The sequence below is a fragment of the Nitratireductor sp. GCM10026969 genome (assembly GCF_042660605.1).
In the GTDB taxonomy this organism is placed as follows: domain Bacteria; phylum Pseudomonadota; class Alphaproteobacteria; order Rhizobiales; family Rhizobiaceae; genus Chelativorans.
The window spans coordinates 1-52,785 of record NZ_JBHSUM010000014.1 but is presented as its reverse complement, the minus strand read 5'-3'; the positions used below and the strand labels follow the sequence as shown (position 1 = coordinate 52,785).

Below are 52,785 nucleotides of genomic sequence, written 5' to 3'. Positions count from 1 at the left end.
CCACGTGCAGACGCGCGCCCGCGGAACGGTGTGCGGCTCGATCGCCCACGCCGACCCCAGCGCCGAACTGCCCCTGTCGCTCGTGGCATTGGGCGGCTCGGTGCGGCTGCGCGGCAAAAGGAAAGCACGTTCGGTGCCCGCCTCGGACTTTTTTGTCGGCATGATGTCGACGGCGATTGAGGAGGGCGAAATGATCGAGGCCGTTTCCTTTCCGGTCGCTAACCCCGGAACCGGCTTCGCCTTCCGCGAGGTTGGCCGCCGGCATGGCGACTTCGCCATCGTGGCCTGCGCCACAATTGCCGATGCCAAAGGCACACGCCTTGCCATCGCCGGCGTCGACGATCATCCGCGCCGCTTTGCCGTCCCCGCGGAGGGTGGCGACGCCCTCGATGATGCGCTCAACGATATCGCCTGGTCGCTCAACGCGCGTGACGATCTTCATGCAAGCGCGCGCTACCGGCGCGAACTGGTGCGGCGGCTCGGCCGGGAAACCATCACGGAGGCCCGCGCATGCCGCAACTGACCGCCCGCCACAAGCACCGCGTCGCCTTCCGCCTCAACGGGCGAGCGGTGGAGGTGCAGGCCGAAAGCCGAATGCTTCTGAGCGATCTTCTACGCCATGAGATCGGCGCGACCGGGACGCATGTGGGCTGCGAACACGGTGTGTGCGGCGCCTGCACCGTGCAGGTGGACGGTGCGCCGGCGCGCGCCTGCCTGATTCTTGCCGCGCAGATCGAGGGGGCCGACGTGCGCACCGTCGAGGCCCTGGCGCCGGAGCCCGGACGGCTGTCCGCCCTCCAGGCGGCCTTCAGGGAGCAATACGGCCTGCAGTGCGGCTTCTGCACGCCGGGCATCCTGATGACGCTCGATGCATTGCTGACGGCCAAGCCCGAGGCGGATCGGGAGGACATTCACGAGCACCTGTCGGGACATCTGTGCCGCTGTACCGGCTACGTCACGATCGTGGCGGCTGCACTTGCGGCCGTGGAGGAGTTGAGGAAGGAGCAAGACGACAATGCTTGATCTGGGAGCGAGTTTTCTGGCCAGCGTGAGCCGGGATCCGGCTGCACTGGCCGTGGTCGACGGCGACACACGGCTCACCTACGCCGAGTGGTACCGCAAGATTTCCGCGCTCGTTGCCGGGCTGGACGCGCTCGGCCTGAAGCCCGGAGATCACGTTCTGACACTGATGATGAACCGCTGGGAAAACGCGTCCCTGCACTGGGCCTGCCAGTTCGCCGGCCTGATCGTCACGCCGCTCAACTGGCGGGCCAAGGGCGACGAGGTGGACTATGTCCTCCAGGACGCCGAGATCAAGGCGGTCTTCTACGAGGAGAACACCCGGGAGGCCGTCGAGAACGCGCCGTCCGCGGTCGGACTGCCGGCTGTTTCCGCCGCCGAACTCGTTTCCATGATGCAAGCCGACGCACCCGAGGTCGCGCCGAGGGCGAGCGCGGAGGACTGGTCGCTGATGCTCTATACCTCCGGCACCACCTCGCGCCCCAAGGGCGTGCCGCGCCGTCACCGTGCCGAGCGCGCAGGGGCCGTCGCCCATGTGGCGCAGAACCTCTACCGGCATGGGGAACGCACACTCGGTGTCATGCCGCTCTACCACACGATGGGCGTGCGCTCCCTGATCGCTTCGTCGCTGACGGGCGGCGCCTTCATCTGCCTGCCGCGGTTCAGCGCCGCCCGCGCAATCGAGCTGATCGAAGGGGAGAAGATCACCAATCTCTACCTGGTGCCGACGCTCTATCACGATCTCATCCACGATGAGGGCTTTTCGCCCGAGCGCGTCGAAAGCGTCACCAAGCTTGGCTTTGCCGGGGCCTCCATGACGGACGGTCTCCTGAAGAAGCTCGATGCGCTGTTCCGGCCCGAGCTGTTCGTCAACCACTACGGCTCGTCCGAGATCTACACCTTCACCATCGAGCAGGACGCGGTCGCCAAGCCCGGTTCGGCCGGGCGCGCCGGCATCAACCAGATGATCCGCGTCGTGAAGCTCGGCGCGGGCTCGCCGGACGAGCGTGCCGGGGTCGGCGAGGAAGGCGAAATCATCGCCAGCCTCAAGGGCGACGAATCCTTTGAAGGATACTGGAAACGGCCCGATGCGGACGCCAAGGCGCTGCGCCAGGGCTGGTACTTCACCGGCGATACCGGCTTCTTCGACGCGGACGGCGACCTCTTCGTGACGGGCCGGGTGGACGACATGATCATCACCGGCGGCGAGAACGTGTCGCCGGTCGAGGTGGAGAGCTGCCTTTCCCTTCATGAGCAGGTGGCCGAGGTCGCGGTGGTGGGCCTGCCCGACGAGCGCTGGGGCAAGATCGTCACCGCCTTCGTCAAGCGCAAGGGCAACGTCTCGGAGGAGGAACTGGACACTCACTGCCGGACGTCCGGGCTGGCCAATTTCCGCCGTCCGCGCCGCTTCGTCTTCGTGAACGAAATCCCCAAATCGCCGGTCGGAAAGATCCTGCGCCGCATGCTCGTTGCGGGCGAATACGGCCCCGAACGCACGCTCGAAGCCGATCAAGAGACCCAATAGGCAAGACCAAAAGGACCCATCCGTCATGGCCCAGAAAATGCAATTCGACGATCCGCGCCTGGCCGAGCTCGACGGCTTCGCCGTCACCGTGGATCCGGAGCGCCAGCGTGCCGACATCACGCTCGACCGTCCACCCTACAATATCGTGTCGATGGCCGAGCGCGATCAACTCCGCCTCGTCTTCGAGGCGCTGGACGCCGACGAGCGCATCCGTGTCATCGTCGTTGCGGGCGCCGGCGCGCATTTCTCCTCGGGCGGCAACATCAAGGGCTTCCTCGAGGCAAGTCCCGAGCACGTGGCTCATCTTGCGTGGAACATCGCCGCGCCGGCGCGCTGTTCCAAGCCGGTCATCGCGGCCAACCGCGGGTACTGCTTCGGCGTCGGCTTCGAGCTGTCGCTCGCCTGCGATTTCCGCATCGCCAGCGAGACCACGCTTTATGCGCTGCCCGAGCAGAAGCTGGGCCAAATTCCGGGCTCCGGCGGATCGGCGCGCCTTCAGAAGATGGTCGGTATCACCCGCACCAAGCACATCGTGATGCGCTCGAAGCGCATCACCGGCCAGCAGGCTTATGATTGGGGCATCGCCACGGAAGTGGTCCCCGACGAGGAACTCGAGAGCACCGTCGATGCGCTGGTGGAAGAACTGATCGCCTTCTCGCCACTCGCCCAGCGCACTGCCAAGAAGCTGCTCAACGACACCGACGACGCGAACCTGTCCATTGCCATCGATCTCGAGGGGCACTGCTACAGCCGCCTGCGCTCGTCCGACGATTTCCGCGAGGGCGTAAACGCCTTCCACGAAAAACGCGCGCCGAAATTCATCGGCAGCTGACAGCCTAAAGGGAGGAAATGACATGGAAAAGCGACAGGTCGTGGAAGCGGGGCCGGGGATCGCCGGCGGCTTCAGTGACCTCTTCAAGCATCTCAATCTGAAGACCGCCAGCGCCGGTCTCGTGGCGGCCGTCTTCGGCTGCTCCGGTCCTGCGCTGATCGTCATTGGCGGGGCCAACAAGGCCGGTCTCAGCAACGGTCAGACGGTCGCATGGCTGTTTGCGATCTACTTTCTGGGCGGCCTTATCAGCCTCTTCCTCGCGTTGCGCTACAAGCAGCCGATCACGGGTGCCTATTCGATTCCAGGTGCCGCACTCGTCGCCGGGTCGCTCGCCACCTTTTCCTTCGACCAGGCCGTCGGCGCCTTCATCATGGCGGGGATTATCGTCTTCCTGCTGGGCATCAGCGGCCTTATCGGCAGGGTCATGCGGTGGTTGCCGATGCCGATCGTCATGGCGATGATCGCCGGCGCGCTGATCCGCTTCGCCACGGGTGCAGTCTCCGCACTCGGCACCGCGCCGATCATCGCAGGCTCAGCCATCCTTGCTTTCTTCATCTCGATGCGGTTTCTGAAGTCGGTGCCCCCGGTCCTGGCCGCCTTCATCGTGGGCCTGATCGCAGCTTTCGCCACCGGCTCCATCGGCGGCGGCAGCGCGGAAATCGCTTTCGTTCTGCCCGAATTCACGGCACCGACCTTCACGCTCGATGCCTTCCTGGCGATTTCCGTTCCGCTGGCTCTTCTGGTCATCGGCGCCGAGAACGCGCAGGCCACCGGCGTTCTGATGGCCGAAGGCTACCGCCCGCCCGTCAACATGATGACGATCATCTCCGGCATCGGCGGCATCGTCGCCGGCTTTCTTGGCGGGCATAACGCGAACATCGCCGGCCCGATGACCGCCATCTGCTCATCGGAGCAGGCAGGCGAGGACAAGGAGGGCCGCTACGCGGCGACCGTCGTCAACGGGATCCTCTTCGGAGCCTTCGGTCTCGTGGCCGGCGCCGCCGTGCCGGTGGTAATGTCCCTGCCGGGGGCTCTCATCGGGACCGTCGCCGGCCTCGCCATGATCGGCGTGCTACTGGCGGCCTTCCAGAATGCCTTCGGAAAATCGCTCGGTAACCAGACCGGCGCCTTCGTGGCTCTCGCGGTGGCGATGTCCAATGTCTCGTTGCTCGGCATCAGCGCTCCGTTCTGGGCCCTTGTGGCTGGCGTGGCGGTGTCGTTCATCGTCGAGCGAAAGGCGCTCCTCGTCGGCGAACAGCAAGGCTCAACGGCGTCCTGACGGGCGAAAGCCCAACCGCTGCGGCATCATCACGATATCCTGTCGCAACCATGACAGGATTGTCTGTGGTGATGCCGCCGATCATATTTGGTGATCGGCCGCGATCACTGTCATTCGCCGGTCCCCCGCAGCTTTGCGCGACGAGGACCGATGCTTGCTTCCAAGGTTCATTCTTCCTCTTGCGTTGGATCATGGACGCAGAAGGGCCCGCAGGCAATTTGCTTCGTCTGATGGCTGCGATCACGCAGGCCTATGCCCCTTCGGACGAAGGGCTGAAGCGGCGCCGGTTGTCATGCGGCACCTGTTACAAGCGTGATCCATGAAGAAAAGCGGGAGCGGACCTGATCGGCTGCCGACTTGACGGCATGTCAGCGAGTGCTGTCGGCGCTGCCGCGCCAGGCGGCGGGAGACATGCCGACGATCTTCTTGAAGGCACGGCTGAAAGCCGCTTCCGAGTCGTAGCCGATCTCGCGTCCCACCGCGGATACCTTCATCGCGCTGTCGGCAAGCAGACGCGCGGCGATCTGCATGCGCCAGAGCGCCAGATACTGCATCGGGGCATGGCCGACGAGATGCGTGAAGCGGGCGGCCAGCGCGGCGCGCGACATGCCGGTCTGCCGAGCCAGTTCGTTCAGTGTCCAGGGGTAGGCGGGACGCTCGTGCAGGATGGCCAGAGCCTTGCCGACCGCCGGGTCTCGCAGCCCGGAGAGCCAACCCGTCTCATGCGCCGGCAGGGATTCAAGGCACAGGCGGACCACCTCCACGAAGATCAGCTCGCTGAGCCTCAGGCGGATGGACTCTCCGCCCACGCGCGGTAGGCGCGCATCGGCGAGCGCCAGGTCGATCAGTCGGTTCAAGAGATCGTCCCGCCCTCTTTGCGCCCGTTTAACGCGCAAGAGGCGCGGAAGAGTGGATAGCACCGGGTTGAAAGGCCGCATGTCGCAACCGAGAAATCCGCACACATACTCGGCCCCGCCCGGACCCCCACCACCTTCGCGCGTCACGAAGGGAAGCTTGCCGGCCATCCATTCCCGGAAGAACGCGATGGTCGCCTCCGCATCGTATTCGGGCGCCTGCCCCGGAGTACTGAGCAGGCTATACCGGTCGCCATGCGCCAGCACCAGAATGTCGCCGGCCTCGAACCATGTCGACGCGCCGTCGGGGATTCCGGCCCAGCCCGAGCCTTTCAGGATGATGTGGTAGGAGATGACATGCTGTGCGCGCGGCAGGATGATGGGGGCGTACGCGCTGGGGGCGGGCACTTCCACGCCCCAGGGGAAGGACGCATCCACCAAGTGGAACACCGCGCCCGTCAGTTTCACCATGCGCAGCACGTCGGACAAGGGATCCGTGCCGCATGCCTGGCAAAGGATCGGCAGATCGTCCGCGTGCCCTCCGTCCCGAGGCGGATCCTGCAGCTCCATCATGGACGATCCGGCAAGCGACAAAGACTTGCGGTCATGGGATTGCGCCATGCAGCGAGGATAACCTGAGCGCGTCGGCTTGGCCACCGACCATGCCGGGAACGCCCCATCAGGATGGAGAGAGATGATGAGCACCCTCGATGAAGGACACAAGCCCGCGGAAATCTACGATGCACACTTCGTACCGGCGCTTTTCGCGCAGTGGGGACCGGTCGTCGCGGCCGAAGCCCAGGTGCACGAAGGAGACCGCGTGCTCGATGTCGCTTGCGGGACCGGTGCATTGGCGCTTGCCGTGGACGAAATCACCGGTCCTGCCGGTTCCGTCGTCGCAGTGGATGCCAATCCGGAGATGCTCGCGGTGGCACGCCGCAAGCCGGCACGGATCGAATGGCTGGAAGGAAGAGCCGAGGCGCTGCCGCTGCCGGACAACAGCTTCGACGCCGTCGTCAGCCAGTTCGGCTTCATGTTTTTCGACGACAAACCGCAGGCGCTTCGTGAGATGATCCGGGTTCTGAGACCCGGCGGCAGGTTGGCGGTCGCTGTCTGCGATGCGGTGGAGAATTCGCCAGGCTATGGCGCCTTCGCGCGGTTGCTCGATCGGCTCTTCGGCAGACAGGTGGGCGAGGCTTTCCGCGCACCCTTCAGCCTCGGCGATGCCGGTCGGCTGCGTGAGTTCTGCGGTGAAGCCGGTATCGAGAATGCCGAGATCGTCGAGCGCAACGGAAAGGTGCGTTTCAAGTCGATCGACGCGCTCGTATCGACCGAACGCGCCTGTGTGTGGACCCTTGGCGGCGTACTCACCGACGAGCAGTTCGAGCGGCTCCTGAAAGAGTCGAGGACGGTGCTCGCGCCGTTCGTGGTCGAGGGCGGCTCCATCGAATTCGACATGCCGTCGCTCATCATAAGGGCGCGTAAACCTTGACGCGCGGTGGGCAAGGTCTGTGGAGGGGCTTGCGCGCCGGAAGCCGTTTCACTGGGTCAGGATGATCCGCGTGCCCCAGGGATCCTGCAGGGTCAGGCGATCGGCCTCTTCGAGCGGAAGGCCGGCTTGCTCGGCACGCCGCCCGATTGCGTCACGTCTCGTGTGGTCCGGCACCACGATCTCCACCGCGTCGAGGCCCGCCATTCCGGCCGGGCGCAGGCCCGCCCCGTGGCTGTTCCAGACGTTGCCCGCAAGCTGGTGGTGGTAGCCGCCGCTGCCGTAGAAGCTGGCGCCGGGGTAGCGCGCGGCGATGTCGAAGCCGAGGACATCGCGATAGAAGCCGTCGGCTGTATCGGTGTCGCCCACCTGCAGGTGGACGTGGCCGATGCTTCCGCCCTCGGGAAAGCCGGACCACCTGGCACGGCCGGCGGCCTTCAGCAGGTCCTGAAGGTCGAGCGGCTCGGTCGTCATCTGCACCTCGCCCTGGGGCGTCCGCCAGCGCGAGGTGGGCCGGTCGGCATAAACCTCCACCCCGTTGCCCTCGGGGTCGGAGAGATAGATCGCCTCGCTCACGGTGTGGTCGGACGCGCCCTGCAGCGGCACGCCGGCCTCGCCGACGGCGGCAAGCCAGCGGGCGAGATCGCCGCGCGAGGGCATGAGAAACGCCGTGTGGAAGAGGCCGGCCTGCCGTGGCGCGCGCGGCGTGAGCGACGGATCCCCCGCGAGTTCGAGAAGCGGCGTCTCGCCGGTGCCGAGCACGACGCGTCCCTCGTCGCTTTCCATTGGACGCAGTCCGAGGATGTTCCGGTAGAAAGCGGAGACAGCCTCAAGATCACGCACCTTGAGCCGGACGGTTCCGATGCGCATCGGCGCGGCGTTCATGTCGAAGAAGTCGGTTGCGGTCATGACGGATCTCCGGAGATGGAAGCCGCGGGTTTCCCGCGACTGGATATATAGGTCACACGCGCGTCCGCTTTAGCACGAAAGCGCCCGGCAGATAGTCTATCAGAACCGCACTTTCACGCCGTTGCCGCAATTCTCGATCGTCCCTCACCGGAAACGCAGGTTCTGCCGCGTGAGTTGCTCGACCGAGGAGCATCCCATCAGTCTCATGCCGCGTTCGATTTCCATGCGCATCAATTCAAGAGCGCGTTCGACCCCGGCCTGTCCGGCGGCTGCGAGCGGGAACAGATAGTAGCGGCCGAGCCCGACCGCCTTTGCTCCCACCGAGAGTGCCTTGAGCACATGGGTGCCGCGCTGCACGCCGCCGTCCATCATGACGTCGATCCGGTCCCCAACGGCGTCGACCACCTCGGCCAGCTGGTCGAATGCGGTTCGGGAGCCGTCGAGCTGACGGCCGCCATGGTTGGAAAGCACAATCCCGGTGCAGCCGATTTCCACCGCGCGCTTGGCGTCCTCGACCGACATTACCCCTTTCAGGCAGAATTGCCCGTCCCAATATTGCACCATCTCGGCGACGTCGTCCCACGACATCGAGGGGTCCAGCATCTCCGTGAAATACTTGCTGATCGACATCACGCCGCCGCCCATATCGACGTGGTTTTCGAGCTGCGGCAGCCTGAAACGCTCGTGCAAAAAATAATTGATCGCCCATGACGGCTTCACGGCGAATTGGGTGATGCCGGCGGGATTGAGCCTGAAGGGGATGGCGAAGCCCGTTCGCTTGTCACGTTCGCGATTGCCGCCGGTGATGCTGTCCACGGTCAGCATCATCACGTCTATGCCCGCCTGCTTGGCGCGCGCCATCATTTCACGGTTCAGGCCGCGATCCTTGTGGAAGTAGAACTGGTAGATCTGCGGCCCGCCGCTGATGCGGCGCGCTTCTTCCAGGCTGACGGTCCCGAGCGAGGAGACACCGAACATCGTGTCGAACCTGGCGGCAGCCGCCGCGACGGCGCGTTCGCCCTCGTGGTGGAACAGGCGCTGGAGCGCCGTCGGCGAGCAATAGACCGGCATGCCCAGTTTCTGGCCCATGACGGTCACCGACATGTCGATACCATTCACGCCGCGCAGGACGTTGGGCACCAGGTCGCAGCTTTCGAAAGCGGCCGTATTGCGGCGATGGGTAACCTCGTCGTCGGCCGCGCCGTCGATATAGTTGAAGATGGGTCCCGGCAGCCGCTGCTTCGCCATGCGGCGGAAGTCGCGGAAGTTGTGGCAGTTCCTCAGACGCATCCGTGCCTCTATTCGCTTGAAGAGAACCGGCACTAGCACAACGACGGCGAATGTTCAGGCGGGGCCGGTGGCAAAACACAATATGCGGGTTTTACGATCAGCTCGATCGCCTCGCCCACATACAAACACCGGCCGGATATATCCGGCCGGTGTTTGTGGGTCGGAGCGGGGCCGTGTCACCCCGCTCTGTCGTCGTCTCAGGAAGTAGGTAGTGAGATCGCCCCGGGCGACGGCGCCTTACCGGCTCGGTCTGGCCACCGGTCCCTCAATACCGATACTGGTCGGGCTTGTAGGGGCCGTCGACGGTGACGCCGATATAGTCGGCCTGTTCGGGGGCGAGCTCGGTGAGCTTGACGCCGACACGGTCGAGATGCAGCCGCGCCACCTTCTCGTCGAGATGCTTGGGCAGGACGTAGACCTTGTTCTCGTAACTCTCGCCCTTGGTCCAAAGCTCCATCTGCGCCAGGACCTGGTTGGTGAACGACGCCGACATCACGAAGGAGGGGTGCCCGGTGGCATTGCCCAGGTTCAAGAGCCGACCCTCGGACAGAAGAACGATCCGGTTCCCCGAGGGCATCTCGACCATGTCCACCTGGTCCTTGATATTGGTCCATTTGTGGTTCTTCAGCGCGGCCACCTGGATCTCGTTGTCGAAGTGGCCGATATTGCCGAGGATCGCCATGTCCTTCATCTCGCGCACGTGCTCGACGCGGATGACGTCGCGATTGCCGGTCGTGGTGATGAAGATGTCGGCGGTCTTCACCTCGTCCTCGAGCCGGACCACCTCGAAGCCGTCCATCGCCGCCTGCAGCGCGCAGATCGGGTCGATCTCGGTCACCTTCACCCGCGCGCCCGCGCCCCGCAGCGATGCTGCCGAACCCTTGCCGACGTCGCCATAGCCGCAGACCACCGCGACCTTGCCGGCCATCATCGTGTCGGTGGCCCGACGAATCCCGTCGACCAGGCTTTCCTTGCAGCCGTACTTGTTGTCGAACTTCGACTTGGTCACGCTGTCGTTGACGTTGATCGCCGGGAACGGGAGCTCACCCTTCTCCATCATCTTGTAGAGCCGGTGCACGCCGGTCGTGGTCTCTTCGCTGACGCCGCGGATCCGATCGCGCTGCTTCACAAACCAGCCGGGGCTGGCGGCCATCCGCTTCTTGATCTGCGCAAAGAGCGCCTCCTCCTCTTCCGAGCCCGGCTCGGCGATGAGGTCGGTCTCGCCTTCCTCGACCCGGGCTCCCAACAGGACGTAGAGCGTGGCGTCGCCGCCGTCGTCCAGGATCAGGTTGGCGCCGTCCTCGAACAGGAAGATACGGTCGCAATAGTCCCAGTACTCTTCCAGCGTCTCGCCCTTGACCGCGAAGACCGGCGTGCCTCCGGCCGCGATCGCCGCCGCGGCGTGGTCCTGCGTCGAGAAGATGTTGCACGATGCCCAGCGAACCTCGGCGCCCAGTGCGACCAGCGTCTCGATCAACACCGCCGTCTGGATCGTCATGTGCAGGGAGCCGGCGACCCGCGCCCCCTTCAGCGGTTTCGAGGCGCCGTACTCCGCCCGAAGTGCCATCAGCCCGGGCATCTCCGTCTCCGCGATGTCAATCTCGCGACGCCCGTAGTCGGCAAGCGAGATGTCACGGATCGCGCAATCCTCCGGGGTGAATGTCTCGGGTTTGTTCATATCTGTTTGCCTTTCCGTTTGGGGTCGTTTTGCCTACTCGGCCGCCTGGGACGCACCGAAGGTGCGGGCCAACTCGTCGGCCAGATCCGTCTTCTCCCAGGAGAAGCCGCCGTCGGAGTCCGGCTCGCGCCCGAAATGGCCGTAGGCCGCGGTGCGGGCGTAGACGGGCTTGAGAAGCCCCAGGTGCTCGCGAATGCCGCGCGGGGTCAGCCGCACCATTTCGCGCAGGATCGACGACAGCTTGTCCGTATCCACGCGTCCCGTACCGAGGGTCTCGACATAGAGCGCGACCGGATCCGGCATGCCGATGGCATAGGCGAGCTGGATCTGGCACTTGTCAGCAAGTCCCGCAGCCACGACGTTCTTGGCGAGATAGCGGGCGGCATAGGCGGCCGAACGGTCGACCTTGGTCGGGTCCTTGCCCGAGAAGGCGCCGCCGCCATGGGGAGCCGCACCGCCATAGGTGTCGACGATGATCTTGCGGCCGGTCAGCCCGGCGTCGCCGTCCGGCCCGCCGATCACGAACTTGCCGGTGGGGTTCACGATCAGCCGGTCGTCGGGCACCGACCAGCCTTCGGGGAAGACCGCGGCGATATACGGCTTGACGATCGCGCGCACTTCTTCCTGGCTGATGTCCTCGGCGTGCTGGGTGGACACGACGACGGTGTCGAGCCCGACGGGCTTGCCGTCGCGGTATTTGAGCGTCACCTGGCTCTTGGCGTCGGGGCCGAGATTGGGCTGCTTGCCCGACTTCCGGTCCTCGGCCATCAGCCGCAGGATGCGGTGCGAGAACTGGATCGGAGCCGGCATCAATTCGTCGGTCTCGTCGCAGGCATAGCCGAACATGATGCCCTGATCGCCGGCACCTTCCTCGCCCTTGTCGCCTTCGTCGACACCCATGGCGATGTCGGCCGACTGCTCGTGCAGCAGGTTGTTGACGGCGCAGGTCCTCCAGGAGAAGCCCTTCTGCTCGTAGCCGATGTCCTTGATCGCCTGGCGCGCGATCTCCTCGATATGCTGGCGCACCTCGTCGGGGCCGCGCACCTCGCCGGCGATGGTCACATGGTCGGTCGTGGCCAGCGTTTCGCAGGCGACGCGGCAGTTGGGGTCGGCGGACAGGTAGGCATCCAGCACGGCGTCCGAAATCCTGTCGCAGAGCTTGTCGGGGTGCCCCTCGGACACCGATTCACTGGTGAAAAGCCAGGTCTTGTCGCTCATCTCGTTCCTCTCCTTGCTTTGAAATGGGATGATTGCTGTTTCGCGGTCAGGCGATCTTGCGCGCGTCCTCGTCTGCGGCGCTGCGGTCGGGCACATAGGCCAGGTTCGGCGCCAGCCAGCGCTCGATCTCGGCCAGTTCCATGCTCTTTCGCCGGGCATAGTCAGCCGCCTGATCGGGGCCGATCCGGCCGATTCCGAAATAGCGGGCCTCGGGGTGGGCGAAGTAGAAGCCGGACACCGCGGCCGCCGGCCACATCGCACAGCTTTCGGTCAGTTCGATTCCCGTATGGCGAGGCGCCTCGAGCATCGAAAACAGCGTACGCTTTTCGGTATGGTCCGGGCAGGCGGGATAGCCTGGCGCGGGGCGGATGCCGCGATACCGCTCGGCGATCAGCGCTTCGTTGTCGAGCTTCTCATCCGAGGCATAGCCCCAGAGCGAGCGGCGCACACGGGCATGCAGGGCCTCAGCGAAAGCCTCGGCGATGCGGTCGCCGAGCGCCTGAACCATGATCGAGTCGTAGTCGTTGCCGTCCGCCTTGAAACGCTGGGACAGGTCGTGAACCTCGGAACCTGCGGTCACGGCAAAGCCGCCGATCCAATCGTCAATGCCTTTCGGCGCCACGAAATCGGCCAGGCACATATTGGGCCTGTCGGCCGATTTCCGACCCTGCTGGCGAAGCTGCGGCAGGCGTGCCGCCTCCGACTTGCGGTCCTCGCCCGTCCACACGACCACGTCATCGCCGTCCCGGTTGGCGGGCCAGAGGCCGACCACTGCGCGGGGCGTGAACCAGCCCTCGGCCATGATCCGCTCGAGCATCGCCGTGGCGTTGTCGTAGAGTTCGCGCGCCGTGGGTCCCCTGTCGGGATCCTCAAGGATGGCGGGAAACTTGCCGCGCATTTCCCAGGTGCTGAAGAAGGGCGTCCAATCGATGTAGCCGACGAGCGCTTCGAGCGGCATGTCGTCGATGACGGACAGGCCGGGCGTCTGCGGGGCCGGCGGACTGTACTTGTCCCACCCTCCGTCGAAGGCGTTCGCGCGGGCTTCCGCGATCGGTATCGTCGGACGGTCGCCGCCGCGGCCTGCCGCCGCGCGTAGCCGCTCCTGCTCGGTCGCGACGTCGGCCAGATAGTCGGGACGGGCCGATTTCGACAGCAGGCGTGAGACCACGCCGACCGCTTTCGAGGCATCGTCGACATGGATCACGCCGTGCGCGTATTCCGGGGCGATCCTCAGCGCGGTGTGCTTCTTCGACGTGGTGGCGCCGCCGATCAAAAGGGGTAAGTCGAAATTCTGCCGCTTCATCTCGGACGCGACTTCGACCATGCGGTCGAGCGAGGGGGTTATGAGGCCGGAAAGCCCGATGATGTCGGCCTTCTCCTCGCGCGCCCTGGCGAGGATATCCTCCGTGGGAACCATCACGCCCAGATCGACAACGTCGTAGTTGTTGCATTGCAATACGACGCCGACGATGTTCTTGCCGATGTCGTGGACGTCACCCTTGACGGTGGCCATCAGCACCTTGCCTTTGGCGGAGGTGTCGCCGGCCCTCTTCTTCTCCTCCTCCATGTAGGGCAGGAGATGCGCCACGGCGGTCTTCATCACCCGGGCCGACTTCACCACCTGCGGCAGGAACATCTTGCCGGCGCCGAAGAGGTCGCCGACGACGTTCATGCCGTCCATGAGCGGCCCTTCGATCACGTCGAGCGGTTTTTCCGCCCGCTGGCGGCATTCCTCGGTGTCGTCGACGACGAAATCGGTGATCCCGTGGACGAGCGCGTGCTCCAGCCGCTTCTCGACCGGCAGCTCGCGCCACTTGGGATCTTCCTTCTTGGCCGCCTCGCCGGAGCCCTTGTACTTGTCGGCGATCTCCAGCAATCGCTCGGTCGCGTCGTCGCGACGGTTCAAAAGCACGTCCTCGACCCGCTCACGCAACTCGTCGGGAATGTCGTCATAGACGGTGATCTGGCCGGCATTCACGATGGCCATGTCCATGCCCAGCGGGATCGCGTGGTAGAGGAAGGCCGAATGCATCGCCTCGCGCACCGCGTTGTTGCCGCGGAAGCTGAACGAGACGTTCGACAGCCCGCCCGAAACGTGGCAGTGCGGCATCGCCTCCTTGATCATGCGGGTGGCTTCGAAGAAGGCCACTGCGTAATCGTTGTGCTCTTCGATCCCGGTCGCCACGGCGAAGATGTTGGGGTCGAAGATGATGTCCCAAGGGTCGAAGCCGGCCTTCTCGGTCAGGAGGTCGTAGCAGCGCTTGCAAATGTCGAACTTGTGTTGGGCGGTCTCGGCCTGACCATTCTCGTCGAAGGCCATGACGACCACGGCGGCACCGTAGCGGCGCACGGTCCGGGCCTGCTCGAGGAACGCCTTTTCACCCTCCTTGAGCGAGATCGAGTTGACGACCGAGCGGCCCTGGACACATTTGAGCCCGGCTTCGATCACCTCGAACTTCGAGCTGTCGATCATCACGGGGACACGCGAGATGTCGGGCTCCGAGGCGATGAGGTTGAGAAAGGTCGTCATCGCCTCGGCCGAATCGAGCAGCCCCTCGTCCATGTTCACGTCGATGATCTGGGCGCCGTTCTCGACCTGCTGGCGCGCCACTTCGAGCGCGGCGGCATAGTCGCCGGCCATGATCAGCTTCTTGAACTTCGCCGAGCCGGTAACGTTGGTCCGCTCGCCGATATTGATGAAATTTGCGATCCCGGTCATGCGGCGCTCTCGTGTTGGGCCTCGGCACCCGAGACCTCGAACAGCTCAAGCCCGCTGAGGCGCATCCGCTTCACTTTCGGTGGAACGGCGCGCGGTGCCTTGTTCTTCACCGCTTCGGCGATGGCCGCGATGTGCTCGGGCGTGGTGCCGCAGCAGCCGCCGACGATGTTGACAAGACCGGACTCGGCCCATTCGCCGAGATGCTGCGCGGTCTCCTCGGGCGTCTCGTCGTAGCCGCCCATCTCGTTGGGCAGGCCCGCGTTGGGATAGGCGCTGACGCGGGTGTCGACGACCTGTGACAGCGTGCGGATGTGCTGGCGCATCTCGCCGGCGCCCAGTGCGCAGTTGAGCCCGATGGAGAATGGGCGCGCATGGCTCATCGACGCCCAGAACGCCTCGGGCGTCTGGCCGGTCAGCGTGCGGCCCGAACGATCCGTGATGGTGCCCGAGATCATCAGCGGGGGTACCGCAAGACCTTCCTCGCGCAGCGATTCGACGGCGTAGATGGCGGCCTTGGCGTTCAGCGTGTCGAAGATCGTCTCGATCAGAAGCAGATCCGCCCCCGCCTCGACCAGCGCCCGCGCCGCCTCGCCATAGGCGTGGGCGAGGTCGTCGAAGGTGACGCTGCGAAAGCCCGGATCGTTCACGTCCGGACTGATCGAGGCAGTCTGGTTGGTGGGCCCGATCCCGCCGGCGACCCAGCGCGGACGGTCGGGCGTGGCCACGGCATCGGCCGCCTCGCGCGCCAGCCGCACGCTCTCGGCGTTCATCTCGGCCACCAGATGCTGCATGGAATAATCGGCCTGGCTGACCGCGTTGGCGCCGAAAGTGTTGGTGCACAGGATATCTGCGCCGGCCTCGAGGAAGGCGGCATGGATGCCGCGGATCATCTCGGGTGCGGTCAGGCTGAGAAGCTCGTTGTTTCCGCCGACGTCGACAGGATGGTCCTTGAAGCGGTCGCCGCGATAGGCGGCTTCGTCCGGCTTTTCCCGTTGGATCATCGTTCCCATGGCGCCATCGAGCACAAGTATGCGCTCGGCTGCGTGTCTTTCGATATCGTCTGTCATCGGCTCCGTCCTCTTACGCGGCCCGTTCGGCGCTGATCCGCGCAGGCAGACCCAGCGCGCGGCAGATCGCCAGACTTACATCGGGCTTGTTCAGGGTATAGATATGAAAGTCCCTAACGCCCTCGGCAGCAAGACGGCGGCACTGTTCGCCGGCGAGGCTCGCCGCCACCATTGCGCGTATGTCGGGCGCATCGTCCAGCCCGTCGAACATAGTCTCCATCCAGTCGGGAATCGAGGCCCCGCAGCCTTCCGAGAACCGCTTGAGGCTGGCGAAATTGGCGACCGGCATGATCCCCGGCACGATGGGCGCCTCGATACCTGCGGCACGAGCGCGGTCGATGAAGCGCAGGATCGTGTCGGTGTCGAAGACATATTGCGTGATCGCCCGCGATGCGCCGGCGTCGAGCTTGCGCTTGAGGTGGTCGAGATCGCTTTGCGCACTGGCCGCTTCGGGATGCACTTCCGGATAGGCGGCAACGGCGATGTCGAAATCGGCCACCTGTCTTAGGCCAGCCACCAGTTCGGCCCCATCGCGATAGCCGTCGGCGGCAAGGACCTGGCCCTCGGGCAGGTCGCCGCGCAGTGCCACGATCTTGCGCACGCCTGATTCCCAAAGGCGCTCAGCCTGGGCGTCGAGTTCGGCGCGGCTTGCGCCGACACAGGTCAGATGATGGGCAACGGGTAGGCCGGTACGCCGGCGCACCATCTCGACCACGTGTGCCGTGCGGTCGCGTGTGGTTCCCCCGGCGCCATAGGTGACCGAGAAGTATTTGGGTCCGGCGCTGGCGAGCCGGGTGACCGTGTGGGCGAGATTGTCGATGCCGCGCTTGGTCTTCGGCGGGAACAGTTCGAACGATACGGCGATGGGGTGTTCGGCGAGAGGTCCGCCCATGCGGATTGCTCCGTGTTTGCTCTGTGACCTGAAAAGCGATGTGGCGGGGCGGCGTGCACCGGGCACGCCGCCCTCCACCTTGATCACGCGGGCTTGCGAAACAGCTGGATGCCCCAGGCCAGATGGCCGTCGTCGGCCGCTTTGACCCAGTTCGCGAGTCCGACAGCCATCTTGTCGAGATACCTGGTCGAAACACCGCTTTCGCGCAGCTTGTCGTAGTTGACCAGCAGCTCCTCGCGCACCCGGTCGTAGTGGGTACGCAACTGGTCGGTCATGTCCTCCTGGCCCAGTACCTGGAAGCCGCGCGCCTCCGCGGCCTCGCGGTAGAAGCGGAACGAGCCGAGGCTGTTGAGCTGCAGCCGGTCGTAGACCGGTTGCAGAACGCCCTCGGGCACGTTGTCTGCCTGGCAGGGGTCGGTGAAGACGAAGTGGCCGCCCGGCTTGAGCACGCGCCAGACCTCGTCGAGCACCGTCTCACGCTGGTCGGAATGCAGGATCGCATCCTGGCTCCACACGACGTCATAGCTGGCGTCGGCCTGGGGGATATCCTCGAAGACCCCGTGCACGACGTCGATCTTATCGGCAAGACCGGCACCACGGGTTTTGGCGCGGTTATAGTCGTTCTGGGTCTCGGAGATGTTCAGGCACGTCGCCGTGCACCCGTACGTTTTGCAGACCCGGCGCATCGCCCCGCCATAGCCCGCGCCGATATCGAGGATGCGCGTGGACTCGTTCAGGCCGGGAACGGTGGCCGCCATGCGATCGACGGTCTCGTCGCTCGCCGCGCGGATGTTCCGGGTGTTCCCGTAGATGCCGATATGCAGATCCTCTCCGCCCCAGATGGTCGAATAGAAGGTGTCTGCATCGTCGCTGTCGTAATAGCCTTCGGCAATGTCGCGCACGTCCGTTTCGCCCGGCTGGCGCTTGCCACTGCCCCAGCGCACGAGGTGCATCGTCGATTTCTCGGCGACATGGACGAAGAAATCCGGATCGTTCTCCGCATAGGTTTCCTGAAAGTCGCCATAGGTGCGCACGCGCTGGAAGCCGGCCTCGGACAGGAGGCGGCGGACGTAGTTCTTGCGGATCGGGCACAGGTTCAGCGTGTACTGCGCCCCATCGGGGAAGCTGTATTGCATTCGCACGAGGCCTTCATCGATATAGGAGGGCTCCGCGCTGACTTTGTCGCCGCAGTAGTAGTATTTGTGCTTCGAAGAGAAACCTTCGTCGAGCATCGTGTCGTAGTTGCGCTGATCGATAATCAGGACGCCGTCATGCTTCAGCGCGGCGTAGAACTCGGCGAGCGCACGGCGGCGGTCGGCCTCTTCATACAGATGGGTGAAAGAGTTGCCGAGGCAGATGATCGCATCGTACTTGCCCTGGATGTCGCGGTTGAGCCAGCGCCAGTCGGCCTGCACGGTCTTGAGGATCAGGCCGCGCGCCTGGCCGTTCTCGAAGGCCTTGGCAAGCATCGCCGCTGAACCGTCGGCGGAGGTCACGTTGAAGCCGGCCTCGGTCAGCCGCACCGAGTGGAAGCCGGTGCCGCTCGCCACGTCGAGCACGGTCTCCTTCCCGCGTGCCCTCAAAACGTCGATGAAGAACTGGCCCTCGCTTTCGGCGCGCGCCCGCCAGTCGATCAGTTCGTCCCACTTCTCGACGAAGCTCATCACGTACTCGTTGCGATACTGATCGGTCTCGCGATCCTGAAGCGGGTCGCCGCTGTACACTTGGTCGGTCAGCTTAAGTTCCGTGTTCATCGCACTCGAATCGGACATGCCGTCTCCTCTCTTCATTGCGTGTTTGCATCTCCGGATCGCTCCGACTCGGCTTGCAGCGAATGCAGGCGCCAGAGGCACAGTTTCAGATCGGCGGTAGCCGGATGGCCAGCGGGGCAGGACGCCCATGATGCAGTCCGAGACGTTCCCGCCGCGGAAGATGCTGCCATCGATTAGTTCGATTTGCTAAGCGTCGCGTTTGCTGACGCTGGCTGATTTCGAATGGATACAGGAAAGGGGGGCCAAAACTCAAGGCCTGTGGACGAAGTTCATGAAAATAATATAATTCGTCTTCCGAATTAAAATGTTTGGCACGGTGTCCAGTCGCCCCCGCGAGCCCGGGTCGGGCCGCGCATACGCCCGGTTCGTCACCGGTATTTCCGGTGCTCGGAAGGCGGTCAGAGTTCCTCTCGTTGACCGCCCTTGGAGCGCGCCGCCGGCCGATCAGCCGTAGCCGAACAACTGCGCCACGGGACCGGTATGGTCGCCGACGCGGCGCCCCTTCCTCCCACGCGGCAAAGCGCCGATTCTGCTTTGCCAGCGAGGCGATGTGCCACACGGGATCGCGGATCGGCACGATGAAGCGAGCATCGCGGAACAGCGTCTTCAGATAGCGTAGGCGGATGACGAACCAGTTCCGGAGCCAGGGTATGGGAACGAGGGGGAAGTCAGGACTGTCGTCTCGAAATGGCGGGCGACGAGCTCGAGCAGGAAGATGCCTAGTCTGACAATGCCGGCAATGTAGATTGGCCGCTTAACCGCCGATGCCGCGATCCGTACCGCAAGCGGGCGGGGCCACCTCATCGTTGCTGTCAAAGTCCTATTTCAGAACAACCGGCGCTCTTGGCCAGCGCATGCCTGCGCTTTCCGCCTTCCCTCGACATCGTCCCGCGAGGGCGCGGCAATACGTTCCGCCATGCGATGATGTTGCCCCTTCACCCCTCACAGCTCCGCCGGCGAACGTCGTGCTCGCCGGCGGCTTGTCTCAATTCAACCCATCCTGGAGTGTCAGTTCGCGGCCGGGACGGGGCAGCTCAGGTCGCCTTCCTCGCAATTCAGGTAGCCTTCGAAATCCTTGACACGGGATTGCGTCAGATCGTCCATGCACTGCGCGACAAGCATCGGCATTATGCTTCCTCCGGCCGCACCTGCAGTCTGGAAACTGCACTCCGCATCCCGGAACTTGATCCAGTCGCGCTGCGCTTGAACGAGGAGCTTCTTGGTGTCTGCATCATCCGACAGGCGGGCTTCAATCCGCTTGTAAAGCTTATTGAGAGTCTTGTCGGATTTGTTGAGCGCGGCATCGGCGCATTCGGTCATGGCGGCCTGACTCTCGGCGTTGTCGTAACACTTGTCCTGAGCGAATGCGAAAGCCGGCGCTGCCAGAACGATGGCAGCAGTCAGCGTTGCGGTTTTCATCGATTACCTCCGTCCAGAATCCAACCGTTGGCGGGCCGGGCGCGCGCGCCTTAATCTCACCTAAGGTGTCCGTCACCGCCGCGGTCGGCTGCCGCGAAATCTCTCATGACCTGGTTCATGAATTCATCGCGGCTGGCGCGGCCGTCGCCGTTCGCGTCGAGGGCTGCGAACTGCTCCGGTGTCAGCACCTCCGTCACCTCAGCTTCGACAAGAAAACCGTCCCCGTTGCTGTCGAGCCTGGCGAAGCTTTCCGTCATAAATATCCTGTATTCCTCCTGGCTGACGCCGCCGTCACTATTGGTGTCGAGCTGGTTGAGATGGCCTTCATGCATCGCCGGGGCCTGTTGTGCCGCCGCCAAGCCGGCGCCGGTCAGGAGGGTTATTGCGGCAGTAAGAATCACCTTATGCATCGGATATCCTCCTTATCTTAGCGACAGGCCAAACGGTTGCCGAGAAAGCCGCCGCCGCCGATACCGACGGCCTCGCCGATGATGCGACCTGTGCCGCCACCGATCGTGCTGCCGATCAGCCCGCCGACAATGGCGCCGCCGACGGTGCCGGCGATGCACCCGAACTCGTGGTTGCGCGCCTGCACTTGCGGGTCCGGGCTGGCCTGACAGCCCGCCAACAGCAGGGCCGCGCCAGCGAAGCCGATTACATTTCGCTTAATCATTCCCTCACCTGTCGTTTCGTGTTTCGCCCCCGTGCGCCTCGTGGTTTGCCAGTGCACAGAGGCACTTAGCCAAACATACCACATGTAGGATGAAACATATAAACGATGTGGTTTCACCGATGACGGCAGAGAAAATGATCAGTTTCTGAAAAATAATGGATTTTTGATATGCCACCAGTCAAACGGGAAGAATGTCATTATTAATTCACGTAACGTTATGAAATACAATTTGAAATATATGTATTTTACGCCAACTTCTTAGCCATATGATGGATGAAACGTTCCCAGCTTCTTGAATTCTGAAGACGATTGTTAAAAAATGCTCACGGCGAGGGATGCTGGAATATTGCTTCGAACCGGGGGGCTCGTGATCGGCTTTGGGACAAAGCCGTCTCGTTGAGAAACGAACCTATGGAGGGGGCAACGTTGACCGAATCCGCTGGCAGCTTGTTGAGCAGCGTTCCGGACGAATGGGGACCCAAGTTCGAGACGACCAGCGGTGCCGTCACGCGCACGTTGACAGGGCCCAATTCGATCAATTTCAACGCACCTTCCCATATGGCGCTGGTGATGCTGACGCCACAACCCGGACGGGAGGTTGCACTCAATTCGGATACGAGATCGCAATTTCTGGCTCCGGTTGGCACGGTTGAGATTGTTCCTTGCAACGCCGAGCTTTTTGCGCGCTGGAAGGTTCCGAAAGAAAACCTGCTGTTGGCCTTGGCACCCGAACAACTCAACCAACTGGCAGGTCTGGAATTCGAGAGGGACGATTTTGAGTTCCGGCCTCCTGCGACCGGCCATGTCGATGAGAAGGCGCTATTTCTCGCCCATCTGGTAAAAGATGAAATTCAGCGAGGGAAATCGATAAACCATCTCTATATGGATTCCCTTCTTACCGTCTTCTCCACCTACCTCCTGCGCAATTATTCGACGCTTCAAGATCGTCCCACATCCCGACATCGAGGGGGGCTTTCGCCCAAAGCCTGGCGTGACGTTCAGGATTATATCAGGGCCAATATCGGTGAACGGTTGTCGGTCGAACGGCTGGCATTGTTCGCCGGTTTATCGCCCAGCCATTTTCTGCGCGCCTTCAAGCAGACAGCCGGCCAATCACCCCATCAATATATCCTCACGACACGCCTCGAGGTGGCCGAGCACCTTGTGATCACGACAGACATGCCCCTGGTCGAAATCGCTAGCCTCACCGGATTTGCCAACCACAGTCACCTGACTGCATCCATGCGACGCCACAAACTGACGACGCCAAGCGCCCTGCGTCGCAATCGCATCCTTCGTGGAGCAGGAACATGACGGTACCTCAAGGAGAAGCGTATAACGAAGCTCGCGATCCAGGCGGCTGATCAGTTCATGCCGAGATTGCCGGCTGCACGATGGACGGCACCAGCGCCTGTGACGACTGCCCGTGGGCTGCAAGGTCGACGGCCCTGATGTGAGCGTGCCAACCATCGATGACGAGCCGTAACTCGACAAGGAGAGGAATCCCAACTTTGATTCGGGAGACAACTGCAACGCCCCGGGGTGTCACGGTCCCGGCTGTGATCCCGAAAATGCAGGCTGGGACCGCAGATCTGCTGCGGCGCTCGCAGGCGCAACGCAGTGACACGCAATGCGCTCGGGCCGTCGATGTGCGGCGCGGCCTGAGACGCCATCCACATCACTGGGCAGAACGAGCCGCCACGAAGGAGCATTTGAGAAATGAGAATTCCTGCATTTGCTGCGGTGGTGACCGCTTCGCTGACACTTGCCGGGTGCGCGAGCAATGACGGACCATGGGTCAAGGATGACACACCGCGTTCGGACGCCGACCAGGCGTTGGCCGATTGCAAATATCAGGCCGAGGCGGCGACGATCGGAATTGGCGCAAACGATCACCCGAGGACCTGGGGTGATGCCATCGCGGATGGAATCGGCGACGGCGTGGTGCAGGCCATGGATGAGGCCGAGCTCGTCAAATCCTGTATGGAGGCAAGGGGCTTCCGACGATAGGACGTAGAAACAATCGGAAGGAAGACGGGATCATGTACACGCAGAATCGAACACTCTTTACGGCTTTCTTCATTGTATTGGCGGGTATCACAACCGCGGGAGCTCAAATGACCTCCGAGATGAATAAAACACTCGACGCTTTCTTCGGCGAACACGCACAGTATCAGAAGTTCTTCAAGGATCTGAAGAAGGCCGTCGCCGCGGATGACAAGCAGACCGCCGCTTCATTGGTCGGCTATCTGCTCACGGCGCGGATTAATGGCAAGGCAGCATCGATCAGAGATGCCGCTCATTTGGCGAATTGCGAGAAGGTCTTCACTGCCAAGGTAAAGAAAGCCGCCGGCAAGCAGACCTGTCCGAGCCGTTTACCAACTGGCAGGGCGTCGTGATCGGCGACGGAGAAGTCTCGTTTGGTGGCGTCTGCAGCCATGATGCGCGCGAACAGCAGACCGTCAGGGCCATCGCAGTCCACGACTGACCGTAGTAAAGGCGATCGCCCTAAGCAGCCTGCCGCTGCGCCGGGCGACCATTCGGAAATGGTGAAGAATGCTGCACTGCTGTTTTATTCTAAGCCCATATTTGAGACCTTAGGCGCCTGGCTTTGCCAGCTTCGCCTTCCAAACACGTGTTGATCGAGTGAAATGAGCAACCAAAATCGGATTCTGCGCCTTGTCATGGCGCTCCTTGTCATCGCTCTTGGAACAACGGCATTTGCCCAAGATGCTGGCTCTGACCCGGTCGGGGAGGACGCCGGCATATCTTTCTTTCCGTCCGAAAGCGTGCGCGACGTCGAAAACATCCTCAATCAGCTCACCGAATCTGGTGAAGAAGGTATCCAGCCCCTGGAGGAGCTGCTGGAGCCGGCGAACACCAACAGCCCCCGCGATACGATCATCAGCTTTGTCAAGCTGACCCAGCGCTACTACGACCTGCTGCGACAGGACACATACACGCGAGAGGACGCGGCGGAACTGCAGCATCTCTACGACGAGATGCAGTGGTTCTTCGATCTCAGGAACGTCGCGCCTTCATTGCGCCAGGACGTCGCGGTGAACGACGCCGTTTATCTGCGCGAGATCATAGACCGGATCGGCCTGCCCCCGCTTGAAAATATCCCAAACCGGGAACAGATGCTCGCCGCAATCGACCAGGGCCACGCGCCGGCCTGGAAGATCGAGAACAGTCCCCTGGAGATCGTACGGATCGACGAGGGGTCGAATCAGGGAAAGTATCTGTTCAGCGAGGAAACGGTCGAGAGCGTCGAAGACCTATACTGGCGGCTCAGATCGTTTCCCTATCGCACCACGGCCGCTGAAGGGTTCTACGAAGCATCTTTTCTGACGCCCGACCCCACCCTCCAGGCATGGACGGACGGGTTGCCGGGCTGGCTGCACAAGGACGTCCTGGGACAGACCGTCTGGCAGTGGATCGCCATGATCGCTCTCTTTGTCCTGGCGATTCTGGCAATCTGGCTTCTGTGGTCGATCCTCAAACGCCTGACGCGGAACGCTTCGGCCCTGACACGGGATTCGATACTGCTTCTCGTGCCGCTTTTTGCAGCTCTGGTCAGCTTTGCGCTCTATGACCTGATCGGGGACAAGATCTTCATCACCGGCCTGGTGTTTCAGAGCGCGGTTTATGTCATCTATGGCATGGCGCTTATAGCGACGATCATCTTCATTTTCTCGCTTGGGACAGTGTCGATCGATCTGTCTGCCGCCACCGAATATGCAAAGCAGCGCCCATCCGATGTCCATCTTGTCGCCCTTGGTATTCGCGTTCTCAGCATCGTTGCGATTATCGCCGTCCTGCTGCAGGGAATGCGCCTCATGGGCTTTTCTCTGGCCACGATCGTCGCCAGCGCCGGTGTCACCGGTCTTGCGGTCGCGCTCGCCGCGCAAAACACGCTGAAGAACGTCTTCGGCAGCCTCATGCTGCTTTTGGACAAGCCATTCGAGGTCGGCCAGCGGATCAAGATCCGGGGCTACGACGGCGTTGTTGAAGATATCGGCATGCGCTCCACGCGGCTGCGTCTGCTCAGTGGCCATCTCGTCAGCATTCCCAATGAAAACGTGGCCGAGATGGATATCGAGAATGTTGACATGCGTCCTTCGATCAAACGCACGATCAACATTCCCCTGCCTCGCGATGCATCCCTGGAGAAAATCCAGCGCGCGGTGACGATCTTGCAGGAAATCCTGGCCGTACCCGGTTCCGGCAGGGCGAAAACCGACGGGCAGCCCTCGTCGCAAAGGCAATCGCATGATGAGAAAGTGTCATCTGCACGGCACCCGAATGAAGCGATCAATCATCCGGATCAGCCGCCGCGCGTCTTCTTCGATGAAATCAATCCGGATTCTCTCAACCTCAACGTCACATACGCGTATAGTCCGCCAGACTACCCGGCCTATCTGGAGCACGCCCAGATGATCAATCAGGAGATTCTCCGCCGCTTCCGCGAAGAAGGCATCTAGCCGGGTGTCTCCGGCGCGGCCAGTCAAGACCGTAAATACCTCACCGGCCAACGCTTCCGTCCGATCTTTGAATCAGCCGTCAGACGTCCAGGGGAAGACAAGACATGAGATTCACAGGTTTATCGATACCGGCCGTTGGTGCGTGTAGCTGAAATGATGGCGCTGCCTTTCGCAACACTCTTCATCGGCATCCTGTGCGCATGGTGGGACTACCGTTCCTGGGCGATCGGCCTGTGGGCGATCACGCTCGTTCTCATGATCGTGCTTTTCCTGCTTCACGCAACCGATCCCCTGGGCCTGCAGTTCTGAGGTATGAATGCTTGACGGCAGCGCCAGATTTTTGAACGCGTTAGCGCTTCTCGGCATCAGCGCCCTGCTGACATTTGCGTTTATTGACCAGGTCGTCTTCTTCGACCTCCCATGCCCGCTATGCATCCTGCAGCGACTTGGCTTTGCGCTCGCCGGGTTTGGCTTCGTCCTGAACCTGATGTGGGGCGCGCGTCCCGGCCACTACGCCCTGTCCATCCTTGCTTCGGTTGCCGGCGCGACGGCGGCTGGAAGACAGGTTCTGCTTCATATCGTTCCTGGAAGCGGCTCCTACGGGCAACCCTTGTTCGGGTTGCATTTCTATACATGGGCGTTCATCGCCTTCACGATGATCATCATCTGGTGTGCGTTGCTGCTGGCGATCGACCGTCAGTTTCTGCCCCGGGGAAAAGCGTCGCCAGGACACCAAAACGCCGGCTCCGCGGCGCACTCGGTTGCCCCGGCCCGGAAATTGATCGTCGTGTTCCCGGTTGCGTTTTTTGCTCTGCTGGTCGGCTTGAACGCGCTCTCGACGTTCCTTGAATGCTCGACCGGCATTTGCCCCGCCGACCCCTCCCACTACGAATTGCTACGATGAGGGAATTTGCGCCACGTCTGCAACGGCATTTTGGGAGGGTGGAAACTGATGCTTTTCGTCGAGAAGTGGAACAGGAGAAAAGGCAAATGAGGCTCGGTGTTATAGCGGTTGCGACAACCATCTTTGCATGCTCCATGCCGGCAATGGCACAGGGCGATATGGGCTTCGACATCAACGTCACGCTTTCCAAGAAGGCAGCCGCCAAGCTCGCGGCTGAAAAGGAGGGGATCGCAGCCTTTGCCTCCTATTACGGCGATCCGAAGCCGAGTGCCGACAAGCACGCCAACGAGATCGGCCAAATCAGCGTTTCACCCGAGGACGAGTGGGTGGAAATCCCGGCTACAGGCGGACACGCCCACATCAGCGGCACAAAGGTCGATAGGCAAACCCTCAAGTGGGTGGATGGCGGCGTTATGGTCAACGTCAACGTCGTGTCAGCACGCAAGAGCAATCCGGATAATATGCTGGACTGCGATATCATTGACGGTGCGGTTGCTGACGTCAGGAAAGCACCGGTTACGCTCCACTGCTACCTGATTGAAGAAGCGCATCCGGACACAAAGATGAAACCGTAAGGCACCTGGTGATGCACCCAGCCCATCGGCGACTGATCATCATCAGTTGATCTCCGCTGAGTCCCGGTAGCCATCTTCGCGCTGATCGAATGGCTCGCGCCGGGCTCCTTCGCCGCCAGTTCCGGTGACGAGATCACCTGGCAGAAGATGGTTTATTACAGCTATATCACGCTGACGACGCTTGGATATGGCGACATCACACCTGTCGGAACCTATGCGCAAGCCTTCGCGTCGTTCGAGGCCGTGCTGGGCGTGCTCTATACGGTCATCCTGCTGTCGCGATTGGTTGGGTTGTATTCCGCTTCATCCGACGGCTGAAAAGGTGGACAGCAACAGGAACAGGTGCGCCATGGCGTAGCCACACATGATTGAATGACCGCAAGCCTGCTCTAGTCTCTCTTTCAGCAAAGGGAAATCCCGAGTGCGGCTTGTTCTATACAGGAGGCTTTCATGACACGTTTCGTGTTCGTATTGGCCATGGCAGCGGTTCTGTGCGGTCCTGCTCTTGCCCAGATAGACGGCAGCGGGACCGGTGAGACGGCTGCGAGTGCTCCGCCCAACGCACCGGATCAGGAACCGGCCTTCGAAAGCCAGACGCGCGCGCCCCTTCCTGCCGAGGAGACCGCCGCCGAAACTGAAATCATTGCCGAGGATCTGCCGAACATCTGGGCGATGGAATTCCTGCCCGACGGTCGCATGCTCGTGACCGGCAAGGATGGCGACATGATGATCGTCTCCTCCGAGGGTGAAGCGGGGGCACCGATCGACGGCGTGCCCGAGGTGATGTCCGAGGGCCAGGGCGGGCTTCTGGATGTCGCGCTCGCACCCGATTTCGAAGAAAGCGGGATGATCTACTTCTCCTTCTCCGCGCCGCGGGAAGACGGCGGCAACGGAACCAGCGTCGCCCGCGCCCGACTGGAAACCGACGGGTCCGGCACCGGATCGCTGCAGGATCTGGAGGTCATCTTCCGGCAGACCCCGGCCTATGACGGGGACATGCATTTCGGCTCGCGCCTCGTGTTCGGGCCGGACGGCCATCTCTTCGTCACGGTCGGCGAGCGCTCCGACACGCCCATCCGCGATCAGGCCCAGGACCTCACCTCCGGGCTCGGCAAGATCTTCCGCATCAACCCCGACGGGTCGGCGCCGGAGGACAACCCGTTCGCGCAGCACGCTGCGATCCAGCCTGAAATCTGGTCCTACGGCCACCGCAATATCCAGGCGGCCACATTGGATCCGGAGGGCCGGCTCTGCGTGGTCGAGCACGGGCCGATGGGTGGTGACGAATTGAACCGGCCGGAAGCGGGCCTGAACTACGGCTGGCCGGTCATCACTTACGGCCTTGATTATGGCGGCGCGCCGATCGGCCGGGGCCTCACCGCGATGGAAGGCATGGAGCAGCCGGTCTATTACTGGGATCCGGTCATCGCCCCCTCCGGCATGCTCTTCTATCAAGGCGAGGAATTTCCGGCCTGGGATGGCGCCATCCTGGTCGGCGGCCTTGTCAGCGAAGGCCTCGTCGTTCTGCACTTGGAAGAAGGGCGGGCGGCGAGCGAGGAGCGTATTCCGCTTGGAGCACGCGTCCAGGACGTCAAGGTCGGGCCGGATGGCGCGGTCTACGCCGTTACCGAGGCCGACAACAACAACTCAAGCGCGATCGTCCGCGTGACCAGCCAGGCCGGCGAATGACGGCAGCCACCGCAAGGCAACCGCGCTGGTGCTGCCGGAGGAAACCGGTCTTGAGTTCTGCTCCGCCCGCGTGAAGCGCGAAACAGTCGGGCATGGTCTTCCTGCCGGCGGCGGATCGGCGTTGACTTTGTCTGCGCCGTCGAGCGCTTAGCGTTCCGAACTCTCCCGGACGACAAGCTCGAAGCCGAGATCGACACGGAGGGGCCCCTCGTCTCCGTCGTCCAGCCTTGCCAGGATCTGGTCGGCCACGCGCTCGCCGATTTCCGTGCGCGGCGGCGCGACCGTGCTTAGGGTGGGGACGCTATCGTGCCCGAAATCGAGGTCGCCGAAGCCGATCAGGGCCACGCGGTCGGGAATCGCGATCCCGCTTCGCTGTGCGTGGAACAATGCACCCAGCGCCAGAAGATCGTTCGAAAAAACGACGCCGTCGATCGAGGGACGCCGCTCCAGAAGTGCGGCGAAAGCCGCGCCGGCGGCTGCCGTGGAGGCTTCGCGTCCGATATCAATGATTTCGGGCGGCGCCGTTTCGCTGTGGCTGCGCAGGGCCTCCGCATACCCTTCCGCGCGTTGCGCGGCGCGCTGGTCGCGCTCGAGGCGCGCCCCGATAAAGGCGATTTCGCGCCGGCCCTTCTCGATCAGGTGGCGCGCCTGCATGCGGCCGACATCGCCATGGGCAAAACCCACGAGCCGGTCGATCGGCTGTGGTCCAAGCTCCCACATCTCCACCACCGGAATATCGGTGGCCTCCAGCATGCGCCGGGTGGCCCTGTTATGATGGAGGCCGGTCAGCACCATGGCCCCCGGCGACCAGGAGAGAAACGTGCGAACCAATTGCTCCTCGGTGGCCGGATCGTAATGAGTATGGCCGATCAGCATCTGGTAGTTCGCCGCCCAGAGCCTGGTTTGCAAGGCTGTCACCGTATCGGCAAAAAATGAATTGACGATCGACGGGACGACGACGCCCACGACACGCGTGCGCGTTGCTGCAAGCGCGCCCGCCATCAGATTGGGAACGTAGTTCAGGCTGTCTATGGCCTTCTTGACGCGCATACCGAGCTTGGGAGACACCGCCTCCGGCGCGCGCAGATAAAGCGATACGGTGGACGGTGCAACGCCGGCCATGCGCGCGACATCGGTCATCGTCGTGCGGTTGGTGCCGCGCCGGCGGCGGGTCTCACTCATCGCGCTTCTTCCAATCCTTGTCCCGTGGGCCGGCGCGCGCATCGCCGGCCATCATCGCCCAGAGGGCGAGGGGACGCATGTTGAGCGGTGCCCGGAAGCGCCCCTGCCCATCCCACGCCGCGGGCGTGCGGAACTGAAGACGGGCCACATGGTCATGATGGCGGCTCATCGCCTGCAGCACCTTTCGCGCGTCTTCGACAAGGCCCCAGTCACGCAAGCAGCCGGCCAGAACATAGCCCGAGCCCACCAACACCTCGTTGACCTGGAGTTCCTCTCCACCATCGCCCTCATAACCTGCCAGGCCTGGCTCGGCCACCAGCAGCGGTCCGAAACGGCCGTCCTCGAATGCAAGAAAGTTAGTCTCGAAGACCTGCATGAGGTGGACCCGTGCCTTGTCGGGCGGGACGAGATCATCGATACCCATGAGCAGCGCCTGCCACGGGCCGAAGAGGGAGTCGGCCTGGGTCGCGTTGCGATATTTGCCGTCGCTGTTGGTGCGGTAGAAGGTCCCGGTCCATAGCGTCTGCAGCGTCTCGGCCGCACGGGCCCGCAACTCGGCATAGCGCCGCTCGCCCTCTATATCGCCCTGCTCGGTCGCCAGGCGCTCCATGACCGCCCAGGCGGCCAGGCACAGCCCTGTCGCATAGGTCGAGTGGCCGCGCATATCCAGATTGTCCCAGGTGCTGTCGCCGAAATCACTGTGCCGCGGCGCGCCCTCGCCGTGGATGTCCTGCGCGATGGTGAAGGCCGCCGCTTCGCAGAGCGCTGCATAGGCCTCGGCCTCGACCGGCTGGCCCATGATGTGGCGGTGCAGCGAAAAGGCGACGATGAAGGCCGGATTGTGGTCCTTCCACAGGTTGGGATCGTCGCGCATAACATAGCCGTTCAGCCGCACGAACGGATCTTCCGGCGGCGAGCCGAGATCATGGGGCAGCTTGCCCCGCGCAAGCATCGGCTCCATGGTTTCGGTGCGGTAGACGATGCGCCGCCGCTCATCCGTCATGGCGATGGTGTCGATGAAATCCTGAAAGACGCTTTCGGCAAGCCGGGGATAGGTCAGGCTGAGCGCAGGGGCCGCGTAGGCCCACAAATCCAGCGTGTTGTAGTAGTAATAGCCGGAGTCGAAACCCTCCAGGAGCCCGAAATGCGACTGGCCGCGGAAACCGTTCCGCTCGGGCTTGTCCAGCGCCTCGGCCAGATAGGCCGTGCCGCCGCCGGTGAGAAAGCCGAGCTGATTGATGGCGGCGGGAGCAAGTTCGCGGTTGCTGCCCAAGAGGCTGTCCTGCCACGCGCCGATCCGCTCCAGCCAGTCGCCGCGCGCGTCGAGTGCCTGGGCAGCAAGGCGATAGCCGTTGGTGCCCCGCCGCCCCACGGAGTCCGTGTAGGCGCGCCACCAGCGCCGGCCCATTCCAAAGCGAACCACCGGCACATCCATCGCGAGCGCGAAATGGATCGGCGCCGGCGCCTCTCCCTTCACTAAGATGCGGCCGCCGATCGCGCCCGCCAGCGGTTCGTGCCAGTGCGCACTCCAGCTTTGGTCGTACCCCTCCCATCCGGAGCCGTCGGCGAACGCGGCTTCCATATGAGCGATGGTGTAGCGTTGCGTGCTGTCCGACCGGCCGAGCGCGTTCTGGTCCGCCTTGAAGGTGAGTGCTCGCGAGAGTTCCCAGCCGGCCCCTTCCGCAACCAGCGCGACTTCTCCGGGCGGGGCCGTATCCGCATCAAGGGTTTCCCGCGTCTGGACAACGCCCAGCCGCCCGTCTGCCTCCCGCGCGTCACGGTGAACCTGTCCGGCATGGCTCTGGTTCGGCCATAAAGTGCCCTCTCGCCGGGCCGGTGTCATCGGTGGCAGGGACCAGCCGAGCAGGTTCGGCCAGCAAAACCCGACCGCGACCTCCAGCGCTTCCATGCCGCGCGGTTCGATATGAGCTGAAAACAGGGTCACCGGTAGCGCCGAGACCGCCTCGTCGCCTGGCAGGAGCGGTGAAAAATATTCCAGCGTCAGCACGAAGGGCAGGGCCGGATCGTCATAGGTCTCAACTACCAGGGGATACAGGATCGCCACGCTGCGCGTGGGCGGATCGAAGCCGCCGGCCCCCTCATGGAGCCGGCGATATCCGACGCCACCATTGGACGAACGCCAGCGCAGCATGAAAAACGCCGCATCGATGTCCTGATAACCGTGGCGGCCGGGCTCGAGCTGCCAACGCGAGAACCGGCCCTTTAGGTCACGCGCGTAATTCGGCCCGCCAAGGCCGCCGAGGAACGGGCCGCAGTCCGGCCCGTCATCGTGGCTTCGCTCGCGGGCGCAGGCACCGGCCGCCGGTTCACCTTGGCCTGGCGCATAAAGCAGGCCATGGCGATGCGTGCGGTCGAAACGGGCGTCACGGTCGTTTTCGAGGGACATGCCGGCCGAAGATCTCGCTTGGTGGGGGATACAGGAGAGCCGGCGATTGCACCGGCGCTCCTGGCGGTCCGCCCGGCTGTGCGGACGGACCCTTCAGCTATTGCATGGCCGAGGCGCGGGATTCCTCGACCTGCTTCTCGGCCCGGGCGATCGCGGCTTCGAACGCATCGAGGAATTCCTGTCCATCCTCGCCGAGCTCCTCCAGATACCAATCGCGGATCGGCTCGGCGGCGGCACGAAACTGTCCCATTTCCTCCTCGGTCGGTGTGTAGATTTCACCGCCCGAGTCGATCCATTCCTTGAAGGCCTCCAGCTCCTTGCGCGGTTGGATGCCGAACTGGACCGAGGACATCAGGGCTGCGCCGTCGAGCACGACCTGCTGCTGCTCGGGCGTAAGCGAATCGAACTTCTGCTTACCCATGAACCACATGGAAGCCATGTAGGCGTGGCCGTCGAGGGTGAGGTATTTCAGCTGCTCGTTCAGATTGGCATTGACGATGTCGCTGATCGAGTTCTTCGAACCGTCGACCACGCCGGTCTGCAGGGCCGTATAGACTTCCAGCCACGGAACGGGCGTCGGAGAGCCGCCCATTTCCTCGACGAGCTGCTGCTGGATTTCCGATTCGATGGTGCGGAAGCGCAGGCCCTCGACATCGGCGGGCGACCGGATCTCACGCTGGGTGTTGGCGAAATTGCGCCAGCCGCCGGTCTGGGTCATGGAGAGCATCAGGAAGCCGCCGCCGGAAGCCTCCAGGACCTTTTCGCGGATGAAACGGTTGAACTCCGGATCCTTGAGCGTCAGCTCCGCAACGCGGTCGCCGGCCAGCATATAGGGGATGTCCATGCCCTGAACCGGCGGGTAGACCGCCGACGTGCCGCCGGCGGTGGCCGTATATATGTCGAGCACGCCGGAGCGGATCGACTCGAAGCATTCGTTGGCCGAGCCGCACAACTGGGCGCCCACATAGATGTTGACGGATACTTCACCGCCGGTGCGGTTTTCGACATAGTTCTTGAAAACCTGTGCGGCGTCGTACTCCTCGTCCTGCTCGTTGGCGAGGAAGGTCAGGTTGAGCTCCACGGCGCTGGCCGCCTGGGGCGCAAGCAACATCATGAGTGCGGTGGCGGAGCCGAAAAGCATGGCGCGTGCACGTGCACCCGGAGCCATGGTGTCAGGCATCATTGCAGAATCCTCCCTTTGGTTGACCATTCTTCACACATACCCGAGCATTCGTGGCAGCCACAGAACGAGCTCGGGAAAATAGACGAGTGCGGCGACCACCGCGACCTCGAACAGAAAATACGGGATCAGGTCCCAGGAGATGCGCTCGATGCGCTCGCCGGAAATGCCGGAAACGACGAAGAGCACCAGCCCCAGCGGCGGCGTGATCAGCCCCAGGATCAGCACGATGCACATCACGACGGCGAAGTGGATCGGATCGACTCCGACGCCGGTCAGAACAGGCGCCAGGATGGGACCGAGAATGAGGATCGCCGGGCCGGCGTCCATGATGGTGCCGATCACGAAAAGGAAGGCGACGACGCAGAAGAAAAGGGTCAGCGGATCCTCGGTGAGCCCGAGCACGAAGCCGCTGATCATCTGCGGCGTGCCCTTGAGGCTGACCACGGATGCGAAGGCGACCGCCGCGCCGACCAGCAGGAGAACCACGGCCGAGCGCAGCGCAGCCGCGCGGAAGAGATCCGGTAGGTCGGAGAACTTTATCTCGCGCGTGACGAACAGGCCCAGAAGCAAAGCGTAGAAGGCGGCGACGGCCGCCCCTTCCGTCGGCGTGAAGACTCCGCCGACAATGCCGCCGATCAGGATGATCGGGGTGAGCATCGGCAGAAGGGCGTCTTTCCCCGCTTCCCAGCATTCGCGCCAGCTCGCGCGGGGCGAGGGGTCGGGGAAGCTGCGGAAACGCGCGACGATCGCCACCACGAACATCAGGCCGAAGCCGATGATGAGGCCGGGAACGATGCTCGCGGCGAACATCGCCGCCACCGAGACGTTCATGATGAAGGCGTAGAGGATCATGAGCCCGCTCGGCGGAATGATGCTGGCGAGCACCGCCGAAGCCGCCGTGATGGCGGCCGAGAAGGACTTGCTGTAGCCGGCCTGATGCATGCCCGGGATCATCACGCCGCCGAGCGCCGAGGCGTCGGCCACCGCCGAGCCCGAGCCGCCGGCCAGCATGATGGAGGAGGTGACGGAGACCTGGCCGAGGCCCGCCCGCCGGTGAGCGACGAATGTTTCCGCGAAACGCACGATGCGCTGGGTGACCCCGCCGGCCGTCATCAGATCGCCGGCCAGGATGAAAAAGGGAAGCGCCATGAGGGGAAAGCTGTCCATGCCCGCGAAGAGGCGTTGCACGAGCAGGTTCAGAAACCGGAAATTGCCCTCGATCACCAGCGCCATGGCCGGCGCCAGCAGCATCACGAAAACGATCGGCGCGCCGACGACGAGAAGGACGAAGAAGAAATAGAGGTAAAGCATCGCCATCTGTCAGGCGTCCGCGCCCGTCGAGCCGCCGAAGACATGCACCTCGTAGCGTCCGGGATCGATCAGGTTCCCGGCGATCTGCAGCAGCCGCTCGAGCGAGCACAGCGCCACGAGCGCAAAGCCGACGGGCATGATGGCGTAGACGTAGATCAGGGGAATCCTGAGCGCCAGGGTCTCGCTGCGCGCCGCACCCGCCGCCAGGTTGTAGGAATAATAGACTGCGCCACACAAAAGCAGGAAGATGGCCAGCTCGATGACAAGGCCAATCCATCGGTGGACGACCGTCTTTTCGATCGTGGCGACAAAGAGATCGAGGCTGACATTCAGGGCCTTGCGATGGGCGGTGGGGAAATAAAGGAAGCCCATCCACACCATCATGGTGCGCGAAAGCTCCTCGGTCCAGGCAAAGCCGCTGTTGAGCACATAACGGAAAAAGACGTGCACTACGACGACGGCGAGCATTCCCGCCAGCAGGGCGCCGGCCGCATAGCCGCAGAAGCAGGCCACCACCGTGTTGACACGTTTCAAGGCCTGGATGAAGGCATCCATCACGTCCTCCCGCGTGCGCACATTCGGCCGGTTGCGATCTCGCTAGCCTATCATCATAGCGCTTCGAAAATCGAAGCTAGCAAGGCCGAAAACCTTTGTCAAACCTCCCGGAACATGGTGGAAATGCGCCCCTCCATCCTAAAAATTCCCTGAAATACCTCTCCGTGACCAGTCTTTAACTGCCCTCGCGATGCATTTGACAGGTGGGGTGTTTTCAGTTCTATAATCGTAGCGCTACGATTATTTGCAGAGGGACAGGAGCAGGGGCGAAGATGGCGTCGAGAACCGTGAACGAGTTGCGCAGCCAGCGCTGGTTCGCGGCTGCCGATATGCGCGCTTTCGCCCACCGGCAGCGTGCGCAGCAGATGGGCCTCAGGCGCGAGGAGTTCATGGGCAAGCCGGTTATCGCCATCCTCAACACCTGGTCGGATATGAGCCCCTGCCATGCCCATCTGCGCGATCGCGCCGAGGCGGTGAAGCGCGCCGTGTGGGCAGCCGGCGGTTATCCGGTCGAGTTGCCGGCCCTCTCGCTTGGAGAGGTGATGGTGAAGCCGACCACCATGCTCTATCGAAATCTGCTGTCGATCGAGGTGGAGGAGCTTCTGCGCTCGCACCCCATTGACGGAGCGGTTCTGCTGGGTGGCTGCGACAAGACGGCTCCGGGCCTTCTGATGGGCGCTCTCTCGATGGACATTCCGGCCATATTCTGCCCCGCCGGCCCCATGCTCAACGGACGCTGGAAGGGCCAGGTGCTGGGCGCCGGCACGCACACCCGCAAATACTGGGACGATCTGCGCTCCGGCAAGATCAGCCAAGAGGACTGGATCGATCTCGAAAGCCGCATGACCCGCTCGCACGGCACTTGCAACACGATGGGCACGGCCTCCACCATGACCTCGATCATCGATGCCATGGGCCTGACATTGCCCGGCGCCTCGTCGATTCCCGCCGCCGATTCGGGCCACATCCGCATGGCCTCGGCCTGCGGCGAGCAGATCGTGGAGATGGTGTGGGCCGACCGCAAGCCGTCGCGCATCCTGACGCGCGCCAGTTTTCTCAACGGCGCCCGCGTCTACATGGCGCTCGGCGGCTCCACCAATGCCGCCATTCACCTAATCGCGCTGGCGCGCCGGGCCGACATCGAGCTTTCGCTGGACGACCTCGATACCATCGCTCGCGAAGTGCCGGTTCTTGCCAATATACGCCCGTCCGGCGACCGCCTGATGGAGGACTTTTACTACGCGGGCGGCTTGCCCGCCCTGCTGAAGCGCCTGGAACCCGTGCTCGACGTTGAAGCGGGGAATGTTCTGGGTGGCACGCTCTCCGACACGCTGGCGTTCGCCGAATGTTACGATGATGACATGATCCGGCCGATGGATCGGCCGGTCACTGAGGGCGCCGCGCTTGCCGTTCTCAAGGGCAATCTGGCCCCGACGGGGGCGGTCCTCAAGCCAAGTGCGGCCAGCCCCCACCTGAGTCGCCATACCGGCCGCGCGGTCGTGTTTGAAAACTATCCCGACCTCGTCGCGCGGATTGACGACCCGGCACTGGAAATCACGCCGGATTCGGTCCTGGTCCTGAAGAACGCCGGCCCGAAGGGGGCACCCGGCATGCCTGAATGGGGCGCATTGCCCATTCCGAAGAAGCTGCTCGCCAAGGGCGTGCGCGACATGCTGCGCATTTCCGACGCCCGGATGAGCGGTACGCATTACGGTACCTGTGTCTTGCATGTCAGCCCCGAATCGGCCGTCGGCGGGCCACTGGCCCTGGTGCGCGACGGTGACGAGATCATCCTGGACGTGGAAGCTCGCCGGCTTGATGTTCTGGTGGACGATGCCGAACTCGAGCGCCGGCGCGCCGCGTGGACCCCGCCCGAGCCGAAGACCCGGCGCGGTTATACCGGGCTCTACCAGGATCACGTCACGCAAGCCGACCAGGGATGCGACTTCGCCTTTCTGGAGGGCGGGCCCGCCCAGGGCGAGCCGGATATTTTCTGAGCCAACGAGAAAGTAGTACCCATGGATCTGCCGCAAAATCGTCTCAAGCAATGGTTCCGGAACCCGCCGCAACGCCGGCCTCTGGGCTCTTGGCTCATGGCCGCAAGCCCCGTCACCGCCGAAGCGATGGGCTTTGCCGGCTTCGACTTTCTCGTGCTCGACATGGAGCATGTGCCCGTCGACGTGCCGCAGGCCTTCGCACTCATGCAGGCCATCGCCGGCACACCGGCCGAGACGATGGTGCGCCTGCCGTGGAACGATCCCATAACGGTCAAGCGCGTCATGGATGCCGGCGCGACGACGCTGATGTTCCCCTACATCCAGAATGCGCAGGAGGCGCAGGCTGCCGTCGCCTCGACGCGCTATCCCGGCCGTGGCACGCGCGGCGTGGCCGCGATGCACCGCGCCAGCCGCTACGGCATGGTGGATGACTATCTCAACCGCGCCGACGACGAGATTGCCGTCGTTCTGCAGATCGAGACGCCGGAAGCGCTCGAGCGCCTGCCCGAGATCGCTGCTGTGGAGGGGGTCGATGCACTCTTCCTGGGGCCCGGGGACCTGTCGGCCGCGATGGGGCACAAGGGCGCGATCGGCCATGCGGACGTTCAGGCGGCACTGCGCGAAGGCGTGGCGCGCGCGGGCCGCGGAAGTAAGCCATGCGGCATCGTCGGCGCGACGCCCGAACTCGTGAAAGGCTACATCGACGCAGGCTTCGCTTTCGTGGCCATAGCCTCGGACCTGGCTTTGATGATGGGCGCCGCCCGCAACGCGCTCGCCGAGATCGGGGCCGGTCATGAGGGTAAGTCCGGGACCGGGCGCTGAGGAGGGACCATGGCTTTCGAGACCGTTCTCGACGCCCGGGCCGCACTTGGCGAATGCCCGGTCTGGTCCATTCGGGAGGAGGTGCTGTGGTGGGTCGATATCGAGGCGCCCAGCCTCAATCGCTTCGATCCTGAAGCGGGTGTGAACACCGCCATTCCCATGGACGAGAACATCGGCTGTATCGGCCTCAGGGACGGCGGCGGGTTCATTGCCGGTCTGCGCTCCGGCCTTTGGCTGCTCGATGAGGATGGCAGCAAGCGCGCGCCGATCGCCAATCCGCAGGAGGATACGACCGTCAGCCGCTTCAATGACGGCCGCGTCGATCCCTGGGGACGCTTCTGGGCCGGCACGATCCATGAGCCGCGCGACCGGCCGGCGGCCGCTCTCTACCGGGTGGATACCGACCTTTCCTGCCATAGGATTGCCGGCGGCATAAAGGTTTCGAACGGCGTGGCTTTCGCCCCCGATCGGCGCACCGCCTATCACGCCGACACGCCGGCCCATGTGATCTATCGCTATCTTGTCGATCCGGCGAGCGGCGAAATCGGTGAGCGCTCCGTCTTCCGCCGCTTTCCCGAGGGGCAGGGGCGGCCCGACGGCGCGGCGGTCGATGCGGAGGGCTGCTACTGGTCGGCGCTTTACGACGGCGGTCGCGTCGTCCGGCTTTCACCCGAGGGCGAGCTCCTCGCGGAATATCCCGTGCCGGCACGCTGTCCGACCATGTGCGCCTTCGGCGGCAGTGACCTGAAGACACTTTACGTCACGTCCGCCCGTCATGGGCGGCCCGCCGATGAACTGGCCGAATGGCCGCAATCCGGCAATCTCTTCGCCATGCGTGCCGATGTGGCGGGACAGCCCGAACCCCTATTCGCAGGATGATTACGACCATGGCCGCCGACTACACGACCGTACGCTACAATTCGCTTGCCGGCGCGCCCGTGCTGGTAACCGGCGGCGCAAGCGGCATCGGCGCCGAACTCGCCCGCGCTTTCGTTGCCCAGCAGGCGAAGGTCGGCATTCTTGACGTCGACGCGAGAGCGGGAGAGGCGCTGGCGGCGGAGTTGGGCAAGGCTGCCGTCTTCCGCGCCTGCGACCTGCGCGACGTCGAGGCGCTGCGATCGGCTATCGCCGCGCTGTCGAAGCGGTTGGGCGCCTTCACGGTGCTCGTCAACAATGCCGCGCGCGACGACCGCCACGCCTTCGAAAACCTCTCGCCGGATTACTGGAACGACTGTCTGGCGACCAATCTCTCGCACCACGTCTTCGCCAGCCAGGCGGTCCTGGAGGGCATGAAAGCCGCGGGGCGCGGCTCCATCATCAACATGGGTTCGGTGAGCTGGATGCGCGGCAGGCCCGGCATGCTCGGCTACGCCACGTCGAAAGCGGCAATCAACGGCCTGACACGCTCGCTCGCCAGCGAGCTCGGCCCCTTCGGCATTCGTGTCAACGCGGTGGTGCCGGGCGCTGTTCTTACCGAACGCCAGGAGCGCCTCTGGCGAACGCCCGAGATGGTCCGCGAAATCAATGAACGGCAGGTGCTGAAGATGACGCTCCGTCCGGAGCATGTGGCGCGCATGGTCCTGTTTCTCGCCTCCGAGGAAGCGGGCGCCTGCACGGGGCAGAATTTCGTCGTCGACGCTGGCATCACCCTGGGCTGATCGGCGCCGCCGCGAGGCATTCATTGGAAGGAGAAAGCATGAGCACGATCCGCTACGGCTTTGTCGGCGCGGGCATGATGGGGCAGGAGCACATTCGCAACATCGCGCTTCTTGAAGGCGCCGAGGTCGTCGCCATTGCCGACCCCGACGATACGATGCGCCGCAAGGCGGCCGATCTGGCCGGAGCTTCCGTGTGCACCTTCACAGACCATCGCGACATGCTTTCGGCCGGTCTGTGCGACGTTTATGTCGTCGCCGCGCCCAATGACCTGCACCTTGCCCTGATGCGCGATATCATGGCCACGGACAAGCCGATCCTCTGCGAAAAGCCGCTCGCCACCACCACGCGCGACTGCCTCGAGTTGATGCGCCTGGCCGAGAGCCGCGCCGCGCCGGTCTGGGTGGCGATGGAATATCGGTACATGGCGCCGATCACGCGGTTGATCGAGGAGGTGCGTCGCGGGCGTGCGGGCGCCCCCCGCATGGTGAGCATCCGCGAACACCGCTTTCCGTTCCTCACCAAGGTGGGCGGCTGGAACCGCTTCAACGCACGCACCGGCGGCACGCTGGTCGAGAAATGCTGCCACCTGTTCGATCTCATGCGCCATATTTTCGATAGCGAACCGGTGCGCCTTTTCGCGACCGGGGGCGCGGACGTCAATCATCGCGACGAGCGCTATGACGGCCGCGTGCCGGACATTCTCGACAATGCGTATGTCTGCGTCGATTTCGAGGGCGGCCAGCGCGGCATGCTCGATCTGTGCATGTTCGCCGAGGGCGCACGCTGGCAGGAAGAGGTGATGGTGGCCGGTGACGTCGCCCGACTCCAGGCGCTGGTGCCGGGACCGGCGCGCTTTTCCCGCGACGGCAAGGAACGTGCCGCCGAATTCGTTGTCGCGGACCGCCGTGAGAAGGAGGAACTGCACGAGACCGTCACCGTGGAGGAGAAAATCCTGCGCGCGGGCGATCACTACGGCGCGACCTTCTTTCAGCACCAGCGGTTCCTGGAACTAACCCGCCGCGGCGCGGGCAAGCCGGAAGTGGGCATTTCGGAAGCATATTGGTCTGTTCTGATCGGTGAAGCGGCGGAACGTTCCGTGCAGACCGGCCAACCCGTCGATCTGCGCCAGTTTGCGCGCGAGGCAGCCCGTTGATCGTGCTCTGTCAGGAGCGCCTGTAACCGGCCCCTTTATCGCCGAGAAAGGCCGCATTGGCCCGGGACCGGCCCGTCAGCGCAGGAACGCGGGGCCTTGACCCACCACCGCGACGTCCTCCTCGCCGATTGCTTCCAGATCTCGCCCCGGATAGTCCAACGATACGAGCATGCGGCGAATCACCGCCAGGCGCGCCCGGCGCTTGTCGTTGGCCAGTACGATGGTCCATGGCGCATGGTCGGTATGGGTGAGCCGGATCATGAGATCGCGCATTCGCGTATACGCGTCCCACTTCGCCATGCCTTCCATGTCGATAGGTGAGAATTTCCAGTGTTTCAGCGGGCTGTGCCTGCGGTCGTGAAACCGCTTGAGCTGGGTCTCTTGGCCAATGTTGAGCCAGAATTTGAAGAAATGGATCCCTTCATTGACTATGAGCTGCTCGAAATGCGGCACCTCTTTGAGGAAATGCTCATGCTGCTGCGGCGTGCAAAACCCCATGACGGGCTCCACGACACCCCTGTTGTACCATGAGCGATCGAAGGTGACGAACTCCCCGGCCGTTGGAAACTGCGCGACGTAACGCTGGAAGTACCACTGTCCGCGCTCTGTTTCCGTAGGCTTGGGCAATGCGACGTTTCGTGCCGTGCGCGGGTTCATATATTTGCGAATGCGCGCAATGCTGCCGCCTTTGCCCGCCGCATCGCGCCCCTCGAACAGCGCTAGTACACGCTCCCCGCTTTCTTGCAGCCAGGACTGCAGCTTGACGAGTTCGATCTGCAGACTTTCAAGCTGCTTGCCGTAGGTCTTCTTCGGGAGTTTCTTCTTGTAGGGATAATCACCTGCAGTCAGTGCATGGTCCTCGATCCAGCGCGGCAGCTTCGGATCATGGATATCGAAGACGCGTTCGCTTCCGTTCACGGAGAGCCTCAGCGGCTCACTGAGTTCCTCTGCAGTATCGTTCAGAGCCTTGTTCATAAAAAATCTGGTCCTTCGAGCACTGGCCAGGCGTCTGCCTGGATCGTCATCATCGTTGCGCCTGCCGGACTGTCCCCGCATCGGCAGGCTGGACATCAATTTGGCCGCGCAACCGACAATACAGGAATTGTTTGGCAAAGACATGCGCTTAGGTCTAATGTTGGCTTTCCATTCCCGGGCATCGAAGTCGCGGCGAAGCCTGCCGGAATGCACGGCTGAGTGTGGGAAGCACGTCCAAGTTGGGGGATAGTATCCATGCAATGCACGGACCAGGCGATGCGGAATTCTGCGTCCGCCGACGGGAGTGACGATGGTGCCTCAACTGATTGGAGACGCCTTGAGGTCGTGGGCATTCAGCGGTCGCCCAAGGTCTTAATGTTGATGCTTGGCCTGACTGTCGGTGCGGGTATATCACCGGCTCTCGCCGAGGATGCCTGGACCGTGACCAAGCCTTATCCGGATAATCCGCTGCGTGAAGCCTCGATCGTGGGGAAAGTGCATGTCGGCGATTCGACCGAGCAGTCCGCGCTGACGATCGGATGCCGTGCGGATGATGACGGCGCCGTGATGACCGCCAGCTTCGTGGTTCCCGATACGCTCGATTTCCAGTTTGGCATGTTTGAAGGGCCTGGCGGTGACGGCGAGGACGAGGAGCTGTTGTCGGTAATTTTGCAGGACACGGATCCTGTCACTCACAACGTATCCGGCTGGCACAGCGACGATGTCGAGTTCACGTTTTCCTACCTCTTGCCGCAGGACGAGGCGTCCCGCTGGCGGGAGCACGCAGGCGAGGAACTGACGATGGCCGTGCACCTTGCCTCGGCTGACGACTTGCCGCCGGCCAGGCTGAGAGCCGAGTTTGACCTTCCGGTCGACGCGAGGGGCTTGAGCGACGTTATCGCGCCATGCCTCGCGGCCACGGTGATCAATCGATAATTCGCGCGGCGTACTGCTCGGCTGGGCGGACACCGGAATGTAACCACCACTGCGTATATCCGACGGACAATGACAGGCCTTGCCATTTCGAAACGACACGTTGATCGGTGCATTGGCGCGCGTTTTGTGCGCTGCGTCATGGCCGCCATGTTCATCTTGCTTGCGGCTCCGGCTCAATCACAGCAAGAGCCGGTTGAACAAAGTCAGCCGCTGACAGTCGGCATCTATTACAGTCCGCCCTTCGTGATCGAAGAGGACGGGCAACCTACCGGCATGGCGATCGAGCTATGGGAGGCGGTCGCCGATGAACTCGGCCTCCAGTTCGAGTATCGGGATTTCGATACTCTACGCGCCCTGGTCGATGCGGTTGCTGCAGAAGAGATAGACGCGGCCGTCACCAATCTGACCATCACCGAAGGGCGCGCTCAACGGATTGATTTCACCCAGCCGTGGTTCGATTCCGGTCTGCGCATCATGGTCCATGACGAACGAGGTGCCGGCCTTTGGGGCGTGATCAGCGGGCTTCGCGATTCCGGCTATTTGCGCGCCTATGCCTGGCTTGCTCTGATTATCGTCGCGGCCACCGTCGGCTTTACCCTGTTCGACCGTCATTTCGACAAGGATTTCCCGCGCCGCTGGCGAGACGGCTTCGCCGAAAGCTTCTATGCTGTCATGTCGGTCGTCACCTCCGGTAGGGCGCCGTCGCGCAAGAATCTGTTCGGCTGGATCGGCCGCATCTGGCAGGGGATCTGGCTGGTCTGCGGGATAGCGGTTCTGGCCTATGTCACGTCCACGGTGACCAGCGTCATGACGACGCTCGCGCTGACCAGCCACATCAACAGTATTGCCGACCTGCCCGGAAAGACCGTCGGCGTAGCCGAGGGCAGCACGGCGGAGGAATTCACCCATGCGTCCATCATCTCGTCGGTGTCCTTCGCGAGCATTGCCGAATCGTCGCAGGCTCTCCTTGACGGCAGGGTTGACGCAGTGATCGGCGACAAGCCGGTGCTCGAATATTTTGTCCATACCCATTCCGACCTGCCGCTCTCGACGGTCGGTGCCCTGTTCAAGCCCGAGAAATACGGTTTTGGGCTGCCCCATCAAAGTCCGCTGCGCAAGCCCCTGACGGTTGCCGTCGTCGGCGCGCATGAAAGCGGCCTCGTCCAACAACTGCGCAGAAAATATTTCGGCGACAGCCCGTGAGCGTATGAAGGATAGAGAGGCCTTATCGTGCCGATAACGACGAACGCGTTGAAGACATCGCTATAGACCCGATGCCGTGCGACAGAAGCAGGCCGCCGACGCCTGTCCCTATAGCTTCCGCCGGTTCTACCCCAACTTCCACGCATCGCCGACATGGCGGCAGAGCTGCGCTCTGTCAGCATCTCTAAATCCGCTTCCGTAAGTTTCGAACGAAGAGACTGTCGCACCAGGCAATGCTTGCGCGGCGTCGCCGGTGGACAAAAGACCGCCCCGAGCAGCCCCGCATTCTGCAGAAAATCGCGCATCTGGCGTGTCGCGCGCTCGTCTCCACTTTCGCATCAGCCCGTCAGCATCAACGCAACCTCCAGTCTCGCGTTGTGATTGAATATAATCACATAATGATTTTTTATTTGCATCTCAGGAAGAGATGTGAAAATAAAATCTCATTCGCGAACTCGGGGAGGAGACTGTTGAGCGATCTGCATCGCCATAGGGCCATAGCCGATCTCCTGTTGGACAAGCCCTTTGTCTCGGTAAAGGAGCTGCAGGAAATCACCGGTGTTTCCGCAGCGACCGTGCGCCGGGACATCGACAAGCTGGACGAGGCGGGCGTGGCGCGGAAGGTTCACGGCGGGATCGCCGCGCCCGACGGTTTCGGAGCGGGGCGCCGGTCGACAGCGCTGCCCTTCGTAGAAAATCGGGACATCGCAGTCGAAGCCAAGCGAGCCATCGCCCGGAAGGCGAGCACGCTGGTGGGTGACGGCAGCCTCATCATCATCCACGGTGGCTCCACCTGCTTCCATTTCGGCTGTGAAATGGCCAACCGCAATGTGCGGGTCTTCACCAACTCCATGCCCCTTGCTGCCTATATCAGCGAGCACGGCACCTGCCAGCTCACGGTCGGCGGCGGCGACCTGCACCGCGAGCCCGGCATACTCTACGATGCCGCTTGTGGCGGTTACACCTTCTATGCCTCCCAGTTCTTTCTCGGTGCTCTCGGCGTCAGCCGCGAAGGCCTGCTCGAGCAGCACCCGCTTCTGGTTCGCTTCATCAACGACATGAGCGGGCTCGCCAACGAGATCATCGTGCTCGTCGACAGCCGCAAATTCTCCATGCGGCCGCCGACGGTGGCGCTGCCTTTGCAGCGTGTTTCCAAGCTCGTCACCGATGACGGCCTTTCGGACAACGACGCCAAGATGCTCGAGGATCAGGGTGTCGAATTCCTGATCGCCCCCACCGGCGAAACGCAGCCATGACCAGGCCCGTCCCGAACAAGGCGCCGGTTCTGGAAATGCGCGCCATCAGCAAGACCTTCGGTTCGGTCAAGGCGCTGGCCGATGTCTCGTTCACCGTCAATGCCGGAGAGCTGCATGCGCTGATGGGCGAAAACGGCGCCGGCAAATCCACCCTCATGAAGGTGCTTTCGGGCGCGTATCAGGCCGATCCCGGCGGCAAGGTCCTGATGGACGGCAAGCCGATCCAGCTTGGCGATCCCAAGCTCGCGAAGGAAATCGGGATCGCCGTCATCTACCAGGAGCTTTCGCTGGCACCCAATCTGACGGTCGCGCAGAACATCTTCCTGGGCTGCGAGCCCGCCAGCATGGGGATCACGGACCGGCGCGCCATGAACGAAGCCACCGCGCCGATCCTGAAGCGGCTGGCCGTCCGCTTCCGGCCTGACACGCTGGTCGGCGACCTTTCGCTCGGCGAGCGCCAACTCGTCGAAATCGCCCGCGCCATGTCGGCCAGGGCGCGTGTCATCGTCATGGACGAGCCCACCACCTCGCTTTCCACCCGCGAGACGGAGCAGCTTTTCAAGGTTATCGCCGGCCTCAAGGAAGAGGGCGTGGCGATCATCTACATCAGCCACCGCATGGAAGAGATCTACCGGCTGTCCGATCGCTGCTCCGTGCTGCGCGACGGGGCCTATGTGGGCACCTTGACGCGTGCCGAACTCTCCGCGCCCAAGCTCGTTTCCATGATGGTCGGGCGCGATCTCAGCACGTTCTACAAAAAGGAGCACAAGCAGCTCGAACGCTCCGGCGAGACCGTTCTCTCGGTGGAGGGGCTTGGCGACGGGCACTTCGTCCACGACTGCTCGTTCGAGGTGCGCCGGGGCGAGGTTCTGGGTATTGCCGGCCTCGTCGGCTCCGGGCGCACCGAGCTTGCCCGCCTCATATTCGCGGCCGACCCGGCCGCATCAGGCACCATACGCCTCAACGGCAAGGACATCCGTTGCCGCAATCCACGCGAGGCGCTTTCCAAGGGCATTGCCTATCTCACGGAGGATCGAAAGGGGCTCGGCCTCTTCCTCGACATGTCGGTGTCTGAGAACGTCAGCATGTGCGTGCTGGAGCGCGACGCGGGCAGGCTTGGAATCCGCAATTTCCGCGCCGCCGCCCGCCGTGCCATTGGGGCGATGAAGTCGCTCAGCATCAAGGCGCCCAACGCTCGCATCAATGTCGGGGCGCTTTCCGGCGGCAACCAGCAGAAGGTCCTGCTTGCACGCCTGCTCGAGGTCGACCCGGAGGTCGTCATCCTCGACGAGCCGACCCGTGGTGTCGATGTCGGCGCGAAGTCGGAAATCTATCGTCTCATCGACGATCTGGCCGCGCGCGGTCTCGCCGTCATCATGATCTCCAGCGAACTGCCCGAGATTGTCGGTGTCGCCGATCGCGTGCTGGTGATGCGCGAGGGGACGATCGCCGGCGAGGTCGCGGCAACGCCCGACCAGCCCATCGACCAGGAACGCATCATGGCGCTTTCCACCGGCGCCGCAAACGACAACGTCATCCCGGCCGATGCCGAGGAAACGCAGGCCGAACGGATTGCCAATGACTGACATTGCACAAAGCGAAGAGGTGCGCAGGCGCCTTGAGGTAAGAGCCATAATCCGTGCACTGGGCATGTTGCCCGTGCTGCTTCTCCTGGCGATCGGCTTCGAGTTGTTGAGCGGCAAGTTCCTGTCGGTCAACAATCTGTCGATCGTCATGCAGCAGGCCTCCATCAACATCGTGCTGGCCGCAGGCATGACCTTCGTGATCCTGACCGGCGGCATCGACCTTTCCGTGGGCTCCATCCTCGCGGCTACAGCGATGCTCGCGGTGATCGTCTCGCTGATCCCCGAATACGGCATGCTGGGCATTCCGGCCGCGATGGCCCTGGGTCTCGCCTTCGGGCTGGCCAATGGCGGTCTGATCGCCTTCTTGCGATTGCCGCCCTTTATCGTGACGCTCGGATCTCTGACGGCCGTGCGTGGCGTGGCGCGCCTGATGGGCGGCGACACCACCGTCTTCAATGCCGACCTGCCGTTCGATTTCATCGGCAACGGCTCGCTTTTCGGCGTTCCCTGGCTGGCGCTGATCGCCATGTCGGTCATTCTCATTTCCTGGTTCATCCTGCGCCGCACGGTGCTCGGCACCTGGATCTATGCCGTTGGAGGAAACCAGGAGGCCGCCCGGCTCACCGGCATCAAGGTCTGGCTGGTGCTGCTCTTCGTCTATGGCATGTCCGGCCTCATGTCGGGCCTTGGTGGCGTCATGTCGGCTGCCCGGCTCTACGCCGCCAACGGCCTGCAACTGGGCATGGCCTATGAACTCGACGCGATCGCCGCCGTCATCCTGGGCGGCACCAGCTTTGTCGGCGGGGTCGGCTCCATATGGGGAACGCTGGTCGGGGCGCTGATCATCGCCATCCTGTCCAACGGACTGATCCTCACCGGCGTGTCCGACATCTGGCAATTCATCATCAAGGGCCTCGTCATCATCGCCGCCGTGGCGCTCGACCGCTACCGGCTCCAGGGCGGGGCGCGCACGTGATTGCCAATGACGAGAGCAAGACTGAAAACGCATAAACCATGGAGGAGTAACATGCGTAAACTGAAGACACTTCTTTGCACCGCCGCGGCAATGGCGACCCTGACAGGGGCTTCCGTGGCCAAGGATCTGGAGAGCATCGGCATCTCCGTCGGTCTGCTCGGCAATCCGTTCTTCGTCGCCACCATCAAGGGCATCGAGGACCGCGCCAAGGAGATCAATCCGGATGTTCAGGTCACGTCGGTTTCCGCCGATTACGACCTCAACAAGCAGGTCTCCCAGATCGACAACTTCATCGCCTCCGGCGTCGACATCATCATGCTGAACGCCGTCGACGCGAGCGCCATCGCGCCGGCCGTCAAGCGCGCCAAGGACGCCGGCATCGTCGTTGCCGCCTTCGACGTTTCCGCGCCGGGCGCCAACGTCACGGTGATGACCGACAATGTGGCCGCAGGCGCCAAGGCCTGCCAGTACATTGTCGACAATCTCGAGGGTGGCGAGGGCAACGTCATCATCATCAACGGCCCGCAATCCTCGTCGATCATCGATCGCGTGAAGGGCTGCAAGGACGTGCTGTCAAAGCACGAAGGCATCACCATCCTGTCGGACGATCAGAACGGCCAGGCATCGCGCGATGGCGGGCTCGATGTGATGCAGAGCCTGCTGACCCGCTACGACGACATCGACGCGGTTTTCGCCATCAACGATCCGACCGGCATCGGCGCCTCGCTTGCCGCCAAGCAGCTCGGCCGGGACGATTTCTTCATTACCGCCGTGGATGGTGCGCCGGACATCGAGGAAGCGCTTTCCTCGGGCGATTCCATGATCAAGGCATCCGCTTCGCAGGACCCGTATGTCATGGCCGGCATGGCGTTGAAGATGGGCTATGACGTCTTCATGGGCAATGAGCCGGAAGAGGACACCGTCTTGCTCGATCCCGAACTGATCACGGCTGAGAACGTCGACAGCTACAAGGGCTGGACGGCCCCGCGCTAACCGCCCGCCACCAGACGGCCGCGCCCCGACGCGGACGGGGCGCGGCCGCATTCATCCGGGAAGTCGAGGACCCTTCAGGTAAATGTCGCTTACGAAGCTCAAGCAATCGGTTCTGGAAGCCAATCTGGCCACGGTACGCCACGGGCTGGTCATGGCGACATTCGGCAATGCCAGCGGCATCGATCGCGAAAGCGGCATGGTGGTCATCAAGCCGAGCGGGGTCGCCTATGAGGATATGACACCCGACCATATGGTGGTGACGGATATCGACGGCAGGCCGCTCGACAACCGGTACAAGCCGTCCTCCGATCTCGACACCCACACCACGCTCTACCGCGCCTTCACGGGGATCGGCGCCGTCATCCATACCCATTCCACCTATGCCACGATCATGGCGCAGACCCTGACGCCGATCATTCCGCTTGGTACCACCCACGCCGACTATTTCCGGGGCGAGATTCCGGTGACGCGCCATCTGACACGCAGCGAAATCGAAAACGGCTATGTGGCGGCCACCGGCGACGTTATCGTCGAGACGTTCAAGGGCCGCGACCCCCTGGAAGTGCCCGCCGTTCTGGTGGCCGGGCACGGACCCTTCGTCTGGGGCCGCGATACCGAAGAAGCGGTCCTCAATGCGCTAATTCTGGAGGAGGTGGCCAAGATGGCGTGGCACTCCCAGACACTGAAACCCGCCCTCAAACCCATTCCCGACAGCCTGCTGGACCATCACTATCGCCGCAAACACGGGCCCGACGCCACTTACGGACAATATGGACGGGGCAGGGGAGGATCATGACACTCGTAGCAGGCGCCGATTTCGGCACTTTGAGCGTCCGCGTGACCATCATGGACACTGCGAATGGACGGACGCTCGCCTCCGAAGCGGCTGAATATCCGCTGGAGCGTTCGGCAAGCGACCCGCTTCTCGCGCGCCAGTCCCATGCCGATCACATGGCGGCGCTCGAGCGCGCCACGCGCGCGGCGGTGACATCGGCCGGGATTTCCGGTGAAGAGATTGCCGCCTTCGCCGCCGATACGACCGGATCGAGCGTCATCGTCGTCGACGAGAATCTCGAACCGCTGGACGACTATTACTTGTGGTGCGATCACCGCGCCCACGCGGAAGCGGCCGAGATCACCGAGCGGGCACGGTCCGAAGGCATCGAAGCGCTCGACTGGTGCGGCGGCGTCTACTCCCATGAATGGGGTTACGCAAAGCTGCTTCACTTCCTGCGCCACAATCCCGAAAAGCGGGAGCGCGTGGCCGCCGCGCTCGAACATTGCGACATGCTGGCAGCCACCCTTTGCGGTGTTCGAAGCGTGGCCGATCTGCCGCGCAGCATCTGCGCCATGGGGCACAAATGGATGTGGGGCGAGCGCTGGGGTGGCCCGCCGCCGCAGGTGTTTCTTGAAAGCGTCGACCCGCTTCTTGAAGGTGTCAACGCCAAGCTCGCCGGGCGCTACGGTACGTCGCGCGAACTGGCGGGGCATCTGTCGGTCGAATGGGCGGAAAAGCTCGGCCTGCGTGCCGGGATCCCCATCCCCATTGGCGCCTTCGACGCGCATTGGGACGCGGTGGGCAGCGGCTGCCGGGCCGGCGACGTGGTGAACGTCATCGGCACTTCCACCTGCATCATCGCTCTCGGCCACGAGAACATGAAACCCGTTCGGGGCATCTGCGGCGCGGTTCCAGGCAGCGTCATTCCCGGCCTTATGGGCGTGGAAGCCGGGCAGTCGGCAACCGGCGACATATTCGAGGCCATCGCCCGCCGTGCCGGCACAGACGTGGCGACGTTATGCCGGGGGCTCGAGGATTACGGGCCGGGCGCGACCGGCCTCATGCGGCTGACCTGGGACAATGGCGACCGCACCGTTCTGGTTCGGTCGGACCTCGGAGGCGTTACGCTCGGCTGGGACCTGTCCCACAGCGCGGCGGATGAAATGCACGCGGCCATAGAAGGTATGGCCCTGCACACCCGGATCATCCTCGACCGTATGGGTGGTCTGTCTTTCGAGCGCGTGCTGAACGCGGGAGGCATCCCGCAGAAAAACGGCGTTCTGAACCAGACCTATGCCGATGTGCTCGGGTGCGATGTGCATGTGCCGGACCGCTCGCCCGTCGGCGTCGGTGCCTGCATCTTCGCCGCTCTTGCCGCCGGTGCCTTCGATACGATCGATGACGCGCAGGCCGTACTCAGCCCCCGCACGCGTGTCTTCAGGCCGCGTGCGGAGCGAAAGGACGCCTATGATGAACTCCACGGCCTCTTCCGCGACCTTTACTACGGTTTCGGCGCTGGAGAGCAGGTGGCGCTGGACAGGATATTGCCTGCGTTGAGAGCTTTCAGGCTCGGCAAACACAAGGACCAATCTCGCTAGCATTGCTTCGGCGGATTGACGTTTCGGGTCGTGGAGAGTCGGGCGTGGCCACCCCCTTTTTGATTATTGGTTCGACACGCGCTCGGCGGTGAACGCAAGCCTCAGCCAGGGCGGCAGGTGGAAGAGGCTCATCAGCAGGTACATCGCGGTCATGCCGTCGATCGGAAGGATGCTTGTGGCTGCGGAGCAAAGTGCAATCCGGGTCGCATCGCTCGCCGCGATCAGGCCCATGATAGCGAAGGTCGGCGAGGCGGCGTAGGCGAGCCAGCCGGCCATATCGCGCGCCCGCCGGGCCACTGCGCTTCCGTTGTCTGCTGCCGGTATTGCCATTCCTTGGCTCCCGCTCGATTGCCGCTGTTCCCCGCCGTTGCAGGATCGAGTGGGAATATAAGGCGGGGCGGAGGCCGGGTGAGAGTGACAAGTGTGACGGGATTTCGATGGACATGCTGATCGTTGCGGCGGGTAATCCGCGCGTCTCAACCGGCATCCCGCAAGGAAACGGGCGCCTGCGCGCCCGTTTCAAGAGAACCGCTTACCGGCCGCCGCCCCAGCGTTCGGGATAGCCCGGCAGTTCCTCGCAGCCGCACATTGCATAGTGCAGCGGCGGCATCGTCTCGTTGACGTAGTCGTCGAGGGTCTCGGCGGTGATCGCCGGTTGCGGCAGCACCCATTCCGGCCCCGGGACCTCCTCGCCGTCGAGGATCTTCAGCGCGGCGATGATCGGCGTGCGCCACTGATAGGTAGGATAGGTCGGCGCGATCGCCGTCAGCCCCATGGCCTTCCACTTCTGCAGGAAGTCCTGCTGGTCCTCTCCGACGAAGACCGGCACTTCCAGCCCGTTGTCCTCGAAGGCTTCGATCGCCGCTACGGCGGTGGCGCCGGAGTCCATCCACACCGCGTCGATGGGCCCGCGCTGGATATAGTCCTGGACGATCGACTTGGTCTTGGCGTTGTCGCCGTCGGTGAACTCGGCGCCGACAATGTTGAGGCCGGCCTCCTCGAAGATGCGCCGGCCGGCGGAAAAGCGTGTCTCCAGCACGTCGACGCCGGGCAGGATGCGCAGCATGAGCACGTTGGCGCCCTCGTCGACATTCTCGGCCACGAATTCCGCGCCCTGGATGCCGAAGCCGTAGCCGCCCACCGGATGGATGAAGGTGACGGGGCAGTCGGTGTTGACGCCGCGGTCGAAGACGATCACCGGCATCTGCTGGCAAGCCTGCTCGACGGCGGGGGTCAGCGCTGCCGTGGTGTTCGGCGAGACGATCATGATGTCGCAGTTGCCGCCCGCCAGAAGATCGCCGATGTCCGCGATCTGCTTGTCGTCCGAGCCCTCGGCGTCGACGTGGACAAGCTCCTCGATCTCGGGATGGAGCTCGGCTTCGGCCTGCATGTTGGTCCAGCCGACCACGCGCCAGGGATTGTTGACGCCGGCGTTCGAGAAGCAGACCGTATAGGGACCTTCCTTGGCATATTCCGAGGTGTCGACCATCGAATCCTCGAGATATTGCGCCCAGGGCTCGCCCTCGGGCCCCATCGGTTCCATCTGGAGCTGCTGGCGCTGCCGCTCGAACTCCTCCGGATCGTCGAAATTCGGGCTCTGTGCCCAGGCGCCCGCGACCATCAGGCCGAGCGCGGCGCTCAATGCGATCACTCTCTTCATGTCGTTTCGCTCCCTTTCACTACCGTACTTTCTCACCGGATCCGCGGCTTCCCGCATTTGGCGGACCCCGCGAATTCATCGGGCGGCATGCCGGCGCCGGTGCATGGCGTAGGCGACCGCCGTGATCAGGATCACGCCCTGCACCACCTCGCGCACGGGCTGCGGCAGCCCGACGAAATTGAGCAGGGTGAATATGGCCGTCAGCGTCAGCGCGCCGGCGATGCTGGCCGAGACCGAGCCGCGGCCGCCGAGAAGCTGCGCGCCGCC

Annotated in this window: 46 protein-coding genes and 2 pseudogenes; 28 read left to right on the top strand and 20 right to left on the bottom strand. The window is 63.3% G+C overall.

Features of this window, described 5'->3' with window-relative positions:
- The 5 genes from ACFP9U_RS05960 to ACFP9U_RS05940 form a co-directional block, all read left to right on the top strand.
- Positions 1 to 523 (top strand): FAD binding domain-containing protein (locus tag ACFP9U_RS05960; protein ID WP_378619772.1); only part of this gene is annotated, 523 nt, incomplete at its 5' end.
- Positions 511 to 1,023 carry a (2Fe-2S)-binding protein gene (locus ACFP9U_RS05955; protein WP_378619770.1) on the top strand — a complete coding sequence of 171 codons (513 nt, stop codon included), beginning with the start codon at positions 511 to 513 and terminating at the stop codon, positions 1,021 to 1,023. The genes ACFP9U_RS05960 and ACFP9U_RS05955, both read left to right, overlap by 13 nt.
- A complete protein-coding gene (locus ACFP9U_RS05950) occupies positions 1,016 to 2,545 on the top strand; it encodes an AMP-binding protein (RefSeq protein ID WP_378619768.1) in 1,530 nt (509 codons plus the stop codon). The genes ACFP9U_RS05955 and ACFP9U_RS05950 overlap by 8 nt, the downstream gene beginning before the upstream one ends.
- 25 nt (positions 2,546 to 2,570) lie before the next feature.
- Positions 2,571 to 3,377 (top strand): enoyl-CoA hydratase/isomerase family protein, encoded by an 807-nt coding sequence (locus ACFP9U_RS05945; protein ID WP_378619767.1) that lies wholly within the window; start codon positions 2,571 to 2,573, stop codon positions 3,375 to 3,377.
- A gap of 22 nt (positions 3,378 to 3,399) precedes the next feature.
- The gene (locus tag ACFP9U_RS05940) at positions 3,400 to 4,656 is read left to right on the top strand and encodes a benzoate/H(+) symporter BenE family transporter (protein ID WP_378619765.1); all 1,257 of its coding nucleotides are present in this window, start codon (positions 3,400 to 3,402) and stop codon (positions 4,654 to 4,656) included.
- A 368-nt stretch (positions 4,657 to 5,024) separates the two neighbouring features.
- Here ACFP9U_RS05940 and ACFP9U_RS05935 read toward each other — a convergent pair whose 3' ends face one another.
- On the bottom strand, positions 5,025 to 6,083 hold the full coding sequence (locus ACFP9U_RS05935) for an AraC family transcriptional regulator (RefSeq protein WP_378619763.1): 1,059 nt from the start codon (positions 6,081 to 6,083) through the stop codon (positions 5,025 to 5,027).
- Between the two features lie 124 nt (positions 6,084 to 6,207).
- Here ACFP9U_RS05935 and ACFP9U_RS05930 point away from each other — a divergent pair, with 124 nt between their 5' ends.
- Positions 6,208 to 7,002: a methyltransferase domain-containing protein gene (locus ACFP9U_RS05930; RefSeq protein ID WP_378619761.1), complete on the top strand. Its 795-nt coding sequence runs from the start codon at positions 6,208 to 6,210 to the stop codon at positions 7,000 to 7,002.
- Between the two features lie 48 nt (positions 7,003 to 7,050).
- Here ACFP9U_RS05930 and ACFP9U_RS05925 read toward each other — a convergent pair whose 3' ends face one another.
- The 10 genes and pseudogenes from ACFP9U_RS05925 to ACFP9U_RS05880 form a co-directional block, all read right to left on the bottom strand.
- The gene (locus ACFP9U_RS05925) at positions 7,051 to 7,908 is read right to left on the bottom strand and encodes a VOC family protein (RefSeq protein WP_378619760.1); all 858 of its coding nucleotides are present in this window, start codon (positions 7,906 to 7,908) and stop codon (positions 7,051 to 7,053) included.
- 144 nt (positions 7,909 to 8,052) lie between these two features.
- Positions 8,053 to 9,198 (bottom strand): alpha-hydroxy acid oxidase, encoded by a 1,146-nt coding sequence (locus tag ACFP9U_RS05920; RefSeq protein ID WP_378619758.1) that lies wholly within the window; start codon positions 9,196 to 9,198, stop codon positions 8,053 to 8,055.
- Between the two features lie 265 nt (positions 9,199 to 9,463).
- On the bottom strand, positions 9,464 to 10,876 hold the full coding sequence (gene ahcY, locus ACFP9U_RS05915) for an adenosylhomocysteinase (protein WP_378619756.1): 1,413 nt from the start codon (positions 10,874 to 10,876) through the stop codon (positions 9,464 to 9,466).
- 33 nt (positions 10,877 to 10,909) lie between these two features.
- Positions 10,910 to 12,094, bottom strand: coding sequence for a methionine adenosyltransferase (gene metK, locus ACFP9U_RS05910; protein ID WP_378619755.1), 1,185 nt, complete (start codon positions 12,092 to 12,094; stop codon positions 10,910 to 10,912).
- Positions 12,095 to 12,140: 46 nt separating this feature from the next.
- Positions 12,141 to 15,880 (bottom strand): annotated as a pseudogene (metH, locus tag ACFP9U_RS05905) (methionine synthase).
- Positions 15,881 to 15,893: 13 nt separating this feature from the next.
- The gene (metF, locus tag ACFP9U_RS05900) at positions 15,894 to 16,772 is read right to left on the bottom strand and encodes a methylenetetrahydrofolate reductase [NAD(P)H] (protein WP_378619753.1); all 879 of its coding nucleotides are present in this window, start codon (positions 16,770 to 16,772) and stop codon (positions 15,894 to 15,896) included.
- Between the two features lie 83 nt (positions 16,773 to 16,855).
- On the bottom strand, positions 16,856 to 18,544 hold the full coding sequence (locus ACFP9U_RS05895; RefSeq protein ID WP_378619751.1) for a methyltransferase domain-containing protein: 1,689 nt from the start codon (positions 18,542 to 18,544) through the stop codon (positions 16,856 to 16,858).
- A gap of 1,008 nt (positions 18,545 to 19,552) precedes the next feature.
- Complete coding sequence (locus ACFP9U_RS05890) at positions 19,553 to 19,963, bottom strand: lysozyme inhibitor LprI family protein (RefSeq protein ID WP_378619749.1); 411 nt, start codon at positions 19,961 to 19,963, stop codon at positions 19,553 to 19,555.
- A 56-nt stretch (positions 19,964 to 20,019) separates the two neighbouring features.
- Positions 20,020 to 20,373, bottom strand: a complete 354-nt coding sequence (locus ACFP9U_RS05885; protein ID WP_378619747.1) for an EF-hand domain-containing protein — start codon at positions 20,371 to 20,373, stop codon at positions 20,020 to 20,022.
- 17 nt (positions 20,374 to 20,390) lie between these two features.
- Positions 20,391 to 20,636, bottom strand: coding sequence for a hypothetical protein (locus tag ACFP9U_RS05880; protein WP_378619745.1), 246 nt, complete (start codon positions 20,634 to 20,636; stop codon positions 20,391 to 20,393).
- A 426-nt stretch (positions 20,637 to 21,062) separates the two neighbouring features.
- On the opposite strand from ACFP9U_RS05880, the gene ACFP9U_RS05875 reads away from it, so the two are divergent.
- The 9 genes from ACFP9U_RS05875 to ACFP9U_RS05835 all read left to right on the top strand — a co-directional run bounded on the left by ACFP9U_RS05875 (position 21,063) and on the right by ACFP9U_RS05835 (position 28,288).
- The gene (locus ACFP9U_RS05875) at positions 21,063 to 21,950 is read left to right on the top strand and encodes a helix-turn-helix domain-containing protein (protein WP_378619744.1); all 888 of its coding nucleotides are present in this window, start codon (positions 21,063 to 21,065) and stop codon (positions 21,948 to 21,950) included.
- A gap of 405 nt (positions 21,951 to 22,355) precedes the next feature.
- Positions 22,356 to 22,646: a hypothetical protein gene (locus tag ACFP9U_RS05870; protein WP_378619742.1), complete on the top strand. Its 291-nt coding sequence runs from the start codon at positions 22,356 to 22,358 to the stop codon at positions 22,644 to 22,646.
- Positions 22,647 to 22,678: 32 nt separating this feature from the next.
- The gene (locus ACFP9U_RS05865; protein ID WP_378619741.1) at positions 22,679 to 23,035 is read left to right on the top strand and encodes a hypothetical protein; all 357 of its coding nucleotides are present in this window, start codon (positions 22,679 to 22,681) and stop codon (positions 23,033 to 23,035) included.
- A gap of 285 nt (positions 23,036 to 23,320) precedes the next feature.
- Positions 23,321 to 25,120 carry a mechanosensitive ion channel family protein gene (locus tag ACFP9U_RS05860; protein WP_378619739.1) on the top strand — a complete coding sequence of 600 codons (1,800 nt, stop codon included), beginning with the start codon at positions 23,321 to 23,323 and terminating at the stop codon, positions 25,118 to 25,120.
- Between the two features lie 138 nt (positions 25,121 to 25,258).
- Entirely contained in the window at positions 25,259 to 25,429 is a 171-nt protein-coding gene (locus ACFP9U_RS05855) for a DUF5993 family protein (protein WP_378619736.1), read from the top strand.
- Positions 25,430 to 25,436: 7 nt separating this feature from the next.
- Positions 25,437 to 26,024, top strand: coding sequence for a disulfide bond formation protein B (locus ACFP9U_RS05850; RefSeq protein WP_378619735.1), 588 nt, complete (start codon positions 25,437 to 25,439; stop codon positions 26,022 to 26,024).
- An 86-nt stretch (positions 26,025 to 26,110) separates the two neighbouring features.
- Positions 26,111 to 26,599, top strand: coding sequence for a hypothetical protein (locus ACFP9U_RS05845; RefSeq protein ID WP_378619733.1), 489 nt, complete (start codon positions 26,111 to 26,113; stop codon positions 26,597 to 26,599).
- A 72-nt stretch (positions 26,600 to 26,671) separates the two neighbouring features.
- Positions 26,672 to 26,917, top strand: a complete 246-nt coding sequence (locus ACFP9U_RS05840; protein WP_378619775.1) for a potassium channel family protein — start codon at positions 26,672 to 26,674, stop codon at positions 26,915 to 26,917.
- A 132-nt stretch (positions 26,918 to 27,049) separates the two neighbouring features.
- On the top strand, positions 27,050 to 28,288 hold the full coding sequence (locus ACFP9U_RS05835; protein ID WP_378619731.1) for a PQQ-dependent sugar dehydrogenase: 1,239 nt from the start codon (positions 27,050 to 27,052) through the stop codon (positions 28,286 to 28,288).
- Between the two features lie 147 nt (positions 28,289 to 28,435).
- On the opposite strand, the gene ACFP9U_RS05830 is transcribed toward ACFP9U_RS05835, so the two are convergent.
- From ACFP9U_RS05830 to ACFP9U_RS05810, 5 genes are all read right to left on the bottom strand, one after another.
- The gene (locus ACFP9U_RS05830; protein WP_378619729.1) at positions 28,436 to 29,470 is read right to left on the bottom strand and encodes a LacI family DNA-binding transcriptional regulator; all 1,035 of its coding nucleotides are present in this window, start codon (positions 29,468 to 29,470) and stop codon (positions 28,436 to 28,438) included.
- Positions 29,463 to 31,877 (bottom strand): GH116 family glycosyl hydrolase, encoded by a 2,415-nt coding sequence (locus tag ACFP9U_RS05825; protein WP_378619728.1) that lies wholly within the window; start codon positions 31,875 to 31,877, stop codon positions 29,463 to 29,465. Before ACFP9U_RS05825 ends, ACFP9U_RS05830 begins: the two co-directional genes overlap by 8 nt.
- Positions 31,878 to 31,974: 97 nt before the next feature.
- Positions 31,975 to 33,060, bottom strand: coding sequence for a TRAP transporter substrate-binding protein DctP (gene dctP, locus ACFP9U_RS05820; protein WP_378619726.1), 1,086 nt, complete (start codon positions 33,058 to 33,060; stop codon positions 31,975 to 31,977).
- A 30-nt stretch (positions 33,061 to 33,090) separates the two neighbouring features.
- Entirely contained in the window at positions 33,091 to 34,377 is a 1,287-nt protein-coding gene (locus ACFP9U_RS05815) for a TRAP transporter large permease (protein WP_378619723.1), read from the bottom strand.
- A gap of 3 nt (positions 34,378 to 34,380) precedes the next feature.
- Positions 34,381 to 34,926, bottom strand: coding sequence for a TRAP transporter small permease (locus tag ACFP9U_RS05810; protein ID WP_378619722.1), 546 nt, complete (start codon positions 34,924 to 34,926; stop codon positions 34,381 to 34,383).
- Positions 34,927 to 35,198: 272 nt separating this feature from the next.
- On the opposite strand from ACFP9U_RS05810, the gene araD (ACFP9U_RS05805) reads away from it, so the two are divergent.
- The 5 genes from araD (ACFP9U_RS05805) (at position 35,199) to ACFP9U_RS05785 (ending at position 40,557) form a co-directional block, all read left to right on the top strand.
- Entirely contained in the window at positions 35,199 to 36,923 is a 1,725-nt protein-coding gene (gene araD / locus ACFP9U_RS05805; RefSeq protein ID WP_378619720.1) for an L-arabinonate dehydratase, read from the top strand.
- Positions 36,924 to 37,019: 96 nt separating this feature from the next.
- A complete protein-coding gene (locus ACFP9U_RS05800) occupies positions 37,020 to 37,745 on the top strand; it encodes an HpcH/HpaI aldolase family protein (RefSeq protein WP_378619718.1) in 726 nt (241 codons plus the stop codon).
- A 9-nt stretch (positions 37,746 to 37,754) separates the two neighbouring features.
- The gene (locus ACFP9U_RS05795) at positions 37,755 to 38,624 is read left to right on the top strand and encodes an SMP-30/gluconolactonase/LRE family protein (protein WP_378619717.1); all 870 of its coding nucleotides are present in this window, start codon (positions 37,755 to 37,757) and stop codon (positions 38,622 to 38,624) included.
- 8 nt (positions 38,625 to 38,632) lie between these two features.
- A complete protein-coding gene (locus ACFP9U_RS05790; protein WP_378619715.1) occupies positions 38,633 to 39,403 on the top strand; it encodes an SDR family NAD(P)-dependent oxidoreductase in 771 nt (256 codons plus the stop codon).
- Positions 39,404 to 39,441: 38 nt separating this feature from the next.
- Positions 39,442 to 40,557 carry a Gfo/Idh/MocA family protein gene (locus tag ACFP9U_RS05785; RefSeq protein ID WP_378619713.1) on the top strand — a complete coding sequence of 372 codons (1,116 nt, stop codon included), beginning with the start codon at positions 39,442 to 39,444 and terminating at the stop codon, positions 40,555 to 40,557.
- Between the two features lie 75 nt (positions 40,558 to 40,632).
- Here the strand turns inward: ACFP9U_RS05785 and ppk2 are convergent, their stop codons facing one another.
- A complete protein-coding gene (ppk2, locus tag ACFP9U_RS05780) occupies positions 40,633 to 41,532 on the bottom strand; it encodes a polyphosphate kinase 2 (protein ID WP_378619712.1) in 900 nt (299 codons plus the stop codon).
- Between the two features lie 441 nt (positions 41,533 to 41,973).
- Here ppk2 and ACFP9U_RS05775 point away from each other — a divergent pair, with 441 nt between their 5' ends.
- The 8 genes from ACFP9U_RS05775 (at position 41,974) to ACFP9U_RS05740 (ending at position 50,858) form a co-directional block, all read left to right on the top strand.
- Positions 41,974 to 42,468 (top strand): hypothetical protein, encoded by a 495-nt coding sequence (locus tag ACFP9U_RS05775; RefSeq protein WP_378619711.1) that lies wholly within the window; start codon positions 41,974 to 41,976, stop codon positions 42,466 to 42,468.
- Between the two features lie 138 nt (positions 42,469 to 42,606).
- Complete coding sequence (locus tag ACFP9U_RS05770; RefSeq protein WP_378619710.1) at positions 42,607 to 43,671, top strand: transporter substrate-binding domain-containing protein; 1,065 nt, start codon at positions 42,607 to 42,609, stop codon at positions 43,669 to 43,671.
- A gap of 470 nt (positions 43,672 to 44,141) precedes the next feature.
- Entirely contained in the window at positions 44,142 to 44,927 is a 786-nt protein-coding gene (locus ACFP9U_RS05765; protein ID WP_378619709.1) for a DeoR/GlpR family DNA-binding transcription regulator, read from the top strand.
- The gene (locus ACFP9U_RS05760; protein WP_378619708.1) at positions 44,924 to 46,513 is read left to right on the top strand and encodes a sugar ABC transporter ATP-binding protein; all 1,590 of its coding nucleotides are present in this window, start codon (positions 44,924 to 44,926) and stop codon (positions 46,511 to 46,513) included. Before ACFP9U_RS05765 ends, ACFP9U_RS05760 begins: the two co-directional genes overlap by 4 nt.
- A complete protein-coding gene (locus ACFP9U_RS05755; RefSeq protein WP_378619707.1) occupies positions 46,506 to 47,489 on the top strand; it encodes an ABC transporter permease subunit in 984 nt (327 codons plus the stop codon). Before ACFP9U_RS05760 ends, ACFP9U_RS05755 begins: the two co-directional genes overlap by 8 nt.
- Positions 47,490 to 47,579: 90 nt before the next feature.
- On the top strand, positions 47,580 to 48,482 hold the full coding sequence (locus ACFP9U_RS05750; RefSeq protein ID WP_378619773.1) for an ABC transporter substrate-binding protein: 903 nt from the start codon (positions 47,580 to 47,582) through the stop codon (positions 48,480 to 48,482).
- 82 nt (positions 48,483 to 48,564) lie between these two features.
- Positions 48,565 to 49,278: an L-ribulose-5-phosphate 4-epimerase AraD gene (gene araD, locus ACFP9U_RS05745; protein WP_378619706.1), complete on the top strand. Its 714-nt coding sequence runs from the start codon at positions 48,565 to 48,567 to the stop codon at positions 49,276 to 49,278.
- Positions 49,275 to 50,858, top strand: coding sequence for a ribulokinase (locus tag ACFP9U_RS05740; RefSeq protein ID WP_378619705.1), 1,584 nt, complete (start codon positions 49,275 to 49,277; stop codon positions 50,856 to 50,858). The genes araD (ACFP9U_RS05745) and ACFP9U_RS05740 overlap by 4 nt, the downstream gene beginning before the upstream one ends.
- A gap of 63 nt (positions 50,859 to 50,921) precedes the next feature.
- Here ACFP9U_RS05740 and ACFP9U_RS05735 read toward each other — a convergent pair whose 3' ends face one another.
- The 3 genes and pseudogenes from ACFP9U_RS05735 to ACFP9U_RS05725 form a co-directional block, all read right to left on the bottom strand.
- Positions 50,922 to 51,134 carry a hypothetical protein gene (locus ACFP9U_RS05735; protein WP_378619704.1) on the bottom strand — a complete coding sequence of 71 codons (213 nt, stop codon included), beginning with the start codon at positions 51,132 to 51,134 and terminating at the stop codon, positions 50,922 to 50,924.
- Between the two features lie 256 nt (positions 51,135 to 51,390).
- The gene (locus ACFP9U_RS05730; protein ID WP_378619703.1) at positions 51,391 to 52,518 is read right to left on the bottom strand and encodes a substrate-binding domain-containing protein; all 1,128 of its coding nucleotides are present in this window, start codon (positions 52,516 to 52,518) and stop codon (positions 51,391 to 51,393) included.
- A gap of 75 nt (positions 52,519 to 52,593) precedes the next feature.
- Positions 52,594 to 52,785 (bottom strand): annotated as a pseudogene (locus ACFP9U_RS05725) (ABC transporter permease); the annotation flags it as partial.

What these genes read in the sequence shown, in the direction of transcription:
- ACFP9U_RS05955 (WP_378619770.1), top strand. Translation starts at nt 511, where the DNA reads ATGCCGCAACTGACCGCCCGCCACAAGCACCGCGTCGCCTTCCGCCTC.
- ACFP9U_RS05950 (WP_378619768.1), top strand. Translation starts at nt 1,016, where the DNA reads ATGCTTGATCTGGGAGCGAGTTTTCTGGCCAGCGTGAGCCGGGATCCG.
- ACFP9U_RS05945 (WP_378619767.1), top strand. Translation starts at nt 2,571, where the DNA reads ATGGCCCAGAAAATGCAATTCGACGATCCGCGCCTGGCCGAGCTCGAC.
- ACFP9U_RS05940 (WP_378619765.1), top strand. Translation starts at nt 3,400, where the DNA reads ATGGAAAAGCGACAGGTCGTGGAAGCGGGGCCGGGGATCGCCGGCGGC.
- ACFP9U_RS05935 (WP_378619763.1), bottom strand. Translation starts at nt 6,083, where the DNA reads ATGATGGAGCTGCAGGATCCGCCTCGGGACGGAGGGCACGCGGACGAT.
- ACFP9U_RS05930 (WP_378619761.1), top strand. Translation starts at nt 6,208, where the DNA reads ATGAGCACCCTCGATGAAGGACACAAGCCCGCGGAAATCTACGATGCA.
- ACFP9U_RS05925 (WP_378619760.1), bottom strand. Translation starts at nt 7,908, where the DNA reads ATGACCGCAACCGACTTCTTCGACATGAACGCCGCGCCGATGCGCATC.
- ACFP9U_RS05920 (WP_378619758.1), bottom strand. Translation starts at nt 9,198, where the DNA reads ATGCGTCTGAGGAACTGCCACAACTTCCGCGACTTCCGCCGCATGGCG.
- ahcY (WP_378619756.1), bottom strand. Translation starts at nt 10,876, where the DNA reads ATGAACAAACCCGAGACATTCACCCCGGAGGATTGCGCGATCCGTGAC.
- metK (WP_378619755.1), bottom strand. Translation starts at nt 12,094, where the DNA reads ATGAGCGACAAGACCTGGCTTTTCACCAGTGAATCGGTGTCCGAGGGG.
- metF (WP_378619753.1), bottom strand. Translation starts at nt 16,772, where the DNA reads ATGGGCGGACCTCTCGCCGAACACCCCATCGCCGTATCGTTCGAACTG.
- ACFP9U_RS05895 (WP_378619751.1), bottom strand. Translation starts at nt 18,544, where the DNA reads ATGTCCGATTCGAGTGCGATGAACACGGAACTTAAGCTGACCGACCAA.
- ACFP9U_RS05890 (WP_378619749.1), bottom strand. Translation starts at nt 19,963, where the DNA reads ATGAAAACCGCAACGCTGACTGCTGCCATCGTTCTGGCAGCGCCGGCT.
- ACFP9U_RS05885 (WP_378619747.1), bottom strand. Translation starts at nt 20,373, where the DNA reads ATGCATAAGGTGATTCTTACTGCCGCAATAACCCTCCTGACCGGCGCC.
- ACFP9U_RS05880 (WP_378619745.1), bottom strand. Translation starts at nt 20,636, where the DNA reads ATGATTAAGCGAAATGTAATCGGCTTCGCTGGCGCGGCCCTGCTGTTG.
- ACFP9U_RS05870 (WP_378619742.1), top strand. Translation starts at nt 22,356, where the DNA reads ATGAGAATTCCTGCATTTGCTGCGGTGGTGACCGCTTCGCTGACACTT.
- ACFP9U_RS05865 (WP_378619741.1), top strand. Translation starts at nt 22,679, where the DNA reads ATGTACACGCAGAATCGAACACTCTTTACGGCTTTCTTCATTGTATTG.
- ACFP9U_RS05860 (WP_378619739.1), top strand. Translation starts at nt 23,321, where the DNA reads ATGGCGCTCCTTGTCATCGCTCTTGGAACAACGGCATTTGCCCAAGAT.
- ACFP9U_RS05850 (WP_378619735.1), top strand. Translation starts at nt 25,437, where the DNA reads ATGCTTGACGGCAGCGCCAGATTTTTGAACGCGTTAGCGCTTCTCGGC.
- ACFP9U_RS05845 (WP_378619733.1), top strand. Translation starts at nt 26,111, where the DNA reads ATGAGGCTCGGTGTTATAGCGGTTGCGACAACCATCTTTGCATGCTCC.
- ACFP9U_RS05835 (WP_378619731.1), top strand. Translation starts at nt 27,050, where the DNA reads ATGACACGTTTCGTGTTCGTATTGGCCATGGCAGCGGTTCTGTGCGGT.
- ACFP9U_RS05830 (WP_378619729.1), bottom strand. Translation starts at nt 29,470, where the DNA reads ATGAGTGAGACCCGCCGCCGGCGCGGCACCAACCGCACGACGATGACC.
- ACFP9U_RS05825 (WP_378619728.1), bottom strand. Translation starts at nt 31,877, where the DNA reads ATGTCCCTCGAAAACGACCGTGACGCCCGTTTCGACCGCACGCATCGC.
- dctP (WP_378619726.1), bottom strand. Translation starts at nt 33,060, where the DNA reads ATGATGCCTGACACCATGGCTCCGGGTGCACGTGCACGCGCCATGCTT.
- ACFP9U_RS05815 (WP_378619723.1), bottom strand. Translation starts at nt 34,377, where the DNA reads ATGGCGATGCTTTACCTCTATTTCTTCTTCGTCCTTCTCGTCGTCGGC.
- ACFP9U_RS05810 (WP_378619722.1), bottom strand. Translation starts at nt 34,926, where the DNA reads ATGGATGCCTTCATCCAGGCCTTGAAACGTGTCAACACGGTGGTGGCC.
- araD (WP_378619720.1), top strand. Translation starts at nt 35,199, where the DNA reads ATGGCGTCGAGAACCGTGAACGAGTTGCGCAGCCAGCGCTGGTTCGCG.
- ACFP9U_RS05800 (WP_378619718.1), top strand. Translation starts at nt 37,020, where the DNA reads ATGGCCGCAAGCCCCGTCACCGCCGAAGCGATGGGCTTTGCCGGCTTC.
- ACFP9U_RS05795 (WP_378619717.1), top strand. Translation starts at nt 37,755, where the DNA reads ATGGCTTTCGAGACCGTTCTCGACGCCCGGGCCGCACTTGGCGAATGC.
- ACFP9U_RS05790 (WP_378619715.1), top strand. Translation starts at nt 38,633, where the DNA reads ATGGCCGCCGACTACACGACCGTACGCTACAATTCGCTTGCCGGCGCG.
- ACFP9U_RS05785 (WP_378619713.1), top strand. Translation starts at nt 39,442, where the DNA reads ATGAGCACGATCCGCTACGGCTTTGTCGGCGCGGGCATGATGGGGCAG.
- ppk2 (WP_378619712.1), bottom strand. Translation starts at nt 41,532, where the DNA reads ATGAACAAGGCTCTGAACGATACTGCAGAGGAACTCAGTGAGCCGCTG.
- ACFP9U_RS05770 (WP_378619710.1), top strand. Translation starts at nt 42,607, where the DNA reads ATGGCCGCCATGTTCATCTTGCTTGCGGCTCCGGCTCAATCACAGCAA.
- ACFP9U_RS05760 (WP_378619708.1), top strand. Translation starts at nt 44,924, where the DNA reads ATGACCAGGCCCGTCCCGAACAAGGCGCCGGTTCTGGAAATGCGCGCC.
- ACFP9U_RS05755 (WP_378619707.1), top strand. Translation starts at nt 46,506, where the DNA reads ATGACTGACATTGCACAAAGCGAAGAGGTGCGCAGGCGCCTTGAGGTA.
- ACFP9U_RS05750 (WP_378619773.1), top strand. Translation starts at nt 47,580, where the DNA reads ATGGCGACCCTGACAGGGGCTTCCGTGGCCAAGGATCTGGAGAGCATC.
- araD (WP_378619706.1), top strand. Translation starts at nt 48,565, where the DNA reads ATGTCGCTTACGAAGCTCAAGCAATCGGTTCTGGAAGCCAATCTGGCC.
- ACFP9U_RS05740 (WP_378619705.1), top strand. Translation starts at nt 49,275, where the DNA reads ATGACACTCGTAGCAGGCGCCGATTTCGGCACTTTGAGCGTCCGCGTG.
- ACFP9U_RS05735 (WP_378619704.1), bottom strand. Translation starts at nt 51,134, where the DNA reads ATGGCCGGCTGGCTCGCCTACGCCGCCTCGCCGACCTTCGCTATCATG.
- ACFP9U_RS05730 (WP_378619703.1), bottom strand. Translation starts at nt 52,518, where the DNA reads ATGAAGAGAGTGATCGCATTGAGCGCCGCGCTCGGCCTGATGGTCGCG.